Genomic DNA, 55,328 nt, shown 5'->3' with positions numbered 1-55,328 from the left:
CGCCCGCGCCGTCGCGCCCGGGCGCAGGCGGCCGATCAGCCAGGCGGTGCCGATGATCAACACCGGCCACGCCAGATAGAACTGTTCCTCGACGCCCAGCGACCAGTAGTGCTGGAACGGCGAGGGCAGGTCGGCGGCGAGGTAGTCGGTGCCCTGCAGCGCGAACCGGTAGTTGCCGGCGTACAGCGCGCTGGCGACGCCGTCCATGAAGACGCTGCGCGCCTGCAGCGGTGGCAGCACGAACGCGGCCGCGATCGCGGTGGCGGCGCCGACCGTGGCCGCGGCGGGCAGCAACCGGCGGGCCCGGGCGGCGTAAAAGCGCCCCAGGCCAACGGTATTCGTGGCGGCAACCTCGCGCCACAGCAATCCGGTGATCAGAAAGCCGGAGATGACGAAGAACACGTCGACGCCGATAAAGCCGCCCGCGACACCGGGTATGCCCGCGTGGTACAGCACGACGGCGACGACCGCGACCGCGCGCAAACCCTCGATGTCCGGGCGGAATCCGCGTCGCTGCTCTTGTCGGGTGGGGCTATCGCCCGCTCGTGACAGCGGGCTGGCGGTGGTTTCCTGCCGGACTGTCATGCCGTTTTGGGATGCCTCGCTAGGTCGCCAGCCAGGAGAGCTCGCCGGGTAATTGCAAACGCCACCACGTCATGTCATGGCCGCCGACCGTGAAGCTTACTGCCGGAGGCGTTTTCAGCTGGCTCACGAACTGGCGTGTCGCGGGATAGAAACGATCGAACGTCCCGCAGTCCACCCGCAGTGGGATCTGCGACAGCGCCGGCAGGCCCATCACGCTGTTGGCCATCCAGTCCTCTTCGCTGTCGAACGATTTCGGGGCGCAGTCGGCGTAGGAGCTGTACAGCGCCGGGCTGATCGCGCAGATCCCCGCGATGCGGGATGGCCCCAGCCTGGCGCCCAGGTGCAGCGCGCCGTAGCCGCCCATCGACCAGCCCATGAGGCCCACCCGCGACGTGTCCAGGCCCATCGAGCCCAGCATCGGCAGCAGCTCGTCGGTGACCATCGCACCGGAGTCGGTGCCGTCGGCCCGCTTGTGCCAGTAGGAGTCGCTGCCGCCGTCGACGCCGACCACCGCGAACGGCGGCTTGCCCTCCTTGACCAGCCGGGCGAGCGCGTCGGGCACCCCGCAGTCGAGCATCATGTTCGCGTCGCCGTCCTTGCCGTGCAGCGCGATCACCGGCCGCAGCAGCCCGCTCTGCGATGTCTGCCCGGGCGGCAGCGCGATCACCCAGTTGGTCTTGACGCCGCCGCGCGCTTTGGAGATGAACGAGCCCGTCAGCTTGTTGGGCAGATTGCTGCTCGCGGTCGACGGCTCGAACGGGGAGGGCAACGGGGCGGCTTGTGGCTGCAGTGGATCCACGACGGCGCTCAGTGCCCACGCGCCCATGGCCGCAGCGCTGGCACTGGCGCCCATTCGCAGCACCGCGCGGCGGGTCAGATCGGGCACGAAGGTCATGATGCCGCGGCCCACTAGGGCTTTCCTACCCCGTCGCGCCGTTTGGAAGGGCATTGTGATGCGGCGGTCACCGAGCGGTGACTTCTCCCCGCGATGGCGGTCTGCCGGGATGGAATCTGCCAGGTTGCAACCCTCGTGCGCGGCGGCGACTTTTCGCACGATGGAGCTTTCGTGCATGCCGATCGAACGGAAGAGGATTGAATGAGCCTGGCATTTCACTGGTTTTTGCCGACGTACGGGGATTCGCGAAACCTGGTCGCCGGCGGACACGGCACTGCGATGCACGGCGACCGGCCCGCGACGCTGCGGTATCTGCATCAGATCTGCGCCGCCGCCGAGGACAACGGTTTCGAGGCGGTGCTCACACCCACCGGATTGTGGTGTGAGGACGCGTGGTTGACGACGGCGATGCTGATCGAGCGCACCGAGACGCTGAAGTTCTTGGTGGCGTTCCGTCCGGGGATGCTGAGCCCGACGCTGGCCGCGCAGATGGCCGGGACCTTCCAGCGCCACTCCGAGGGACGGCTGCTGCTCAACGTCGTCACCGGTGGTGAGCCGCACGAGCAGCGGGCCTACGGCGACTTCCTCGACAAGCAGGCGCGTTATGCGCGCACCGCCGAGTTCCTGCACGTAGTGCGGGAGCTGTGGACGTCGAGCGAGCCGGTGACGTTCGCCGGCGAGCACATCCGCGTCGAGGAGGCCCAACTGAACAACCCGCCCGACCCGACGCCCGCGGTGTTCTTCGGCGGCTCGTCGGGATCCGCCGGTCCCGTCGCGGCGAAGTACTCGGACGTCTATCTGACGTGGGGTGAGCCGCGGGCCGCGGTCGCCGAGAAGCTGGACTGGGTGCGCGGGCTGGCGGCGGATGCCGGACGAAAACTGCAGTACGGCTTGCGGATTCACGTGATCAGCCGGCCCACCGCCGAGGAGGCGTGGGCCGAGGCCGACCGGCTGCTGGCCGCCGTCGACCCGGCCGACGTCGCTCGGGTGCAGGCGAGCCTGGCCCGCAGCGAGTCGGAGGGGCAGCAGCGCATGCTCGGTTTGCACGGCGGCGACAGCGGCAAGCTGTTGGTCGGTCCGAACCTATGGGCCGGCGTCGGCCTGGTCCGCGGGGGAGCGGGCACCGCGTTGGTCGGCTCGCACGCCGAGGTCGCCGAAAGACTTTCGGAATACGCACAATTGGGCATCGATCACTTCATCTTGTCGGGCTACCCGCACCTGGAAGAGGCCTACTGGTTCGGTGAGGGCGTGCTGCCTTTGCTCGAGCGCAAGGGGCTGTGGAAGCACCCCACCCGCCGCGCCCAACCCCCCGCGGCGACGCCGTTCGCCGTATCGTCGGCGCACTGACTATGGCGACGACGTTGCCCGGTGCCACCGTAGCGGCGCCGGAAGGGCACGACGAAACCGACGACGAGCGTCACCGGCGGCTGCGCATCGTCGTCGCGGCAAGCCTTTTGGGCACCACCGTCGAGTGGTACGACTTCTTCCTCTACGCCACCGCCGCCGGGCTGGTGTTCAACAAGGTGTTCTTTCCCGATGCCAGTTCGCTCGTCGGGACGCTGCTGGCGTTCGCGACGTTCGCGGTGGGGTTCGTCATGCGGCCCGTCGGCGGCCTGGTGTTCGGCCACATCGGCGACCGGATCGGCCGCAAGCGCAGCCTCGCATTGACGATGCTCATCATGGGCGGCGCGACGGCGCTGATCGGCGTCTTGCCGACCGCCGTGCAGATCGGGGCGTGGGCGCCGGTGCTGCTGCTGGTGCTGCGCGTGTTGCAGGGCTTCGCGCTGGGCGGCGAATGGGGCGGGGCGGTGCTGCTGGCCGTCGAGCACAGCCCCGGCGACCGGCGCGGCCGGTACGGGGCCATTCCGCAGGTCGGCCTGGCGCTCGGATTGGCTTTAGGCACAGGGATTTTCGCGTTCCTGCAGGTGGTGTTGGGTCCGGCGGAGTTCCTGTCCTACGGCTGGCGGATCGGATTCCTGCTGAGCCTGGTGCTGGTCGCGATCGGCATCGTGGTGCGGCTGCGGGTCGACGAGACGCCGGCGTTCCAGCGGCTGCAGAATCTGCAGGCCGCGTCCACCGTGCCGATCCGCGACATCGTCCGCGAGCCCCGCTCCCGGCGAAACACCGTGCTGGGACTGCTGTCTCGATGGGCCGAGGGCTCGGCCTTCAACACCTGGGGTGTTTTCGCGATCAGCTACGCCACCGGAGCGCTGGGGTTGCATCGCGTGTCGGTTCTGGTAGTGGTGACGATCGCGGCGCTGGTGATGGCGGTGCTGCTGCCCGTTTCGGGACGGCTGACCGATCGATTCGGGGCGCGGCGGGTGTACCTGGCCGGTATCGCCGCTTACGGACTGGCGACCTTTCCGGCGTTCGCGTTGTTCGGCACGGGGAAGCTGGTGCTGTTCGGGCTGGCGATGATCGTCGTGTTCGGCGTCATCCACGCGCTGTTCTACGGCGCGCAGGGCACGTTGTACTCCGCGCTGTATCCGACCAGCACCCGCTACACCGGCCTGTCGTTCGTCTACCAGGTATCGGGCATCTACGCGTCGGGGGTCACGCCGATGATCCTGACGGCGTTGATCGCGGTCATGCATGGCGCGCCGTGGCTGGCCTGCGGATATCTGGTGACCACCGCCGTCATCAGCGTGATCGCCACGGCGCTGATCCGTGACCAGGATCTGCACTTCTAGGCCGACGTGCGCTAGCGTCCGGTAATGCGGCGCACGCAGGACCCGGCGAGTCCCGGGCCCGAGGGTGACAACCAAAGCGCGGCGCTGAGTTCCGATTCTCAACTGCGCCAAGGGCTTTCGCAGCGGCAGCTCAGCATGATCGCGCTCGGCGGCGTCATCGGCGCCGGATTGTTCGTCGGATCCGGCGTGGTGATCAAAGACACCGGGCCCGCCGCGTTCCTCACCTACGCCCTGTGCGGCCTGCTGGTGATCCTGGTGATGCGGATGCTCGGCGAAATGGCGGCGGCGAACCCGTCGACCGGGTCGTTCGCCGACTACGCGGCCAAGGCGCTCGGCGGCTGGGCGGGCTTCTCGGTGGGCTGGCTGTACTGGTACTTCTGGGTGATCGTCGTCGGGTTCGAGGCGGTCGCCGGCGGGAAGGTCCTCAACTATTGGTTTCACGCGCCGCTGTGGCTGCTGTCGCTGTGCCTGATGGTGCTGATGACCGCGACGAACCTGTTCTCGGTGTCGTCGTTCGGTGAATTCGAATTCTGGTTCGCCGGAATCAAAGTCGCGACGATCGTGGTATTCCTCGGCGTCGGCGCAGCGTTCGCCTTCGGGCTGCTGCCGGGGCAGCACGGCGGGTTTTCCAACCTGACCGCGCAGGGCGGTTTCTTCCCGAAGGGCGTCGCCGCGGTGTTCGCCGCGATCGTGGTGGTGATCTTTTCGATGGTGGGCGCCGAAATCGTCACCGTCGCCGCGGCCGAGAGCCGCGACCCCGTGCTGGCCGTCCAGCGGGCGACCAGATCGGTGGTCGCGCGCATCGGAATCTTCTACGTTGGTTCGGTTTTCCTGCTCGTGGTGATCCTGCCGTGGAACTCCGTCGAGCTGGGCGCCTCGCCGTACGTCGCCGCGTTCAAGCACATGGGGCTGCCGGGCGCCGACCAGGTGATGAACGCCGTGGTGCTCACCGCGGTGCTGTCGTGCCTGAACTCCGGCCTCTACACGGCGTCGCGGATGCTGTTCGTGCTAGCCGCGCGCAACGAGGCGCCCCAGCGGCTGGTCAAACTCAGCGGCCGCGGCGTGCCGCACGTCGCGATCCTGTTCTCGTCGGCGGTCGGGTTCGCGTGCGTCCTGATGTCGTGGCTCGCGCCCCGCACGGTGTTCCTGTTCCTGCTCAACTCCTCGGGCGCCATCATCTTGTTCGTCTACTGGCTGATCGCGCTGTCGCAGATCGTGCTGCGGCGCCGCACACCCGAGGACCAGATGCGGCTGAAGATGTGGTTCTTCCCGACGCTGTCGATCCTCACGCTCGTCGCCATCACCGCGGTACTGGTCCAGATGGCGTTCGACCGTTCGGCGCGCAGCCAGCTATGGCTGTCCCTGCTGTCCTGGGCGGTGGTGCTCGCCCTGTACTTCGTCGCCTGCGCCCGGGGCCGCCGCCGCGGTTAGGCGGACTTGGTGAACAACACCGCCTGCTCGAACGGCAGCCGCCCGAACACCTTCTGCACGCGGTCGCCGACGAGCTCGGCCGCCTCGTCCCTGGAGACGATCCGCGCGTCGGCGATGCCGAACGTCTTGCCGTGGCGGCGCATCTGACCGCCGCCCGCGGCCCTGAGATTCTTCAGCCAGTCGCGGTCCGGGCCGTAGGTCAGCAGCACCGCGATGCCGGGCCTGCCGTCGACGGTCGCATTGAACGCGCTCACCGGCGTGCGGTAGGTCTTCCCGGACTTCCGCCCGGTGTGCTCGATGATGGCGAACGACGGGGCCCAGCCGGCCCACATCTTCTGAATGGGGTTGGTGACGTACCGGTTGAACCGGGCCAGGCCCTGGGGAAGTTGCATGACCCCATCCAACTCTTCGGCCACGGGGGACATCAAGGCGTCGGCGCTTAATCCAGCGCAAACGGCGTACCGTCATTTCATGGCCGAGCCATCCGGCGAAGAAGCCGCCAAGCGCCCGGGACGCGTGACTGCTACACCCTGTAGTTGAGCGATCGGCGGAGGCTGGGACACTAGTCGGCATGGGCAGCACTGACCGGGCCGCCCCTGCGACCAGGGGGGCTGTACCGACCTCGGCACGACTGTTCGACGAGGCGTGCGCGGTGATCCCCGGCGGGGTGAACTCTCCAGTCCGCGCGTTCACGGCCGTCGGCGGCACGCCGCGCTTCATCACCGAGGCGCGCGGCTGCTGGCTCACCGACGCCGACGGCAACCGCTACGTCGACCTGGTGTGCTCGTGGGGACCGATGATCCTCGGCCACGCGCACCCGGCCGTGGTCGACGCGGTCGCCAAGGCCGCCGCCTCGGGCCTGTCATTCGGCGCGCCGACCCCGGCCGAGATTCAGCTGGCCACCGAGATCATCGAGCGGGTGGCGCCGGTCGAGCGGATTCGGCTGGTGAACTCCGGCACCGAGGCCACGATGAGCGCGGTGCGCCTGGCCCGCGGGTACACCGGCCGGGCCAAGGTCATCAAGTTCTCCGGCTGCTACCACGGCCACGTGGACGCGTTGCTCGCCGACGCCGGATCCGGGGTGGCGACCCTGGGCCTGCCGTCGACGCCCGGCGTCACCGGGGCCGCTGCGGCCGACACGATCGTGTTGCCTTACAACGACATTGACTCCATCACAGAAACCTTCGCGCAGTTCGGCGATCAGATCGCGGCGGTGATCACCGAGGCCAGCCCCGGCAACATGGGCGTCGTCCCGCCGGCGCCCGGCTACAACGCCGCGCTGCGCGCCATCACCGCCGAGCACGGCGCGCTGCTGATCATCGACGAGGTGATGACGGGCTTCCGGGTGAGTCGAAGTGGTTGGTATGGAGTCGATTCCGTCGACGCCGACCTGTTCACCTTCGGCAAGGTGATGAGCGGTGGGCTGCCGGCCGCCGCCTTCGGTGGCCGGGCCGAGGTGATGGAGCGCCTCGCCCCGCTGGGGCCGGTCTATCAGGCCGGCACGCTGTCGGGCAATCCGGTGGCCGTGGCCGCCGGGCTGGCCACGCTGCGAACGGCCGACGACGCCGTGTACGCCGCGCTGGACGCCAACGCCGACCGCCTCGCCGGCCTGTTCTCCGATGCGCTGACGAATGCCGGTGTGGCGCATCAGATTCCGCGGGGCGGCAACATGCTCAGCGTGTTCTTCTCCGAGACGCCGGTCACCGACTTCGTGTCGGCGCGGGCCAGTCAAACGTGGCGCTATCCGCCGTTCTTCCACGCCCTGCTCAACGCCGGCGTCTACCCGCCGTGCAGCGCATTCGAGGCGTGGTTCGTCTCCAGTGCGTTGGACGACAACGCCTTCAGCCGGATTGCCGATGCCCTGCCCGGGGCGGCCCGCGCCGCCGCCCAAGCCGTCGAGGAGCGACCCTGATGGCCGAACAGACCCGCGTCCACGTGATGCGGCACGGCGAGGTGCACAACCCCGAGGGCATCCTCTACGGCCGGCTGCCCGGATTTCGCCTGTCCGACAAGGGCAAAGCGCAAGCGGCCGCGGTCGCCGACCGGTTGGCCGACCGCGACATCGTCGCGGTGATCGCCTCGCCCCTGCAGCGGGCCCAGGAGACGGCGGCCTTCATCGCGGGCAAGCACGACCTGCCGGTGGACGCCGACCCCGATCTGATCGAGTCGGCCAATTTCTTCCAGGGCCGCCGCGTCAGCCCCGGCGACGGCGCCTGGCGCGACCCGCGGGTGTGGTGGCAGCTGCGCAACCCGTTCACGCCGTCGTGGGGCGAGCCCTACCGCGAGATCGCGGACCGCATGGCGACCGCGGCGGACAAGGCGCGGGCGCGTGGCGCCGGCCACGAGGTGGTGTGCGTCAGCCATCAGCTGCCGGTATGGACGCTGCGCCTGCACCTGACCGGCAAGCGGCTCTGGCACGACCCGCGGCGGCGCGAATGCGGGCTGGCGTCGGTGACGACGCTGGTCTACGACGGCGACCAGTTGGTCGACGTCGAGTACTTCGAACCGGTGGTCGCTTGAGCATCCGGCGGCTGGCGATTGCCGGGGCGGTGTTGGCCGTCTCCGGGTTGCTGTCCGGCTGCTCCGGTGGCCACGATGCCGTCGCGCAGGGCGGCACGTTCGAATTCGTCTCGCCCGGTGGAAAGACCGACCTGCACTACGACCCGCCCGCCAGCCGCAGCCGTCCCGGCACGCTGTCCGGGCCGGACCTCGCCGACCCCGCGCACACGCTGTCGCTGGACGACCCGATCTTCGCCGGCAACGTCGTCGTCATCAACGTCTGGGGCCAGTGGTGCGGGCCGTGTCGCGCCGAGGTGACCCAGCTGCAGCAGGTGTACGACGCCACCCGCGGCTCGGGGGTGTCCTTCCTGGGCATCGACGTCCGCGACAACAACCGGCAAGCGGCCCTGGACTTCGTCAACGACCGCGGCGTGACCTTCCCTTCGATCTACGACCCGGCGATGCGCACCCTGATCGCCTTCGGCGGCAAGTACCCCACCACCGTCATTCCGTCCACCCTGGTGCTCGACCGCCAGCACCGGGTTGCGGCGGTGTTCCTGCGCGAACTGCTGGCGCCCGACCTGCAGCCCCTGGTGCAGAAGCTGGCGCAGGAACCCAAATGACCGGTTTCGCACACCTCGCCGCCGCCGGCCCACTGCTGGTGGCCCTCGGCGCGTGCGTGCTGGCCGGGCTGGTGTCGTTCGCGTCGCCCTGCGTGGTGCCGCTGGTGCCCGGCTACCTGTCGTATCTGGCCGCGGTCGTGGGCGTGGATGAGCAGCCGCCGCCGGGAGCCATCAAGGCCCCGCCGGCCGCCCGCTGGCGCGTCGCCGGGTCGGCGGCGTTGTTCGTCGCCGGATTCACCACGGTGTTCGTGCTGGGCACCGTCGCCGTGCTCGGCATGACCAGCACCCTGATCACCAACCAGCTGTTGCTGCAGCGGGTCGGCGGCGTGCTGACCATCGTGATGGGGCTGGTGTTCGTCGGGTTCGTGCCGGCCCTGCAGCGTCAGGTCCGGTTCAGCCCCCAACAACTGACGACGGTCGCGGGGGCGCCGCTGCTGGGCGCGGTGTTCGCGCTCGGCTGGACGCCGTGCCTGGGCCCGACGTTGACCGGCGTGATCACCGTCGCCTCGGCCACCGACGGCGCGAACGTCGCGCGCGGCATCGCGCTCGTCGTCGCCTACTGCCTGGGCCTGGGCATCCCGTTCGTGCTGCTGGCCTTCGGCTCGGCGGGCGCGGTCGGCGCGCTGGGCTGGCTGCGGCGGCACAGCCGGGCCATCCAAATCTTCGGCGGCACACTGCTGATCGCGGTGGGCGTGCTGCTGGTCACCGGCGTGTGGAACGACTTCGTCTCCTGGCTGCGCGACGCGTTCGTGTCCGACGTGAGGTTGCCGATTTGAGTCAGCCGGATACAGCGCGAGCAGACGCAGAATCGCACGAAAAGACCCGTCCCAGTGCGATTCTGCGTCTGCTCGCGTCCAGGCAGGCATTCGCAGTGTTGGTTTCCAAGGCACGCAATACCTGGCGCGCGCTGACGTCGATGGGTACCGCGCTGGTGCTGCTGTGTCTGCTCGCCCTCGGCGCGATACCCGGCGCGCTGTTGCCGCAGCGCAGCCTCAACGCCGGCAAGGTCGGCGAGTACCTGGCCGCCCACCCGACGATCGGCCCCTGGCTCGATCGGGTGCAGGCCTTCGACGTGTTCTCCAGCTTCTGGTTCACCGCCATCTACGTGCTGCTGTTCGTGTCCCTGGTCGGCTGCCTTACGCCGCGGATGATCGAGCACGCCCGCAGCCTGCGCGCCACCCCGGTGCCCGCCCCGCGCAACCTGAGCCGGCTGCCCAAGCACGCCAGCTCGGAGCTGGACCTGGTCGACGATGCCGACCTGAACGCGGTGGCCAACACCATCGCCGGCCGGCTGCACGGCTGGCGCACCGCGATTCGGCACGACGAAGCGACCGAGGCCGCCTCGGAAACGGTGGAGGTCTCCGCCGAGAAGGGCTACCTGCGGGAGTTCGGCAACATCGTCTTCCACTTCTCGTTGCTGGGCCTGCTGGTCGCGGTGGCCGTCGGCAAGCTGTTCGGCTACGAGGGCAACGTCATCGTCATCGCCGACAGCGGCCCGGGCTTCTGCTCGGCGTCGCCGGCGGCGTTCGACTCTTTCCGCGCCGGCAACACCGTCGACGGCACGTCGTTGCGCCCGATTTGCGTGCGGGTCAACGACTTTCAGGCGCACTACCTGCCGTCGGGCCAGGCCACGTCGTTCGCCGCGGACATCGACTATCAGGCCGGCCGCGACCTGAGTGCCAACAACTGGCGGCCCTACCGGCTGGAGGTCAACCACCCGCTGCGGGTCGGCGGCGACCGGATCTATCTGCAGGGCCACGGCTACGCGCCCACCTTCACGGTGACCTTCCCGGACGGGCAACAACGCACGTCGACGGTGCAGTGGCGGCCCGACAACCCGCAGACTCTGCTGTCGTCGGGGGTGGCGCGCATCGACCCGCCGGCGGGCAGCTACCCCAATGCCGCCGAGCGCCGCAACCACGAGATCGCGATCCAGGGCCTGCTGGCGCCCACCGCGCAGCTCGACGGCGCCCTGTTGTCGTCGCGGTTCCCCGCGCTCAACGCCCCCGCCGTGGCCGTCGACATCTACCGCGGCGACACCGGCCTGGACACCGGGCGGCCCCAGTCGCTGTTCACCCTCGACCCCCGCTTGATCGAGCAGGGCCGGCTGGTCAAGGAGAAGCGGGTCAACCTGCGGGCCGGCCAGGGGGTCCGGATCGACCAGGGCCCGGCGGCCGGGACCGTCGTCCGCTTCGACGGGGCGGTGCCGTTCGTCAACCTGCAGGTCTCCCACGACCCGGGCCAGGTCTGGGTGCTGGTCTTCGCGATCACGATGATGGGCGGGTTGCTGGTGTCGCTGCTGGTGCGGCGGCGCCGGGTGTGGGTACGCCTCACTCCGGTGACTGAACGCGCCGGCAAAGCGCCGGGTACGGTGAGCGTCGAGCTGGGCGGCTTGGCGCGCACCGACAATTCCGGGTGGGGCGACGAGTTCGAGAAGCTGACCGAGCGGCTGCTGGCCGACCTCGGCGACGAAACCTCAGCGCCCAGAAGGAGTTCTCAGGTGGACGTCACATGAACACCCTGCACGTCAACATCGGCCTGGCGCGCTACTCGGACTGGGCCTTCACCTCGGCCGTGGTGGCCCTGGTCGTCGCCCTGCTGCTGCTGGCGTTCGAGCTGGCCTACGTCGGCGCCCGCCGCGCCGATAACCGCGCTCAGGTGCTCGCGGGCGCCGTGACCGCAGACAGCGCCGCCCCCGGCATCGTCGAGGACGACGCCCACCGGCCCTTCGACGAACGCGTCGGGCGGGCCGGGCTGGCCGTGGTCTATCTCGGCATCGGGTTGCTGCTGACCTGCATCGTGCTGCGCGGCCTGGCCACCGTGCGGGTGCCCTGGGGCAACATGTACGAATTCATCAACCTGACCTGCATGTGCGGGTTGATCGCGGGGGCCGTCGTGCTGCGCCGCCCGCAGTACCGCCCGCTGTGGGTGTTCCTGCTGCTGCCGGTGCTGATCCTGCTCACGGTGTCCGGCCGCTGGCTCTACACCAACGCCGCGCCGGTGATGCCCGCCCTGCAGTCCTACTGGCTGCCTATCCACGTCTCGGTGGTCAGCCTGGGTTCGGGGGTGTTCCTGGTCGCCGGCATTTCGAGCATCCTGTTCCTGCTGCGGACGTCGAAGCTGGGCGACCCGGAAACACCTGGCGCGCTGGCCCGGATCGTGCAGCGGTTCCCGGACGCGCAGACCTTGGATCGCATCGCCTACCGCACCACGATCTTCGCGTTCCCGGTGTTCGGTTTCGGGGTGATCTTCGGCGCGATCTGGGCCGAGGAGGCGTGGGGCCGCTACTGGGGATGGGACCCCAAGGAAACTGTTTCGTTTATCGCGTGGGTGGTATATGCGGCATACCTACATGCCAGGTCAACCGCGGGATGGCGGGACAGGAAGGCCGCCTGGATCAACGTGGTGGGCTTCGTGGCGATGGTCTTCAATTTGTTCTTCGTTAATCTGGTGACGGTGGGCCTGCATTCGTATGCGGGCGTGGGGTGACAGTTAGCAACCGACCTGAGCAGTAAAAACAGGGGGGAAATGCACGTGTCTGACCAACAAACGAGCGGGGTGGGGGCGCCCGAGCATCCGACGACGGAGCTGCGCCCGCAAGAGCCTCAGCAGTCCGCCAAAGCACGCGAAGACGCGCCGACGCGCGCGTTCGCGGGCTTCCGCACCGAGCGTCGGGTCCCGGCGCCCGAGCAGCGGGAGTCGCCGCCGCCGACGGAAGCCCGTCCGGCCACCGGCATGCCGCCCTGGGACGCCACCCCGGTCACCGGGATTCCACGGGTCGACCCGACCGCGTACGGCGCCTACTACAACGGACCCGCCGATGCGCCGCAGCAGGAGACGCGGGCCCCGTATCGCCCCGAGTACCTGCCGCACACGCCGTACCCGGAGCTGTCGACCGGCATGCTGCTGCGCCCGATCAAGCCGCCGCCCTCGGAGGGCTGGCGCCGGTTGCTGTATCTGGCCTCCGGCCGGCTGATCAACCTGGGCGAGAGCCCCCGGGCCGCGCGCCACAACGACTTGGTGGCACAGGTCAACCGGCCGCTGCGGGGCAGCTACCGCATCGCGCTGCTGTCGCTGAAGGGCGGCGTCGGTAAGACCACGATCGCCGCGACGCTGGGCTCCACCTTCGCCGCTATCCGCGGCGACCGGGTGGTGGCCGTCGACGCCAACCCGGACCGCGGCACGCTGAGCCAAAAAATCCCGCTGGAGACAACGTCGACCGTGCGCCAGCTGCTGCACGACGCCGGAACCATCGAGCGCTACAGCGACGTCCGCCGCTACACCTCGAAGGGCCCGACCGGGCTGGAGGTCGTCGCATCCGAAACCGATCCCGCCATCTCGGAGGCGTTCAGCGCCGACGACTACACCCGCACGTGCGAGATCCTGGAGCGGTTCTACGGCCTGGTCCTGGCCGACTGTGGTCCCGGGCTGCTGCACTCGGCGATGTCGTCGGTGCTGGAGAACTCCGACGTGCTGATCGTGGTCGCCTCGGGCTCCATCGACGGCGCCCGCAGCGCCTCGGCCACGCTGGACTGGCTGGACGCGCACGGTCACGAGGCGCTGGTGCGCAACTCCATCGCGGTCATCAACGCGGTGCGGCCGCGGACCGGCAAGGTCGACATGAGCAAGGTCATCGATCACTTCTCGCGGCGCTGCCGCGCGGTGCGGTTGGTGCCCTACGACGCCCACCTCGACGAGGGCGCCGAGATCTCGCTCGAGCTGTTGCGCCGGGACACTCGCGAGGCGTTCATCGAGCTGGCCGCCGTTGTGGCCGAAGGGTTTCCGGGTGACCAGCCGAACTTGGGCGTCAGCTGATCGGGGTCTAGCGGGGGTTGTTGTCCCCGTGGCCTAACCGCCGCAGGAAATCTGGGTCGTCGTCGGGTCCGATCACCCGGCTCTTCGCCCGGTGGGACTGCGACCGCGCCGCGCGCCAGCCGATGTAGACGAGCGTCCCCAGAACCAGGACGATCAGCAGGTAGACCATCAACACCTCCTCTCACGAATATACGCGCGCCGTAGGCTCGACCTGTGTCAGAAGGCCCGAGGGACAACAGCACTGAGGACCAGGCCGCAGACGACGCCGGTGTCCGGGATCGGCTGCTCGTGGACGTGGGGTTGTACGCCGCCGCGCGGTTCGTTCTGGCGGCGGTGCTCGCGGGCGTGATCTACCTGGCGTCGCAGTTGCTCGGGGTCACGCAGTTCCCGATCGCCATCGCCGCCCTGTTCGGGCTGATCATCGCGATGCCCCTGGGCATCTGGGTGTTCGGCCCGCTGCGCCGCCGGGCCACGGCCAGCCTCGCGGTCGCCGGCGAACGCAGGCGCGCGGAGCGCGAACAACTGCAGGCGCGGCTGCGGGGCGAGACGCCCGAAACGGCCGACGAACCTGAGGACGAGTCTTAGCCGTTGGGCATCCGCACGACCTGAGCGGCGTAGCTCAGGCCCGCGCCGTATCCGATCAGCAGGGCCAGGTCGCCGCCCTTGGCCGCCCCGGTCGCCAGTAGCTCGGCCATCGCCAGGGGGATGGAAGCCGCCGACGTGTTGCCGGTGTGCTCGATGTCGTTGGCGACGACCGCGTCCGGGCGCAATTCCAGTTGCTTGGCCAGCACCTCGTTGATCCGGGAGTTGGCCTGATGCGGCACGAACACGTCGATCTCGTCGGGCCGAACGCCCGCGGCGTCCATCGCCTGCCGCCCGACCTTGCCCATCTCGAATGCCGCCCAACGGAACACGGCGCTGCCCTCGAGCCGCAGGAACGGGCGCGGACCGGTGGGCTCGTCCATGTAGTCGATCCAGTCGATGTCCTGACGGATCGCGTGCACCTGTTCGCCCTCGCTGCCCGCCACGGTCGGTCCGATGCCCTGCTCGGGCGTCTCGCCGACCACCACCGCGGCCGCCCCGTCGGCGAAGATGAAGCAGTTGCTGCGGTCGGTCATGTCGATCGTGGGGGACAGCTTCTCCGTCCCGACCACCAGCATCTTGGCTGCGCTGCCGCCCCGGATCATGTCCGCCGCGATGCCCACCGCATAGCCGAAGCCGGCGCACCCCGCGCCGACGTCGAACGCCGAGATGCCCGTCGCACCCAGGCCCGTCGCGACTTCGGGGGCGCACGGCGGGGTCTGCAGGAAGTGGGTGCTGGTCGCGACGATGACGCCGTCGATGTCGGCCGCCGTGAGCCCGGCCTTGGCGATCGCCTCCCGGCCCGCCTCGATCGCCATTGACGCGGCGGACTCGTCGCGGGCGGCGAAGCGGCGGGTCTTGATTCCGGTCCGGGAGTAGATCCACTCGTCGGAGGAGTCGATGGTCTGACAGAGCTCGTCGTTGGTGACCACCCGCTCGGGGCGGTAGGCCCCGACGCTGAGCAGTCCGATATTCCTGGGCCCGCTGGTCGCCAAGATCTGCTTCATTTCTCCAGCTAGCAGGGAAACGGCCCTGGAAGTCAATCCCTCGCTGTTATCGGGCCCGTCGCCGCGTGGTGATCCCGCGTTTGCTGCGCGCTACGCCGCGGGTGCCAGCGCCAGCGCCGCCGCCACCGCGATCGCCCACACCAGCATGGCCAGGCCGGTGTCGCGCAGCACCGGAATCAGCGCCGGCCCGCCGCCACCGGAGCGCACCGGACGCGCGCCGCGCAGCGCCAGCGGCGTGGCCACCAGCCCGACGGCGCACCAGGGCGTGGCGAGCAGCAACACCAGCGTCAGCACCCCGACGGTCGCCAGCAGCGCTTGGTAGAGCACCCGGGTGCGGGCATCGCCCAGGCGCACCGCCAGCGTGATCTTGCCCGACTGCGCATCGGTCGGGATGTCGCGGAGGTTGTTGGCCACCAGCACCGCCGACGACAGCGCCCCGATCCCGACGGCCAGTGCCAGGCCCACCCAGTCCACCCGCAACGCCTGGGTGTACTGCGTGCCGAGCACGGCGACCAGACCGAAGAACACGAACACCGCGACCTCGCCAAAACCCGCGTAGCCGTAGGGTTTCGACCCGCCGGTGTACAGCCACGCCCCGGCGATACAGGCGGCGCCGACCGCGATCAGCCAGGGCGCGCTCGCCAGCGCCAGCGCCAGGCCGGCCACCGCACCCACCGCCAGGCTGGTCACCGCGGCGGTCAGCACCGACCGCGGGGTCGCCAGCCGCGAGCCCACCAGCCGCATCGGGCCGGCCCGGTCGTCGTCGGTGCCCCGGATCCCGTCGGAGTAGTCGTTGGCGTAGTTGACGCCAACGATCAGCGCGAGCGCGACCGCCAGTGCCAGCAGGGCCTTCCACCACACGGCCGATCCCAGCCACGCCGCCGCGCCGGTGCCCGCGATGACCGGTGCCACCGCATTGGGCAGCGTCCGCGGGCGCGCACCCGAGATCCACTGCGCGAAATTGGCCATCGAACCATCCTGTCAGGATGTCGGCATCGCCCCGCACATGGGATCGCCCGCGGGCGATGGGAAACAATGGGTGGATGCTCGGGGTGATCGGCGGCAGCGGCTTCTACACGTTCTTCGACTCCGACGTCCGCAGCGTCACGGTGGACACCCCGTATGGCGAGCCCAGCGCCGCGGTCGCCGTCGGCACCATCGGCGAGCACGAGGTCGCATTCCTACCGCGGCACGGCGCCGGCCACGAGTTCTCGGCGCACACCGTGCCGTATCGGGCCAACATGTGGGCGCTGCGCAAGCTCGGGGTGCGACGGGTGTTCGCGCCGTGCGCGGTGGGCAGCCTGAACCCCGCGTACGGCCCGGGGGCGGTGGTGGTTCCCGATCAACTGGTGGATCGCACCAGGGGCCGCGCCGACACATACTTCGATTCCGGGGCCATCCACGTCGATTTCGCCGACCCCTATTGCCCGACGCTGCGCGGCGCGGCCACCGGCCTGCCCGACGTGGTCGACGGCGCGACGATGGTGGTGATCCAGGGGCCGCGGTTTTCCACCCGGGCCGAAAGCCAGTGGTTCGCCTCGGCCGGGTTCACTCTGGTCAACATGACCGGCTACCCGGAGGCGGTGCTGGCACGAGAACTCGAAATCTGCTATGCCGCAATCGCTTTGGTGACCGACCTGGACGCCGGTGTGGCCGCCGGCGAGGGGGTGAAGGCCGTCGACGTGTACGCCGAATTCGAAAAGAACATGGTGTCGTTCAAGACGCTGGTGGGCGAGGCGATCGGGCGGGTCGCCGTCGACCGCGACTGCCCGCATTGCCTGGCGCACACCGGCGTCACGCTGCCGTTCGAGCTGCCATGAGGGTGCTGCTGACCGGCGCGGCCGGCTTCATCGGTTCCCGGGTGGACGCGGCGCTGCGCGCGGCCGGCCACGAGGTGATCGGTGTCGACCTGCTGTTGCCTGCCGCCCACGGCCCAAACGCCGTGCTGCCCAACGGTTGCCGGCGAGTCGACCTTCGCGACGGCGAGGCGCTGGCACCGCTGCTGGACGGCGTCGACCTGGTGTGTCACCAGGCCGCGATGGTCGGTGCCGGGGTGGACGCCGCCGACGCGCCCGCCTACGGCGGCCACAACGATCTGGCCACCACGGTGCTCCTGGCGCAGATGTACGCCGCCGGCGTGCGGCGGCTGGTGCTGGCGTCGTCGATGGTGGTGTACGGGCAGGGCAACTACGCCTGCCCCGAGCACGGGCCGGTCGACCCGCTGCCGCGGCAGCGCGCCGATCTGGACGCCGGAGTGTTCGAGCACCGCTGCCCGCGCGGCGGCGAGGAGCTGTCGTGGCGGCTCGTCGACGAGGACGCGGCGCTGCGGCCGCGCAGCCTGTACGCGGCCAGCAAGACTGCGCAGGAGCACTACGCGCTGGCGTGGTCGGAGTCGACGGGCGGCTCGGTGCTGGCGCTGCGCTACCACAACGTCTACGGCCCCGGCATGCCGCGGGACACCCCCTATTCCGGGGTCGCGGCGATCTTCCGCTCGTCGCTGGAAAAGGGCGAACCGCCAAGGGTTTTCGAGGACGGCGGGCAGATGCGCGACTTCGTACACGTCGACGACGTGGCAGCGGCCAACCTGGCGGCCACCGAGCATTCGGACGGCTTCACCGCGGTCAACGTCTGCTCGGGGCGGCCCATCTCCATCCTGGAGGTGGCCACCGCGCTGTGCGAGGCGCGGGACAGCTCGCTGTCCCCGGTCGTCACCGGGCAGTACCGCAGCGGCGATGTCCGCCATATCGTCGCCGACCCCGGCCGGGCCGCGCAGGTGCTGGGTTTTCGCGCGGGGATCGACCCGCGCGCGGGCCTGCACGACTTCGCCTTCGCGCCACTGCGCTAAATCCCTGCGCGACTTGCGGTTACGTTAGTCGTTCGGGGGCCGGAAGATCTTCGGCTTCGGCACCGGTATCTGGCTGGTGGCCGAGTCGTCACCCCGGAACAGCCGGGGTGGGCCGGTCTGGATCCGGGTGGTCGTCGCGGCCGACGGCGGCGGAGTGCCCACCGGGATGCGCGTCGTCTCCTGGGCCTCCCGCGCGTGCGCGGCGGCGGGGGCGGCGGCCTTGCGGGCGACGCGGCGCTGTTGACGCCGCAGCCGGCGGCCGCTGAAGTGGCCGGTGATGATCGCCGCTGCGAGGATGCACACGCCCAGCACGCTCAGCGCGACGTCGAACAGGCTGGTGATCTGCTGGGCCAAATCGTTTCCGTAGACCGGGTTTTCGACCGGGCCGGTGGGCGGTTGGGCGAAGCGCGGAGCCAGCACGACGCCGATCACCACCCGCGCGACGCTGAGCGTCGCGACCAGCCCGCACAGCGACGACGTCAACCGCGCCGACATCGTCTGCTTGACGAGGTTGATGCGCAACCAGATCGCCAGGACCGCGGTCACCAGATCGAACGCGGCCAGCACCACGGTGTCGTACCGCGAGAACGGGTAGTTCAGCGTCACCGCGACGACGAGATCGTCGATGCGCATCGCCACCGAACCCAGGCACCATACGGCGATGAGCAGCAAGCCATTTCGGGCCGCCGCGCGCCACGCGTTCTCCTCGTTCGTCGAGGGGTGGCGCTGCCGGGCCAGGGCGCGCGGCGCGAAGATCGCGGCGGCCGCCGCCCACGCCAGGTAGCCCTCGAAGCCCACCCCGGCCGTCGAGGTGTTCTGCGCGATGCCATGGAACGCGTCGATGTCGCGGCCGACGGGCAGGGCCCACACGACGATCCCGGCGATCAGGGTCGAGATCCCGAGGGCGACGGTGTCCAGCCGGGAGCCCGGGGACTTGCGCAGCAGCCAGCGCGACGCGACGAACACGGCGATCAGCGCGACGATGCCATAGACCACGGCGGTGGCGATGACCGCGATGTTCTGGTCGCCGAACCCGGTTGAGCCGTCCGCGTTCTGGACGGCGTAGCGGATCCGCCAGTACAGGTTGAACCCGAAGCTGGCGATCGCGCCCAAAATCGACGCGTAGCCGATGATCCGGGCCGACCGCGTCCACCGGTCGAACCCGGGCTCCTCCGCGGCCGCGCCGGTGAGCGAGGGTTGCGCGCTCAGCAGCGCACCGGCCACGCCCAGCCACGCTCCCGGCCCGACGCCGCCCGGCACGGTCACGGTGCCGCCGAACCGGACGGTCTCGTACGCGTCGAAGCAGACGAACGCGAGGACCAGCAGCAGGTAGGGGACGTTGAGCCAGAACCGCAGGCCGCCGGCCGGTCGCCGGGAAGCGCCCAGCGCGACCGAGATCAGGGAAAGCACCGTCACACCGAGCAGCACCCAGAACAGGATCATGCTGCTGTCCGGGATCCCGATGCCGAAGTACAGGTTCCACGGCAGCAGCAGGGCGACGATCAGCAACGCGGCCGACGTCAGCGCGACCGCGATGGTCCACCGCCGGGGCGGCTGCACGGCCGCTACGGCCCCGGCCGGCTCGTGGGCGCGGCCTGTGTCAAGCGTAGGAGTCTGCTGTGCGTGGCCGCCGGTGATGGGGCCGGTCGGTGCATCGTCGCTGCTCTGACTCACGGTTACCCCCGGGTATCGAGGACGGTTAAGGGCCGGGCAATTTCGCGTGTGTAGGGAGGGAACCCCCTGCCGCCACGACTGCGTTGCTTACTTGGAAACATAATCTCCGTTCGGACGACGCGTCGGTGGCTAACAAGGTCCGGCTCCGCAGACTCGGTTTCGCGCCGCGGTTTGCGAACCCGGTTACGCTGCGCTCGTAGGCGAACGTTGATTATCAGTGCCGTCGGTATCGCAGTGTAGTGATGCCGGAAGATGCTGGTCTGGGGTGGCCAGCCGAAGGAGAGCCGGGATGGACGTCGTTTTGGGGGTTGCGGTCACCGGCCCCATTGCGCGCTTGGCCCTTGTCGGAACGGGCGCGGAGGCAACCGCCGTTATCGACCAGTCCGTCGTCGACCTGGCTAACGACCCCATCGAGCAACTTCGGGAGACGGTCGTCGGCACCAATCGGTTGTTGGCCGGCGAGAACCATCGGTTGGTCGGCACTCGGGTGTGCTGGACCGACCATCCCCAGGCCGACCAGCTGCGCCGCGCGCTGGAGGATTCCGGGGTCCACAACGTCGCGGTGCTTTCGGAGTCGCAGGCCGTCAAGGCCCTGATGCGCGCGGCCGGTCGGCCGGGCAGCGCCCTGTTGTTCGACGACGCGACGGCCACGCTCTCGCTGGTGGATTCGGCCGAGGCGGACGACGACGCGCCGCCCACGCTGCTGGCCCAGGGGTCGGTGACCGCCGACGCGACGGCCGCGCTGGACACGATGATGGCCAGGATCGGCGAGGCGCCCGACGCCCCGCAGGATGTCCTGCTGGTCGGCGCGTCCGGTGATCTCGACCGGGTCGCCGAGCAGCTGCGCGAGTCGTCGACGATGCGCGTGCAGATCCCCGAGGACCCGACGTTCGCGTTGGCTCGCGGCGCCGCGATGGCGGCGGCCGCGCTGGGCCCAGATGCGACGGCCATGGCCCCGGCGCTCGGGCTGACCGGCGACGAGACGGCGATGGCCCCGGCGGCCGGGCTGGATCCGGATGCGACGACGATCGTGCCGGCCGAGGCGCAGGCGGCCGACGCGCAGCTGGCCTATTCGCTGGCCGCCGAGGACGAGGCCGATCTGCCGCCGGGCGATCTCGACGAGTTCGACGACTACTACGATTCCGAAGCCGAGACCGGCCCGCTGAAGCTGAGCAGGCGCTCGCTGCTGGTGGGCAACGCGGTCATCGCGTTCGCGGTGATCGGCGTCGCGTCGCTGGCCGTCGCGGTGGCCGTCGCCGTCCGCCCGACCGCGAGCGCGGAACCCGTGATCGGGCACCAGAACGCCGCCCCCGGCAAGTTCATGCCGCTGCTGCCGACCCAGCAGCAGGCGCCGGTGCCGCCGCCCTCGATCGACGCGCCCAACGCGGGATACCAGGGCGGCACGATCCCGGCCCCGGCCGCACCGCCAGCCCCGGTCGCTCCGATCACGCCGGGCGCCCCGGGCGTGCCGGGCGCTCCCGGTTTCGTGCCCAACCCGAATCCGCTTGTGCCGATTCCGGTTCCGATCATCGTTCCGTATCCCGGCTGGCGCCCGCAGCCGCCGCCCTACTGGCCGCCGTACTACCCGACGACGCCGACCTGGACGACTCCGACCACTCCGACGACGCCGACCACAACGACCACGATTCCGACGACGACGACCACGATTCCGACTACGACGTCCACGCCGACGACTTCGTCGACTCCGACGACGACGCAGACCACTCCGACCACCGAGACGACACAAACGACCACCCCGCATACGTCCTCGTCGACGCCGACCACGACGGTCGCCCCGACGACGACGCAGTACACGCCGCTCACGCCGACCACGACCGTCGCGCCCACGACGGTGCCGACGACGGCCGCCCCGACGACGGTCGCGCCGACCACCAAGGCGCCGACGCAGCCGACGGTGGCTCCGACGCAGCCGACGATCACGGCGCCGCACACGCAGGCGACGGTTCCCAAGCCGGTCGTCCCGCAGCAGCCGCACTCCCACAGCGGATTCTGACCGCGGCTGTCTAGGGTCAAGGGCGTGCCCGACGAACTCGTCACGGTGGTGCTGCCCTGTTTGAACGAGGCGGAGTCGCTGCCGGCGGTGCTGGCGGCCATTCCGGCCGGCTATCGAGCGCTGGTGGTCGACAACAACAGCACCGACGACACCGCGGCGGTGGCCGCGCGGCACGGCGCGGAGGTGGTCGCCGAGCCGCGGCCCGGGTATGGCGCGGCCGTGCACGCGGGGGTGGTCGCCGCGACGACGCCGATCGTTGCGGTCATCGACGCCGACGGCTCGATGGACCCCGCCGAGCTGCCGCGGCTGGTGGCCGCGCTGCAGCAGGGCGTCGACCTGGTGGTGGGCCGCCGCAGCCCGGTGCCCGGCCTGCACTGGCCGTGGGTCGCCCGGGTCGGCACGGTGGTGATGAGCTGGCGGCTGCGCACCCGGCACGGGCTGCCGGTACACGACGTCGCCCCGATGCGGGTGACCCGCCGCGAAGCCCTGCTCAATCTTGGTGTGGTCGACCGGCGTTCGGGGTATCCGCTGGAACTGTTGGTGCGTGCGGCGGCCGCCGGCTGGCGCGTCGAGGAGTTCGACGTCAGCTACGGCCCACGAACGGGTGGGGTGTCCAAGGTCAGCGGTTCGCTGCGCGGCAGCGTCACGGCGATCCTGGACTTCTGGAAGGTGATCTCATGAACGGTCTGCCGGTGACGGTGCTGGTGGTCGCCAAGGCACCCGAACCCGGCCGGGCCAAGACGCGGCTGGCCGCGACGGTCGGCGATCTACTCGCCGCCGAGATCGCCGCCGCCGCGCTGCTGGACACCCTCGACGCCGTGGTGGAAGCGCCCGTCGCATCCCGGGTGGTGGCGCTCACCGGCGATCTGGACGCCGCCGCGGGCGCCCCGCAGATCCGCCACGGGCTCGAGCCGTTCACGGTGATCGAGCAGCGCGGCGACAGCTTCGCCGACCGGCTCGCCAACGCCCACGCCGATTCGGCCGGCGGCTATCCGGTGCTGCAGATCGGGATGGACACACCCCAGGTCTCCGCGGAGCTGCTGGCCGATTGTGCGCGCCGACTGCTGCAGGCGCCCGCGGTGCTCGGGCCGGCCAGCGACGGGGGATGGTGGCTACTCGGGGTGCGCGTGCCCGCGATGACCGAATGCCTGCGCGACGTTCCGATGTCTCAGGCCGACACCGGCGAGCTCACGTTAAAGGCATTGCGCGACAACGGTGTTGGCGTCGAGCAGGTGGAGCAGCTGGCGGACTTCGACTTCGCCGACGACGTCGCCGCGGTGCGTGACGCCTGCGGCCCGGACAGCCGCTTCGCGCGGATCACCCGCGCCGCCGGACTCTAGCCGCGGGCTTCCAGCCTTGGCGTCCGGCGTGCGGCGCGGGAGTTGAATGTGCGTCCTGGGCGCAAAATCGCCGAATTCCCGCCGTGGCCGCACACTCGACGCCGTCAGGCGCGGCGCCGTAAAAGCATTGCGCGACCGGCGATTCCGACCGCGAACACGGCCAGGCCGGCGACCGCCGACTGCCACGGCAGGGTGGCGACCAGGAGCAGGCAGCCGCCCAGGCCGCAGGCGCTGAGGACGCGGCGCCGCAGCGCGCCGCGGGCAGCCGGCAGCGTGAAGGCGGCGGCGTTCGCGATCGCGTAGTAGATCAGCACCCCGAACGACGAAAAACCGATCACGCCGCGCAGGTCGACGATGGCCACCAGCGCGCAGACGACGGCGCCAAGCGTGATCTCCGCGCGGTGCGGCACGTGATACCGCGGATGCACGGCGGCCAGCCACTCGGGCAGATCGCGATGACGCGACATCGCCAGCGTGGTGCGGCCCAGCCCGGCGATCAACGCCAGCAACGCGCCCATGCTGGCCAGCGCGGCCCCGACCGTGATTACCGGCACCAGGGCTGGGTGCCCGGCGGCCCGGACCGCCTCGGTCAGCGGCGCCGCGGCGTGGGCCAGGCGGTCGGGGCCCGCGGCCGCCAACGCGGCCACGGCGACCACCAGATAGATCGCGACCGCGATCGCCAGGGCGAGCGAAATCGCCCGCGGGATCGTGCGCGCGGGGTCGCGCACCTCTTCGCCCATCGTCGCGATCCGGGCATAGCCGGCAAACGCGAAGAACAGCAGCCCGGCCGACTGCAGGATGCCATAGCCGCCGCCGCTCAACGACAGCTGTGGCGGCTCCGGCCTGCCCATCGCGATGCCCACCACCGCCGCGGTCAGCGCAATCAGCGTGCATACCAACAGGATTCGGGCCAGCGCCGCCGTTTTGGTGACGCCGCGGTAGTTCACCGAGGTCAGCAACAGCACGGCTGCGATCGCGACGGCCCGCTGCGCCCACACCGCCGCCCCGGGCACCGCATAGGCGGCGACGGTCAGCGCCATGGCCGCACACGACGCGGTCTTGCCGACCACGAATCCCCATCCGGCGATGAACCCCCACCACTCACCGAGGCGTTCGCGCCCGTAGTTGTACGTCCCGCCCGACACCGGATACACCGCGGCGAGTTGCGCCGACGCGGTGGCGTTGCAGTAGGCGATCGCCGCAGCCAGCGCGAGCCCGATCAACAGGCCTGCGCCGGCGGCCCGCGCGGCCGGGCCGAACGCCGAGAACACCCCGGCGCCGATCATTGACCCCAGCCCGATCACCACGGCGTCGGTGGTGTTGAGTCGGCGCGCCAGACCCGGCTGATCGGTCATACCCGGCTACCAGTTCGTCACCAAGGCGGTGTTGATCGCTAGCGCACCAATGGCGTTGAGCGCCAACCATATCCGGTGCGACCGCACCGGCAGCAGCGCGGGCGCCGCGGTGAGCCAGACGGTGAACGGCAGCCAGATCCGTTCCACCTCAGCCTTGCTCAGCATGCTCAGGTCCGCGCAGGCGATGGCGATCAGCATCGCCAGCAGCAGCAGGTGCAACCCGGAGCGCGCACGGATGGCGGTCCGGTCGAACGCCCGGGTGAGGCCCGCGACGCTACCCAGCCCGATCGCGCACACCACGCAGGCCAGGTTGGCCCACCACCAGTACTGGAACGGCCGGTCGTTGGCGATGCCCTGCCAATAGCGTTGCTGCACAAGCGTATAGCCGTCGAACCAGAAGAACCCGGCGACCGTGAAGCACGCCGCCACGGCCAGTGCGGCCAGGGCCGCCGGCCCGAAAACCCGCAGTGCGCTGCGTAATCCGGGGGCGGACACCAGGATCGCCAGCGCCGGAAGGCCCAGCAGGCCCAGGCCGTAATTGAGGAAGACCGCCCAGCCGAGCAGCAGGCCCGCCGCGGCGGCCGTCAGCCACGCGAACCGGGCGCGGCCGTGCACCGCGACGGCCAGCAGTGCCAGCCCCCAGGCCGCGACCCCGGCGAAGTAGCCGTCCGCCGAGACCGCCACCCAGATGGCCGTCGGCGCCACCGCGACGAACGGCGCGGCCCGCCTCGCCGTCTGCTCATTGGCCAGCGCGCGCACGCCAACCAGCACGGCGGCCGCCGCGCTGGACCCGGCCAGCAGGCACAGCAGACCGGCCCAGGCGCCGCCATGCAGACCGAGGCGGTCGAGCCACACGAACGTCAGCAGCGCACCCGGCGGGTGCCCCGACACGTGCGTCACCCAGGAGTTCGGCTGGAAGTCCAGGATCCGGCTGGAGAACGAGCGCAGCGCCGCCGGGATGTCGGTGATGCCCGGCACCTGCGATACGTACTCGTCCCGCGTCGTCAGCCGACCGGCGAAGCCGCGCTGCCAGCCGTCGATCATCGCCAGGGCGAAGGCCCAGGCGCAGGCCACCGCCCAGCTGCTCAGTGTCAGCGCGCGCCACGAAAGACGTTGTGCCACTAGGGGTCCCCACAATACCGCCGCCGCGGCGATGAGCAGCGCGGGCACCGTCCCCCAGCTGGCGTGGATTTCCCAGGCGGCGAACAGCGGGGCCGCCTCGGCATGGGTAGCGAACCGTTCCGGGCCGATGTCGAGCCGCGGCCTGACGCCCCAGTCCAGCGACGGGAGCAGCACGGCGGCGGCCACCAGGACAAGCGCGCCGGTGGCCGCGGCGATCTCGCGGCGAGCGACTCTCACGAGTGTCCAGCCTATTGATCGTCGGCGAAGCGGCGCGCCAGGACCGCGCGGTCCACCTTGCCGATTCCGCGCCGCGGCAGCGCGTCGAGGACGTGCAGCTCGCGGGGGGCCGCGGTGACGTCCAGCGTGCGGCCGACGTGCGCGCGCAGCGCCTCCAGCGTCGGCGCCGTACACCCGTCGCGCACCACGATCACGGCCACCACCCGCTGTCCCAACCGGTCATCGGCGACGCCGATGACCGCGCAGTCACCGACGGCGGGATGGCTGCCCAGCGCCGCCTCGACCGGCTGCGGAAGCACCGTCAACCCGCCCGTGCTGATCGCGTCGTCGGCACGGCCCAGCACGGTCAGCACGCCGGAGTCGAGCGCGCCCACGTCGCTGGTGCGGAACCAGCCCGGCTCGGCGAACGGGTCGGGGTCCACCGGGTTGCGGTAGCCCGTGGCCAGCGTCGAACCGCCGATCACGATGCGCCCGCCATCAACCCGCAGGGCTACCCCGTCCAGCGCGACGCCGTCGTAGACGCAGCCGCCCGCGGTCTCGCTCATCCCGTAGGTGCGGACCACCGCGATGCCGGCGGCCGCCGCGGCGTCGAGGACCGGTCGCGGGGCGGGGCCGCCGCCGAGCAGCACGGCGTCCAGTTCGGCCAGCGCGGCCGCCGCGGCTGGGTCGGCGAGGGCCTTGGCGAGCTGGGCCGCGACCAACGACGTGTACCGGCGGCCGGTGCCCAGCGCGCGGACGGCGGCGGGCAGTTCGGCGGCGTCAAACCCGTGGGAAACATCGATCTCTACCGGCGTCGAGCCGGCGACCAGGCTGCGCACCAGCACCTGGATTCCGGCGATGTGGTGTGGCGGCAGCACCAGCAGCCAGCTGCCCGGGCCGCCGAGGCGTTCGTGGGTTGCGCGCGCGCTGGCGGTCAGCGCCGCGGCGGTCAGCAGGGCACCCTTAGGCGCACCGGTGGTTCCCGACGTCGTCGCCACCAGGGCCACGTCGTCGTCGATGGCCTCGCCCACCCGCAGCGTGGGCAGCTCGGCCTCGTCACCGGGCGCCACCGCGACCAGCGCGGGTTCGCGGCCGTCGAGCACCCGCTCGAGGGCGGGCAAGAGTACTGCGGTGGCGGAGCCGGGTGCGACGCGCAGCGCACGCAGAACAGCTATGCGCGCGCCTCGCCGCCGGGCAGGTCGTGCTCGTCGTCGTGCGGGTCGTCCAGCGGCCAGCCCTGGGCGGCCAACCGGCTCCGCACCCGCTCGACGTCCTCTTCGGACGGGAGCTCGTCGGTGAGTTTGCTGATCACCACGCCGATGTCGATCGTGTCGAAATCGCCGCGCTGCATCAGCTCATTGGCCACGAGCTTGACCTCATCATTGGACAGCCGGTTGGCGAGCAGGGCCAGCAGCGCAAAGGAGTCCGTCGGAGGAATGCCTTCGGGGTACCCCGCGCGCAACCACGAGACCACCGAAGTAAGGAATCGGTTCACTTAGATCAACTCCGCCCAGGGGCTCGGTAGTTCGGGGTGGACGACGACTCGATGCTACTTAAGCCTGGCCCCAAGGAAGGGGTAGCCGGTGTGGTGCGCGATGAAGTCACGGGCGATGAACAGCACGCCGAAAACGATCACCGTGACGACCAGCGCGTAGATCAGCCAGGCGAGGCCCGAGAGCACCGGGTTCGGCTGCGACGTGCGGCCGTCGGCGCCGGCGCCTCCGGCGCCGAGAGCCTGCAGCCGGATCCCGACGGCGAACAGCCCCGGCAGGAACGCGCCGGCCAACATGCTGAACAGCAGGATCTTCAGGGTCGCTTCGTAGTTGAACCACGCGGCCAGCTGATTCATGAGGGACTCCCGGCGCTCACAGTGTCATCGCCGACCCGGGGGTCGTTGCTGCCGGGTGGCTTCTGTTCATCAGCGTCAAGTCCGGCGGTCAGGTCGCCCTTCCAATCGTCGTTGACGTTGTTCTGGTCGACCTTGTTCTTGCGCGACCGCTGGTAGATGACGGCCGAGACGGCAACGAGCAGACCGAAGCCGACGATGGCGCCGGGGTACCCGCCGATGTAGTGCACGATCCAGTAGGTGATCGCCCCGACCAGCCCGGCCAGCGGAAGCGTGACGAGCCACGCGACCGCCATCCGTCCGGCCACGCCCCAGCGCACCTCGCCGCCGGGCTTGCCCAGCCCGCTGCCCATCACCGAACCGGTGCAGACCTGGGTGGTCGACAGCGCGTAGCCGAAGTGAGCCGACAGCAGAATGACTGCGGCCGAAGATGACTCGGCGGCCATGCCCTGCGGCGACGTGATTTCGACGAGGCCCTTGCCGAGGGTGCGGATGATCCGCCAGCCGCCCAGGTAGGTACCTGTGGCCATCGCCAGCGCGCAGGCCACGATGACCCACATCGGCGGCACCGCGGCGCTCTTGCTGACCGACCCGTAGGACATCAGCGCCAGGAAGATGATGCCCATCGTCTTCTGGGCGTCGTTGGTGCCGTGCGCCAGCGAGACCAGCGACGCCGAGCCGATCTGGCCGCGCCGGAACCCGGCCTCGGTGCGCTCCTTCTGCAGGCCGCGGGTGATCCGGAAGACCGCCCAGGTTGCGCAGGCGCCGACGAGCAGGGCCACGAACACCGACGCGACCGCCGGGATGATCGCCTTGGACATCACGCCCGACCAGATCACCCCGTGCGCGCCCACGGCCGCGATGGTGGCACCGACGATGCCGCCGATCAGCGCGTGCGACGAGCTCGACGGGATGCCGAGTAGCCAGGTCAGCAGGTTCCAGACGACGCCGCCGACCAGGCCGGCGAACACCAGTTCCAGCGAGACGATGCTCGAGTCGATGAGGCCCTTGGCGATCGTCGCCGCGACGGTGGTGGACAGGAACGCGCCCACCAGGTTGAGCACCGCGGAGAGTGCGACGGCCGCCTTGGGCTTGAGCGCACCGCTGGCGATGGAGGTGGCCATCGCGTTGGCGGTGTCGTGGAAGCCGTTGGTGAAATCGAAAGCGAGTGCCGTGACTACGACGATGATCAAGAGGAACAGTTGTATGTCCACAAGCCCTGATTCTGGTGGTAGGAGGAACTTATTGTCGAACGCACACACGCGGAAACGCAGGTTAGCTAGGAATCGTCGCCAGATGTTACCTGTCAGTTAACCGGAGTTTCCCTCCTGTTCACCTCGGGTGTCGCGGCGCAAAGGATGCTCCGGCGGCACCTCGACGAAGATCAGCGTCAGGCCATCCGGATCGGTCACGTGCATCTCTTTCAACCCCCACGGTTCGCGCCGCGCTTCGCGGGCAATGTGCACTCCGCGGCCTGTCAATTCGGCTTGGGCGGCCTCGATGTCGCGGACCTGGAGCCACAACGCGCCGGGGAAGGCAGCCTGGGCGCGGTCGGGCTCGCCGTAGCCGGCCAGCTCCAGCAGCGACTGCCCCGCGAAAAAGACTGTGCCAGCGCCGTAATCGCGCCAGATCGCCAGGCCGATCTCGTCGCGGTAGAAGGCTAGCGACCGCTGATAGTCCGACGGCCGCAGCAGCATCCGGCTGGCCAGGATCTCCATACGGTCGTGTCTACCACGTGGTGCGCTTCGGCTATTCGGCCGCGCGATTCGGTTGCAGGTTCTGGCGCTGCATGATCGTGTTCACGAAGCGGGGCCCGACGGTGTCCAGTGCCCTCGCCGCGATCGCCATCCGCGGCGCGATGCGCACCGGCCGGGTACGGGCGGCCGTGACCATCCACTCGGCGGCCTCGTCGGACGTCAGCGCCGGCAGCCCGTCGTAGGCCTTTGTCGGCTCGATCATCGGGGTGGCGACCAACGGGTAGTACAGCGTCGTCGAATGCACGCCGCGTTGACCCCACTCGGTTTCGGCGACCCGGCTCACCGCCGACAGGGCCGCTTTAGACGCGTTGTAGGGCGCGAACAGCGGCGAGGCCTCCGACAGCACCCCCCACGTCGAGACGTTGATGATGTGGCCGTCGCCGCGATCCAGCATGCCCGGCGCGAACCCGCGCATCAGCCGCAGCGGCGAGTAGTAGTTGAGGACCATGGTTCGCTCGACGTCGTGCCAGCGGTCCAGCGACTCGGCCAGCGGCCGGCGGATGGACCGGCCGGCGTTGTTGATCAGGATGTCGATTCCGCCCAGCCGCTTTTCGACGTCGGCGACCAGCGCGTCCACGGCGTCCATGTCCGAGACGTCGCAGGGGATCGCGATGGCCTCGCCGCCGGCCTGGGTTATGCGGTCGGCCAGGGCGTCCAGCAGCTCCTGACGGCGGGCGACGACCACCACGGTGGCGCCGTGCTCGGCCAGCCGTTCGGCCCCGGCTTCGCCGATGCCCGACGACGCGCCGGTCAGCAGGATTCGCTTCCCCTCGAGGTCGATCGGCTTGATCGCGGGCCGGTTGACCAGCACTTGCGGTGACATGGGCGGCCGCATGCTGGCCAGGATGACCTGGTCGGCGAGGCGGCGAAGCGGACTCTTGCTCACGGGCCGAAGTCTAGGCGGCGGCGGTTTGCCCCTAGAAATAGCGCGGGAAGGGACTCCAGTCCGGGTCGCGCTTCTCCAGGAACGCGTCGCGGCCCTCGACGGCCTCGTCGGTCATGTAGGCCAGCCGGGTGGCCTCGCCCGCGAACAGCTGTTGGCCCACCAGGCCGTCGTCGAGCAGGTTGAACGCGAACTTCAGCATCCGTTGCGCCTGGGGCGATTTGGCGTTGATCTCGCGCGCCCACTGGATGCCGGTGCGTTCCAGCTCAACGTGATCGACCACCTCGTTGACCGCGCCCATGTGGTGCATCTGCTCGGCGGTGTACGGGCGGCCCAGGAAAAAGACCTCGCGGGCGAACTTCTGGCCGACCTGACGGGCCAGGTACGCGCTGCCGTAGCCGCCGTCGAAGCTGCCGACGTCGGCGTCGGTCTGCTTGAACCGGGCGTGCTCGCGGCTGGCCAGGGTGAGGTCGCAGACCACGTGCAGGCTGTGCCCGCCGCCGGCGGCCCAGCCGTTGACCAGACAGATGACCACCTTGGGCATGAAGCGGATCAGCCGTTGCACCTCGAGGATGTGCAGCCGCCCGGCGCGGGCCGCGTCGACGGTGTCCGCGGTCTCGCCGGAGGCGTACTGATAGCCGGAGCGCCCGCGGATACGCTGATCGCCGCCCGAGCAGAACGCCCAGCCGCCGTCCTTGGGCGACGGCCCGTTGCCGGTCAGCAGCACCACGCCGACGTCCGAGGACATCCGGGCGTGGTCGAGGACGCGGTACAGCTCGTCGACGGTGTGCGGCCGAAACGCGTTGCGCACCTCGGGGCGGTCGAACGCTACCCGCACCGTCGCGTCGTCGACGTGCCGGTGATAGGTGATGTCGGTCAGATCGCCGAATCCGTCGACCGGCTTCCACTGATCGGCGTGAAAAGGATTGTCACTCAATGTCTTTGCACTCCTATACCGGGTCCAGGCGGAACACTGCGCAGCGGCCCGCAAGGGCTTCGAACTCGTCGGGACTGCCCTCGGTGACGAGCCCGGATCGCTTCATGAACCCCACGCCCGTGGGCACCTCTTTGGGGAACAGCCGCAGGATCGGCCGCGCATCCGCCGCGGACAACTCCGCCATCCGCACCCGCTTCGAGTGCCGGCCGCGGGCGATGGTCACCTGGTCGGCGGCCCGGACGTTGGCCACCCAGTCGGCACCCGGAAACCCGGCCACCACATACTCTTTGCCCTCGACCGTCATCGGCGTCACCGGCGTCGACCGATCCCGCCCGGACTTGCGGCCCTGCACCGTCAGCACGACGGGGCTCTCGCCGCCGAAACTCATTCCCAGCCGCGACATTCGGATGAACACCTTGTTGGCCGGCTTCAGCCACCATGGCGGCCGCACCGGTTTGGTCATGCCAGCGACGTTACTCGGGGACGTGCGCGGACCGTCAGGTTGCCACCGCGTCCAAGCGCGCGACGGCGTCGGCGCTCAAGGTGATGTCGCCGGCGCCGATGTTCTCGTCGAGGTGCGCGGCCGACCCGGTGCCCGGAATTAGCAGCGTGCTCGGCGCATGGGCCAGCAGCCACGCCAGCCCGACTTGGGCTGGGGTAGCACCGATTTCGCCGGCCACCTCGATCACCACCGGGTGATCGACGACCTTGGGGAACCCCGGTATCGCCGACCCGAGCGGGAAGTACGGCACCCACGCGATGCCCTCGGCCTCGCACAATTCCAGCGCGTCTTCCTGCTCGCGGTCCAGCAGGCTGTAGGGGTTCTGCACGCAGACGATCCCGACGGGCAGCGCCCGGCGCACCACGTCGGCCGGCACGCTGCTGACACCGATTGCGCCGATCTTGCCCTCGTCGCGCAGCGCGATCATCTCGGCGAGCTGGTCGTCGAGATCGACGAGCTGGTCGCCCTCGGCACCCACGCCAATGCCGACGTCCATGCGCCGCAGGTTGACCACCGGCACGCAGTCGAGGCCGAGCTGGCTCAGGTCGCTTTCGACGGCCGCGCGCAGCTCGGCGGGCCGTTGCGCGGCGGCCAGGGGTATCGGTCGTTCGCCGGTGAATCGCGCCCCGACCTTGCTGACGATGACGAGATCGTCGGGGTAGGGGGCCAGCGCCGCGCGGATCCGGCGGTTCACCTCGCCGGGGCCATAGAACGACGCGGTGTCGATGTGGTTGACGCCGAGCTCGACGGCCCGGCGCAAGACCGCGACCGCGTCGGTTTCGGAGGGCTCGAAGAGTTGCATCGCGCCGTAACCGACGCGGGCGACCGTCGAGGAACCGATGCGGCCGACACCGCCGGGTTGTGGCTTGTCCGTCATGGTGCTTCCCTCCGTACACTGGGAAATGCGGAGGACCCTCCGCTTGTCCCCCCGAGCCTAGCAGAAACGGAGGAACCTCCGCTTGGTCGAACCGGTTCGCTCCGATGCGCGCCGCAACCGCGAGAAGCTCCTCGAGGTGGCGACCGCGGCGTTCGCGTCCGCGCAGGGGCGCCCGGTGTCGCTGGAATCGATCGCGCGCGACGCCGGCGTCGGCATCGGCACGCTGTATCGCCATTTCCCCAGCCGCGAGGCGCTCGTCGAGGCGGTGTTCCGCGCCGAGCTCGCCGAGGTGGCCGCGGCGGCCGGGCAGCTGCTACAACGGCATACGCCCCGAATTGCCTTGCGGCGCTGGATGGATCGATACGCGAGCTTCGTCGCCGCCAAGCGGGGGATGGCCGAGTCGTTGCACGCGATCTTCGAGTCGGGCGCCATGGAGGCCAGCCAGACGCGCGACAGCATCGTCGGCGCGGTGGACATGCTGCTGCGGGCCGGGGCCGACGACGAAACCCTGCGCGCCGACGTGCAGGCCGACGACGTGGTCGGCAGCCTGATCGGGATCTTCCTGACGACCGGCTCACCCGAGCAGACCGGCCGCATGCTCGACCTGCTGGCGGCCGGCGTCGCTACCTAGTAGGCCGAGCGTGACTGCACCGTCACGCTGGGCCTCGACCGTGACTGCAGCGTCACGTTCGGTGCACAGACCTAACCGACGGCGCGGCCGGCGCCCTCCCAGAACCGCGCCCGCACGGCCTTCTTGTCCGGCTTGCCGAGGCCGGTCAGCGGCAGCGCGTCGACGATCTCGATCCGCTTGGGCGACTGGACCGAGCCCTTGCGTTCCTTGACCGCGGACTGGATCTCGGCGGTCATCGCCTCGATCGCGGCGTCGTCGCGCGGGGCATCGGAGCGCAGCACCACGACGGCGGTGACGGCCTCGCCCCACTTGTCGTCCGGGGTGCCGACCACGCACACCTGCGCGACGGCCGCGTGCTCGGCGATGACGTCCTCGACCTCGCGGGGGAACACGTTGAAGCCGCCCGTGACGATCATGTCCTTGACGCGGTCGACGATGAAGAAGAAACCGTCATCGTCCTCGCGGGCCATGTCACCGGTGTGCAGCCAGCCGTCCTTGAAGGTGTCGGCCGTCGCCTCCGGCAGATTCCAGTAGCCGCCGGCCAGCAGCGGCCCGCTGACGCAGATCTCGCCGGGCTCGCCCTGCGGCACCGGCTTGCCGTCCTCGCCCAGCAGCGCCACCCGCGCGAACAGCGTCGGGCGCCCACAGGAGGTCAGTCGCTTCTCGTCGTGGTCGGCCTTGGCCAGATACGTGATCGCCATCGGCGCCTCGGACTGCCCGTAGTACTGGGCGAAGATCGGGCCGAACCGTCGGATCGCCTCGGCCAGCCGCACCGGGTTCATCGCCGAAGCCCCGTAGTAGACGGTCTCCAGCGACGACAGGTCGCGGGTGTGCGAATCCGGGTGGTCCATCAGCGCGTAGAGCATCGACGGCACCAGCATGGTAGCCGTAATCTTTTGCTCCTCAATGGTTTTCAGCACCTCGGCGGGATCGAACTTGCTCAGCACCACCATCTCGCCGCCCTTGACGACCGTCGGGGTGAAGAATGCCGCGCCGGCGTGCGACAGCGGGGTGCACATCAAAAACCGCGGGCTCTCCGGCCATTCCCATTCGGAGAGCTGGATCTGCGTCATCGCGGCGATGTTGCCGGTGGTGCCCATCACGCCCTTGGGCTTGCCGGTGGTGCCGCCGGTGTAGGCCATGCCGCCGATGTGGTCGGGCGCCAGCTCGGCGACCGCCAGCGGCTTGGGCTCGTACTTGGCCGCCTCGGCCGACAGGTCGACCGCCACGCCGTTGAGCGCCTCGGGCACCGGCCCGATGGTGAGGATCTGCTTGAGCGAGTCGACCTTCTCCAGCAGCCCCAGCGCGCGCTCGACGAACGCCGGGTTGGGGTCGACGATCAGGGAGGTGGCGCCGCAGTCAGACAGCACGTAGGCGTGGTCGTCCAGCGAGCCCAGCGGGTGCAGCGCGGTGCGCCGGTAGCCCTGGGTCTGGCCGGCGCCGAGGATCATCAGCACCTCGGGACGGTTCAGCGAGAGCAGCCCCACGGTGACGCCGGTGCCGGCGCCCAGCGCCTCGAACGCCTGGGTGTACTGGCTGACCCGCTCGGCGAGCTGACCGCCGGTCAGCGTGGTGTCGCCGAGGAAGAGCACCGGCTTGTCCTTGTGGCGCTTGAGCGCGCCCACCAGTAAGTGGCCGTTGTGGGTCGGATGGCGCAGCAACTCGTCACTCATGTGGCAAGACTAGAACGTGTTGCAATTCCTGTCTGCCACCCCCTCGAATAGCGCCCGCAGACTGGGCCTGACTTGTGGCGACCCGCTTCGTCCGGCTTCGCCGCACTTGCGATCGCCACTAGGCTTTTAGCCCATGGCCGATGCAGACCTCGTCATCACCGGAACCGTATTGACCGTCGACGCCTCTCGGCCCACGGCCGAGGCGCTCGCCATCGCCGACGGCCGGATCGTCGCCGTCGGCGATCGGTCCGAGATCGAGGCCTTCATCGGCCCGGCCACCGAAACCGTCGACATCGGTGACGGCTGCGTGATGCCGGGATTCATTGAGGCGCACGGCCATCCGTTGATGGAGGCCGTCGCGCTCTCGGACCGGATCATCGACATCCGCCCGGTCACCATCCGCAAGCCCGACGACGTGGTGGCCGCGGTCCGCCAGGAGGTCGCGCGGCGGGGGACCGACGGCGCCTACCTCAACGGCTGGGACGCGCTGCTGCAGACCGGCCTGCCCGATCCGACGCTGAGCTGGCTGGACGGCGTCGCGCCGGACGGCCCGCTGGTCATCATCCACAATTCCGGGCACAAGGCCTTTTTCAACTCGCACGCCGCCCGGCTGCACGGGCTGACCCGCGACACCCCGGACCCCAAGGGCGCCAAATACGGCCGCGACGCCAACGGCGAACTCGACGGCACCGCCGAGGAGATCGCCGCGGTGTTCCCGCTGCTCGGCGGGGCCATCGACGGCACCAACTACCCGGCGATGCTGCTCGCCGAGTGCACCCGGCTCAACCGGGCCGGGCTGACCACCTGTTCGGAGATGGCCTACGACCCGAACTTCGGGCCGTTGGTCGCCCGCATGCACGGGCAGCTCACCGTCCGGCTGCGCACCTACGAGGTGTCCAACCCGAAGATGGCCACCGACGCCGCGCCCGGCCAGGGCGACGACCTGGTGCGCCAGGTCGGCATCAAGATCTGGGTCGACGGCTCGCCCTGGATCGGCAACATCGCGCTGTCGTTTCCCTACCTGGACACCGAGGCCACCCGCTCCATCGGCATCCCAAAGGGGTCGTGCGGCTGCGCCAACTACACCGCCGAGCAGCTGCGCGAGATCGTCGCCGCCTACTACCCGCGGGGCTGGCAGATGGCCTGCCATGTGCAGGGCGACGCCGGCGTGGACACCATCCTCGACGTGTACGAGGAGGCGCTGCGCGCCAACCCGCGCGACGATCACCGGCTGCGCCTCGAGCACGTCGGCGCCATCCGGCCCGAGCAGCTGCAGCGCGCCCACGACCTCGGCGTCACGTGCAGCATCTTCGTCGACCAGATCCACTACTGGGGCGATGTCATCGTCGACGGCCTGTTCGGCGAGGAACGCGGATCTCGTTGGATGCCAGCAGGTTCCGCGGTCGCCACCGGCATGCGCATCTCGCTGCACAACGACCCGCCCGTCACGCCCGAGGAGCCGCTGCGCAACATCAGCGTCGCCGTGACCCGGACCGCGCCCAGCGGCCGGGTGCTGGCGCCCGAGGAGCGGCTGACGGTCGAGCAGGCGATTCGCGCGCAGACCATCGACGCGGCGTGGCAGCTGTTCGCCGACGACGTGATCGGCTCGCTGGAGGTCGGCAAGTACGCGGACCTGGTGGTGCTGTCGGCCGACCCGCGCGCGGTGCCGCCCGAGCAGATCGCCGACCTCGAGGTGCGCGCGACGTATCTGGCGGGCCGCCGGGTCCACGGCGCGTGACGCCGGCGCTCGCGGAGCTGCTGGACCGACTGCATGTGGTGGCCCTGCCGATGCGGGTGCGCTTCCGCGGCATCACGACGCGCGAAGTCGCCCTGATCGAGGGCCCGGCGGGCTGGGGCGAATTCGGGGCGTTCCTCGAATACGAGCCGCCGGAGGCCGCGCACTGGCTCGCCGCCGGCATCGAGGGCGCCTACCGGCAGCCGCCGCCGGCGCGCCGCGAGCGCATCCCGATCAACGCCACCGTGCCCGCCGTGGCCGCCGCCCAGGTCCCCGAGGTGCTGGCGCGCTTTCCGGGCGCCCGCACGGCGAAGGTCAAGGTCGCCGAGCCGGGGCAGACGCTGGCCGACGACGTCGAGCGGGTCAGCGCGGTGCGCGAACTGGTCGAAACCGTGCGGGTCGACGCCAACGGCGGCTGGACGGTCGAGCAGGCGGCGCGGGCCGCGGCCGCGCTGACCGCCGACGGGCCGCTGGAATACCTCGAACAGCCCTGCGCAACCGTCGACGAGCTCGCCGCGCTGCGCCGAAGGGTCGACGTGCCGATCGCCGCCGACGAAAGCATCCGCAAGGCCGACGACCCGCTGGCCGTGGTCCGCGCCGGGGCAGCCGACATCGCGGTGCTCAAAGTCGCTCCGCTGGGCGGCATTTCGGCGATGCTCGGCATCGCCGCGCAGATCGACATCCCCGTCGTGGTGTCCAGCGCGCTGGACACGGCGGTCGGGATCGCCGCCGGGCTGAGCGCGGCGGCGGCGCTGCCGCGGCTGGACCACGCCTGCGGGCTGGGCACCGGCGGGCTGTTCGTGGACGACGTCGCCGAGTTCGCCGCGCCCCTCGACGGCGGCCTGGCGGTCGGGCCGGTGACGCCGGATCCGGCGCGCTTGCAGGCGCTGGCGGCCCCGCCGGAGCGGCGGCAGTGGTGGATCGACCGGGTCAAGGCCTGCTACCCGCTGCTTGTACCGTCGTCCGGGTGACCAATCTGGCTTACGACGACCGCGGGTCCGGTGACCCCGTGGTGTTCATCGCCGGCCAAGGCGGGCCGGGCCGCACCTGGCTGCCGCATCAGGTTCCGGCCTTCCTGCAGGCGGGATACCGCGTCATCACGTTCGACAATCGCGGCATCGGCGCCACCGGAAGCGCCGAGGGCTTCACCACGCAAACCATGGTCGCCGACACCGCCGCCCTGATCGAATCCCTAAACGCCGCGCCGGCGCGCATCGTCGGGGTGTCGATGGGCGCGTTCATCGCCCAGGAGCTGATGGTGGCCCGGCCCGACCTGGTCACCGCCGCCGTGCTGATGGCCACCCGCGGCCGCCTGGACAAGGCCCGCCAGTCCTTTCACGACGCCGAGGACGAGCTCTACGGCTCCGGTATCAGTCTGCCGCCCGCCTATGAGGCGAAAGTCCGCATCCTGGAAAGCTTTTCGCGCAAGACGATCAACGACGACGCGGCGATCGCGGACTGGTTCACCATGTTCAGCACGTGGCCGGTGCAGCGCACCGCGGGGTTGCGCACTCAACTCGGTGTCTCGCCGAAGGACAACCGCCTGCCCGCCTACCGCAGCATCGCCGCGCCGGTGCTCGTGATGGGGTTCTCCGACGACGTGGTGACGCCGCCACACCTCGGGCGTGAGGTCGCCTCCGCCCTGCCCAACGGGCGCTACCTGCAGATCCCTGACGCCGGGCACCTCGGGTTCCTGGAGCGGCCGGAGGCGGTCAACAACGCGGCGCTGCAGTTCTTCGCCAGCGCCAAGTCCTAACTTCGCCCAACGTCGACTTTTTGGGCGAAAGCGTGGCGATTCAGCCCAATAACTCCACGTTCGATGGCCACAAACCCCGCTGTGACACCCTGTAGACATGAACCCGTCGACGACGCAGGCCCGCATTGTCGTTGACGAGCTGATTCGCGGCGGCGTCCGGGACGTCGTGCTGTGTCCCGGCTCGCGGAACGCGCCGCTGGCCTTCGCGTTGCAGGATGCCGACCGCGAGGGGCGGGTCCGGTTGCACGTGCGCATCGACGAGCGCACCGCGGGATATCTGGCCATCGGCCTGGCCATTGCCGCGGGCGCGCCGGTCTGCATCGCGATGACGTCCGGCACCGCCGTGGCCAATCTCGGGCCGGCCGTCGTCGAGGCCAACTACGCGCGGGTGCCGTTGATTGTGTTGTCCGCCAACCGGCCCTACGAACTGCTCGGCACCGGCGCCAACCAGACCATGGAACAGCTCGGCTACTTCGGCACCCAGGTCCGGGCCACCATCAGCCTGGGCCTGGCCGAGGACTCACCCGAGCGGCTGGATGCGCTCAACGCCACCTGGCGATCGGCCACCTGCCGAGTGTTGGCCGCCGCCATGGGTTCTCGCTCCGCCAACGCCGGCCCGGTGCACTTCGACATCCCGCTGCGCGAGCCCCTGGTGCCGGACCCCGAACCGCACGGCGTGGCGATCCCGCCGGGACGCCCCGACGGCAAGCCGTGGACGTACACGCCACCGGTCACGTTCGACCAGCCGCTGGACATCGACGTGTCCGTCGACACCGTCGTCATCGCGGGGCATGGCGCGGGCGTGCATCCCAACCTGACCCAGCTGCCGACCGTGGCCGAACCGACCGCGCCCTACCCGCCATCGGGGGGTAACCCGCTGCACCCGCTGGCGCTGCCGTTGCTGCGCCCGAAGCAGGTGATAATGCTCGGCCGCCCGACCCTGCACCGCCCGGTGTCCGCGCTGCTGGCCGACCCGCAGGTGCCGGTGTACGCGCTCACCACCGGGCCGCGCTGGCCGGACGTGTCGGGCAACTCGCAGGCCACCGGCACCCGCGTGATCACCTCCGGCACGCCCGATCCGGCGTGGCTGCGGCGGTGCGCGGAGCTGAATGGCCACGCGCTCGCCGCGGTCCGCGACCAGCTGGCGGCCCACCCGCTGACCACCGGCCTGCACGTCGCGGCCGCCGTGGCCGACGCGCTGCGGATCGGCGACCAGCTGGTGCTCGGCGCGTCCAACCCGGTTCGCGACGCCGCGCTGGTCGGCCTGTCCACCGACGGCATCAAGGTCCGGTCCAATCGGGGCGTCGCCGGCATCGACGGCACCGTGTCGACCGCGATCGGGGCGGCGCTGGCCCACGAGCGCACCGGCACTTCGGGCAGTCCGGCGCGCACCATCGCGCTGATCGGTGACCTGACCTTCGTCCACGACAGCTCGGGGCTGCTGATCGGCCCCACCGAGCCCACGCCGAAGCACCTGACCATCGTGGTGTCCAACGACAACGGCGGCGGCATCTTCGAATTGCTGGAGCAGGGAGACCCGAGGTTTTCCGACGTGTCGTCGCGAGTCTTCGGCACCCCGCACGACGTGGATGTGGGCGCGCTGTGTCGCGCCTACCACGTGGAGAGCCGACAGATCGAGGTCGGCGAGCTGGACGCCGCGCTCAACGAATCCACTACGGGCATGCGGGTATTGGAGGTCAAGGCAGACCGCTCCTCGCTGCGGCAATTGCACGCCTCCATCAGAGCCGCCCTGTGAGATCGCCAAAGGCATTGCTGCGCCTCTTGATCCACGGCCGCAGCGATGAACCGCTGGACACCCGGCCCCGGGCAGTGTTGCGGTGGGTGCGAATCATGGTGCTGATCGTCACGGGGTTGATCACGCTGCAGTCCGTTTTGCTCGTCGCGGGTGCCTGGCGCGACGACCTTGCGATTCAACGGAATAAGGGTGTGGCGCAGGCCGAGGTGCTCAGCGCCGGGCCGCGCCGCTCCACTATTGAATTCGTCACACCCGAGCGGGTGACCTACCGCCCCGAGCTCGGTGTGTTATATCCGTCCGAATTATCCACGGGCATGCGGATATACGTCGAATACAACAAGAACAACCCGAACCTGGTCCGGGTGCAGCACCGGACCGCGGGGCTGGCGATCATCCCGGCGGGGTCCATCGCGGTGGTTGCGTGGCTGGTCGCGGTGATTACGCTGGTAGGACTGGCGCTGCTGGACAAACGACTGGACCGGCGCGCCGAGGTCAAGAATGTGGCCACCGAAAGTTCATAGCTTGTTGACCAGGAGATTTCGCGCCCTGTATGCCCGTCGGCAACCTTAGCGACAGCCAACGCTGCCACCGTAGTGGTGTGCGCGTTGCGATCGTCGCAGAATCATTCCTCCCGCATGTCAATGGTGTCAGTAACTCGGTGCTACGAGTGCTCGAGCATCTACGCCGAAACGGTCACGAGGCTCTCGTCATCGCTCCTGACAACCCGCCGGGCGAGCCCCGCGCGGACCGCATGCACGACGGGGTCCCGGTGCATCGGGTGCCGTCGCGCATGTTCCCCAAGGTGACCACGCTGCCGCTCGGGGTGCCCATGCCCCGAATGCTGAAGGTAATGCGCAAGTTCGATCCGGACGTGGTGCACCTCGCGTCGCCGGCGCTGCTGGGCTACGGCGGGCTGCACGCCGCCCGCTACCTCGGGGTACCGACCGTTGCGGTGTATCAAACCGACGTGCCCGGTTTCGCCGAAAGCTACGGCATCGGGGTGATGACGCGGGTGGCGTGGGCGTGGTTCCGAAACCTGCACCGCCTCGCCGACCGCACCCTGGCGCCCTCCACCGCAACGGTGGAATCACTTGCCGCTCATGGCTTTCCGCGGGTGCACAAGTGGGCGCGCGGCGTCGACATGCTCGGCTTTGCGCCGTCGGCGCGCGACGAGGCTCTGCGCCGGCGCTGGTCGCCCGACCACAAGCCGATCGTCGGATTCGTCGGCCGCCTCGCGCCGGAGAAGCATGTCGAACGGCTCGCCACGCTGGCGGCCGGCGGTGCGGTGCAGGTCGTCATCGTCGGCGACGGCGTCGACCGGGAGAAGCTCCAATCCGCAATGCCCTCAGCTATTTTCACCGGCGCGCTTTATCGTGAGGAGCTCGCCGCGGCCTACGCCAGCATGGACGTTTTCGTGCACGCCGGAGAACACGAGACGTTCTGCCAGGTGGTGCAGGAAGCGCTGGCCTCGGGGCTGCCCGTCGTCGCTCCGGACGCCGGCGGCCCACGCGATTTGGTAACACCTTGGCGCACCGGGCTGCTATTGCCCGTCAACGAGTTCGAGTCGCGGCTGCCTGGCGCCGTCGCGCACTTGCTCGAAGAGCGCCAACGCTATTCGCAGGCAGCGCGGCGCAGTGTGCTGGAGCGCAGCTGGCCGGCCATCTGCGACGAGTTGCTTGGCCACTACTGGGCCGTGCAGTCGCCCTACGCGCGAGTCAAGGCGCGCACCTCGCTGCGGCGCTACGCGTAGCGCCGCCGGGTCAGCCCTGCGCCAGCTCGGCGACGGACTGCCACTGCTCCCAGTTGCGTAGCCGGCTCTCGTAGTCGGCCTTGGCCGTCGCTAGCGGCGAGGCGCCGAAAAATACGCGCAGCGGCGGGTTTTCGGCATCCACAACCTTGAGCAGGGCGGCCGCCGAAGCCTCGGGATTGCCGGGGCTGGCCCATCGCTTGCTGCGCTCGGCTTGCACCGCGGCGCGCACCTCGTCGTAGTCGGGCAGCGGGTCGGAGTGTCTGGCCGAGGGCCCCGACCAGTCGGTGTCGAAGCCGCCCGGCTCGATCAGCGTGACGTACACGCCGAAGGGCGCGACCTCTAAAGCCAGCGCCTGCGAGAAGCCTTCCAGCGCCCACTTCGACGCGTGGTAGATGCCGACTAACGGGAACGCGGTGATGCCGCCGATCGACGACACCTGAATGATGTGCCCGCTGCGCTGCGCGCGCAGGTACGGCAGCGCGGCCTGGGTGATCCACAGCGCGCCGAACACATTGGTCTCCAGCTGATCGCGGGCATCCCGCTCGGAGAGTTCCTCGACGAACCCGAAGTGCCCGTAGCCGGCGTTGTTGACGACGATGTCCAGCCGGCCGAAGTGGTCGTGGGCGTGCTTGACCGCGGCGAAGTCCGCCTCGCGATCGGTCACGTCCAATTGGATCGGCAGCAGGGCGTCGCCGTATTTCTGGGCCAGGTCGTCCAGCGAGGCGGTGTTGCGCGCCGTCGCGGCCACCTTGTCGCCGCGCTCCAGCGCCGCGACCGCCCAGGACCGTCCGAATCCACGCGATGTACCGGTGATAAACCAAACTTTTTCGCTCACGGGCAAGTGCAACGCATCCGCCGGCGCCGAATTCCCGCGTGGGGCTCAAGGTAGCGTTCAGGTTGTGAGTCGTGCGGCGCTGGACAAGGATCCCCGTGATGTTGCGTCGATGTTCGACGGCGTCGCTCGCCGCTACGACCTGACCAACACCGTGCTGTCGCTGGGCCAGGATCGTCATTGGCGCCGCGCCACCCGTTCGGCGCTGCGAATCAAGCCGGGGCACAAGGTGCTCGACCTGGCCGCGGGCACGGCGGTGTCCACCGTGGAGCTGGGCAAGTCCGGTGCATGGTGTGTGGCGGCGGACTTTTCGGTCGGGATGCTCGCGGCCGGTGGTGCGCGCAAGGTGCCGAAGGTGGCCGGGGACGCGACCAAGCTGCCGTTCGGTGACGGCGTCTTCGACGCGGTCACCATCAGCTTCGGGCTGCGCAACGTCGTCGACACCCTGGCCGGGTTGCGCGAAATGGTCCGCGTCACCCGGCCCGGCGGGCGGTTGGTGGTGTGCGAATTCTCCACGCCCACCAACGGTCTGTTCGCCACGGTCTACAAGGAGTACCTGATGCAGGCGCTGCCCCGGGTGGCGACCGCGGTGTCGAGCAACCCCGAGGCTTACGTGTATCTCGCGGAATCCATCCGGGCCTGGCCGGACCAGGCGACGCTGGCGAACCAGATCGCCCAGGCAGGCTGGACCGGAGTGCAGTGGCGCAATCTGACCGGCGGCATCGTGGCGTTACACGCCGCGCATAAGCCGCTGCGGTAATTCGCGCTTAGTGGTTACCCGCCGCCTGCACTACGCCGACCTGGTCGGGGCAGTAGTGGTCGACGGCCGCGCCGAGGAACTGCAGTGACTGGCCCTCGGTGGTACCCCGCGGCAGGTTGCGCTGGATGAAGGTGGCCGACTGGCGTGCGTCGTGGTCCACGCCCCGGCCCAACCGGTCGCAGGTGATCTTGCCGAGCCAAGCGAGCTGGTCCTGCGGCTGGTAGATGCCGAAGCTGTTGACGGTGTTCTTGAACGGCGCGTCGTAGTCACTGGGCGGCGACGGCGTCCTGGGCGTCGGGATCGGCGGATTCGCTGGGTCGGCCAGTGCCGGCGCGGCCAGCCCAATTGCGGCCGCGGCCATGACAGCACTGGTAAGCAGCTTGGTACCCCTCATTAGCCGGACTATACACCTCGACAATGACTCGGTCTCGCGGATGATCAGTCCCGGTGCGCGATCAGCAGCCAGGCGCTGACGGACTTCAGACCATTGTCTTCGTCGCGCACTCCGGCGAACGGCATCTCCGGTGCGTTGTCAGGCAGCTTGGCGTAAATGCGGGCCGGCCGGACCTCGTCGACGACCCAATATTCGGACACCGCGTCGCGCAGCTCGTCGGCGGTGACGGCATTGATCGGGCCGCCCGGTACGCCGGCCTTGTCGAAGACGAGGGCGAAGTAGGAGGCGCCGGGAGCGGCGGCCCGGCTGATCGAGCGCTGGTAGCCCTCGCGCGCCTCGACGGGGATGGAGTGGAAGAGCGTGCTGTCCACGATGGTGCCGAACCGGCCGTCATATCCGGTGAAATCGCTGATGTCGCCGACCTCGAAGCTGGCCCTGTTCAGGCCCCACTTCGCGGCCTCACGGCGGGCCAGCTCGATCGCGGTCGGCGACAGGTCGAGGCCCACCGTGGTGTGGCCGAGCTCGGCCAGCGTCAGCGAGATGGCGCCTTCGCCGCAGCCCACGTCGAGCACGTCGCCGTGGAACTTGCCCTGATCGATCAGCGCCGAGAGCTCGGGCTGTGTGGTGCCGATGCTCCATGGCGGACGCGACCCCTCGCCGAACTCGGCGGAGTCGCCGCGGTAGGCCGATTCGAACTGGAAATCAGTTTCTTGACTCATAGCTCCAGATATAGCAATGAGCCTGATATATGTCAACAAGGTTGATATATCGGACAGTCTTGCAGGAAAGTGGGTAAAGTTGGCTCAGTTAAAGGGTTTTCGGCGATCGACGAGCCGGGACAGCCGACCGCCGCCGCGCCATGCCCGCGCCACCCAGTCGGCGTCGTCGTCGGTGACCAGGTTGGCCATCACCCGCACGGCGATCGTCATCAACGTCGTGGACCGCATCGCGACGGGCCCGGTGGTCGGCAGGAAGCGCTGGAACGTCAGCAGCAACGCCAGTCGCCGGGCGACCGAGAACCCCCGCCCGTAATGCCCTTCCAGCAGCGACGGCCACACCGTCGACAGGTCGCGCGCGTCCAGCAGCTCGGCGGCCAGCCGGCCGGTCTCCAGCCCGTAGTCGATGCCCTCGCCGTTCAGCGGGTTCACGCAGGCCGCCGCGTCGCCGATCAGCACCCAGTTCGGGCCGGCCACCCCGGACACCGCGCCGCCCATCGGCAGCAGCGCCGACGACACCGCCCGGGGCTTCCCGGCGAAGCCCCACTCGTCGCGGCGCAGGTCGGCGTAGTAGTTGATCAGCGGCCGCAGGGCCAGGTCGGCGGGCCGCTTCGACGTGGACAGCGCGCCGACGCCGATGTTCACCTCGCCGTTGCCCAGCGGGAAAATCCAGCCGTAGCCGGGCAGCACGGCGCCGTCGGGCGAGCGCAGCTCCAGGTGTGAGGTCAGCCACGGGTCGTCGCTGCGCGGCGTCGCCAGGTACCCGCGGGCGGCGACGCCGTACACCGTCTCCTGATGCCAGCGCCGGCCCAGCTTGCGGCCTAGCGGGGAACGGGCGCCGTCGGCGACGATCAGCTGGCGGCAGCCGACCTCGGTGCCGTCGGCCAGCGTCAGCGAGACCACTCTCCTGGATGAGTCATGTTGGATGGCAACGGCTTTGCTGCCGAGCAGCATGCGGGCTCCGGCTTCCTCGGCGACCTTGCGGATCCGGTCGTCGAGCTCGAGGCGGGCCACCGCGCTGCCGGTGGACGGGAAGGACGGGCCGGGCCAATCCACCTCGATCTGGCCGCCGAAGCCGCTCATCCGCAGCCCGCGATGCCGGATGCGAGTGTCCAGCCAGTCGCCCAGTCCCAGGCGTTCCAGTTCGGCCACCGCGCGCGGCGTCAGCCCGTCGCCGCACGGTTTGTCGCGCGGGAAACTGGCCGAGTCGATGACGAGGACGTCGTTGCCCGCGCGAGCCGCCCAGGCGGCCGCCGCCGAACCGGCAGGTCCGGCGCCCACGACCACCACGTCCGCCTTAGTGTTCACCCTCACCAGTATGTTGGTCGGGTGAGGACTCCGGCGACGGTGGTGGCGGGCTTCGATTTCGGCGACGCCGCGTTTGCCGCAACGGTGCGAGACGGCGTCGAGAAGATCGAGCAGCTCATGGATTTAGAGCTGGGCAGCGCCGACGCGATCATGACCGACTCCCTGACCCATTTGTTCAAGGCGGGCGGTAAGCGGTTCCGGCCGTTGTTCGCCGTCCTCTCCGCGCAGATCGGGCCGAACCCCGGCGCCGACGAGGTGACGATCGCCGGCGCGGTCATCGAATTGGTGCACCTGGCCACGCTGTACCACGACGACGTGATGGACGAGGCCGCCGTGCGTCGCGGCGCGGAGACCGCCAACGTCCGCTGGGGTAACAACGTCGCGATCCTCGCCGGCGACTACCTGTTCGCGACGGCGTCCCGGTTGGTGTCGCGGCTGGGCCCGGACGCGGTGCGGCTCATCGCCGAGACCTTCGCGCAGTTGGTGACGGGGCAGATGCGCGAGACCCGTGGCGCGGCCGCGGGCGTCGACTCGATCGAGCACTACCTGAGGGTGGTGTACGAGAAGACGGCCTGCCTGATCTCCGCGGCCGGCGAATTCGGCGCGATGTTCTCCGGTGCCGACCTCGAGACGGTTGCCCGGTTGAGCCGGCTGGGCGGCATCGTGGGCACCGCGTTCCAGATCTCCGACGACATCATCGACATCGACAGCGACTCGCATGAGTCCGGCAAGCTGCCCGGCACCGACATCCGCGAAGGCGTGCACACGCTGCCGATGGTCTACGCGCTGCGCGAGCCGGGCGCGGAAGGGGACCGGCTGCGCGAGCTGCTGGCCGGGCCGGTCGAGGACGACGACGCGGTGACCGAGGCCCTGACGCTGCTGCGCGCGTCGGCGGGCATGGGCCAGGCCAAGGACTTCCTGGCGCAATACGCCGCCAAAGCCCGCGCTGAGCTGGAACTATTGCCCGACGTGCCGGGCCGGTACGCGCTGGAAACCCTGGTCGACTACACCGTCAGCAGGCACGGATAGCGAGTTGCGGAACCCGGAGGGTCATCCGGGGCGTTCAATTGACAGTAGTCAGAAATGAACGAGTTCTCTGAGTCCTTGCAAGGAGGACACCGATGACCTGGCATCCGCATGCCAACAAGCTGAAGACGTTCCTGCTGTTGGCCGGGATGTCCGCGATGATCGTGTTCGTGGGCTCGCTGTTCGGCAGGACGGCGATGTTCTTGGCGTTGATGTTCGCCGTCGGCATGAACGTCTACACGTACTACAACAGCGACAAGCTGGCGCTGCGGGCGATGCACGCCCAGCCGGTCTCCGAACTGCAGGCGCCGATGATCTATCGGATCGTGCGCGAGCTCGCCACCTCCGCGCACCAGCCGATGCCCCGGTTGTACATCAGCGACACCAACGCCCCCAATGCGTTCGCCACCGGCCGCAACCCGCGCAACGCCGCGGTCTGCTGCACCACCGGCATCCTGGACCTCCTCAACGAGCGTGAGCTGCGCGCCGTGCTGGGCCACGAGCTGTCGCACGTCTATAACCGCGACATCCTGATCTCGTGCGTGGCGGGCGCGCTGGCGGGCGTGATCACCGCGCTGGCCAACATGGCGATGTGGGCCGGTATGTTCGGCGGCAACCGCGACGGCGAGAATCCCTTTGCGCTGCTGCTGGTTTCGCTGCTCGGCCCGATCGCGGCCACGGTCGTCAAGCTGGCCGTATCGCGGTCGCGGGAGTACCAGGCCGACGAGTCGGGCGCGATGCTGACCGGCGACCCGTTGGCGTTGGCGTCGGCGCTGCGCAAGATTTCCGGCGGTGTGCAGGCGGCGCCGTTGCCGCCGGAGCCGCAGCTGGCTAGCCAGGCACACCTGATGATCGCCAACCCGTTCCGTGCGGGCGAGCGCATCGGGGCGCTGTTTTCCACCCACCCGCCGATCGAGGATCGCATCCGCCGGCTCGAGGAGATGGCGCGAGGCTGACGCGGAGCCGCGAACGGCCTACGCTGGCAAGCATGATCTCCGCGACATCACCGGGGCCCGCTGTCAACAGGCGGCGCATGCTGATCGGCACGGCGTCCATCGCCGTGCTCGCCGGGTGCGGAGTCTGGGGCGTGGCCCTGGCGGCCGGTGCGCCGAGCGCTCCGACCGATGCGTTCGCCGTCACCCATAGCGACGCGGAGTGGCGACAGCTTCTGACCCCACAGCAGTACGCCGTGCTGCGTACGGGCTCTACCGAGGCGCCCTACAGCAGCCCGCTCAACGGCCAGCACAACGTGGGGATCTTCGGATGCGCGGGCTGCGCCCAGGACCTCTTCTCGTCCACCACCAAGTTCGACAGTGGCACCGGCTGGCCGAGCTTCTGGAAGGCCCTGCCCAACGCTGTCCTCGAGCGGCAGGACAGTACCCTTGGCATGTCACGTACCGAGGTGCTCTGCAGCCGCTGCGGCGGGCACCTCGGCCACGTCTTCGACGACGGTCCGCAACCAACCGGCTTGCGGTACTGCATGAACGGCGTCGCGCTGCAGTTCCGATCCGTGTAGATCCGGGAGCCCCGCTAGGCGGCGGCCTCGGGTCGCTCGTCTTCGACTAGGTCGTGCTCGGCCCGCCGCACGAAATGGCCCGTCTCGATCACACCCTGGATCCGCGCCGTGCCACCGGTGGCCTCGTACTGCCGCTGCCAGTCGGTGATCGCCTGGTGCGCGGCGTGATCCAGATAGCTGACCGAGATGACGACGGTCACCTGCTGGCCGGCCGGGATCGACGACAGGACGCGCGTCAGCCGCGGCAGCGCCAGGAAGGTGCACGCGGCACCCTCGACCGTCACCCGCCATCCCTCATCCGTCGATGTTGCGTCGACCTTCGCGCGGATCACCCGCCAGCCGGTCAGCACGATGGCCAGGGCGAGCCCGATCAGCACGCCGTGCAGCAGGTTGAGGAAGACGACGCAGACGGCGGTGACGACGTAGACGGCGAGATCGCCGTGCTTCAGTGCGGTTTCGATGTGGGCGGGCTTGAGCAGCTGAACCCCGATGACGATGAGCAGACCGGCCAGCGCCGCGGTCGGGATGTAGTCGACCAGCCCGGCGAACGGGATGCTGAACAGCAGGATCCACAGGCCGTGCATGATCGCCGAGGCGCGGGATTTCGCACCCGCATTGACATTCGTTGAGCTGCGCACGATTACGCCGGTGACTGGCAGGCCGCCGATGCCCCCCGAGACGATGTTGGCGGCGCCCTGCCCGATCAGCTCGCGGTTGAAGTCGGTGCGCGGCCCGTTGTGCATCCGGTCGACGGACACCGCCGACAACAGGCTCTCGACGCTGGCGATGAGCGCGACCGTGATGACGCCGATCGCGATCGCGCCCCAGTTGCCGTCGGGAAGGTGCGGCAGCTGCAGCGCATCCAGCGGCGACCCGTCGAGGTCGATGCGGCGCACCTTGAACGGAAGCACGACCGAAATGACCGTCACCGCAACGATTGCGACCAGCGGCCCCGGAACAGCGCGCAGCTTGGCAGGCACCCATCGCCAGACAATCAGAATCACGATGACCAAAACTCCGAGCAGGACACCGGGCCGGTGCGCGCCGATGATTTGGCCCGGCAGGCCGATAAGGTTGTGCCAGGCAGTGCTTTTCGACTTGCCGCCCAGCAGGACGTGCGCCTGCTGCAGCGCGATGGTGATGCCGATGCCGGCCAGCATTGCGTGCACGACGACGGGTGAGATCGCCAACGCGGCCCGCGCCACCCGGCTCAGCCCCAACACAACCTGGAGCACGCCCGCGGCCACAGTGATGAAACACGTTACAGCCCAGCCGAAGTCGGATACCAGGCCGGCAACCACCACGGTCAGCCCGGCCGCCGGGCCACTGACCTGCAGGGGTGATCCGCCGAGGAATCCGACGATGATCCCGCCGACGATCGCGGCGATCAGCCCGGCGAGCACCGGCGCATTCGAGGCGATCGCGATGCCCAGCGACAGGGGCAGCGCCACCAGGAAAACCACCAGCGACGACGGCAAATCATGCCGGATGATCGAACTCAGCCGGGCACTTCGCGGCCGCGTGCCGCTCGATTGGAGATGTTGTTCGGTGTGTTGCATCTGTCGCTTCCCTCGTTAGGTCTTGGGGGGACGTTCCGCTACCCGCCGTCCCTTAATTGCGACAAGTCAACATCGCCGTAAACCTGTTCGCGCACAGGCAGTTTCACCAGGGCGGCCCACGGTGAGTGACCGGGAACGCCTGGCTACCTGGTTTGACGGTATGGGCGCGGCCGAGCGCGGGTCAAGCTAGCCCGCCGGGGACATATAGAACGCAAAGATTCTTGTAACCCGTTGGTTGCCTAATCGACTCAGAAACCGGAGCCGTGCACCTCGTGACCTGGGACTTCGGCGATCAGGCCGTAATAGGCCTGCTCCACCGAGGAGCCGTGGTTGATCACACCGTCGACTTCCCGGGCGATCGGCATGCTCAGACCGCATTCGTCGGCGAATTCCATGATCACGCTGGCCGCCTTGACTCCCTCGGCGACCTGGTTCATCGACTCGATGATCTCGTCGATCGGCTTGCCCGCGCCGAGCTGTTCGCCGACGTGCCGGTTGCGGCTGCGCTGGCTGGTACAGGTGACGATGAGGTCGCCCAGGCCGGCCAGACCCGGGAAGGTGTCCGGGTTCCCGCCCAGTGCCACCCCCAGCTTCGTCATCTCGCGCAACGCGCGGGCCATCACCATCGCCCGGGTGTTCTCGCCGATGCCGATCGAGTAGCTCATGCCGACCGCAATGGCGTAGACGTTCTTCAGCGCGCCCGCCATCTCCACGCCGATCACGTCGTCGGTGGTGTACACGCGGAACCGCCGGGTGCGGAACAGCCCCGACAGCCGGGTCGCCAGGTGCTGGTCGGGCATCGCCAGCACCGCCGCGGCCGCGTAGCCCTCGCCGACCTCGCGGGCGATGTTCGGCCCGGCCAGGATGCCGGCCGGATGGCCGGGCAGCACCTCCTCGATGATCTGCGACATCCGCATGTTGGTGCCCTGTTCGAGTCCCTTGACCAACGACACCACCGGGACCCACGGCCGCAGTTCCTTGCCCAGCTCGGTGAGCACGCCGCGAAAGCCGTGCGAGGGCACGCCCATGACGAGGACGTCGGCGCAGTTGGCCGCCTCGGCGAAGTCGGTGGTGGCGCGCAGCGTCTCGCTGAGGATCACGTCGTTGCCGAGGTAGCGCGCATTGCGGTGATGGGAGTTGATGTCGTTGGCGGTCTCTTCGGAGCGCACCCATTGCAGCGTCGGGCCGCGGCGCGCGCAGATGGATGCCACGGTGGTTCCCCAGGAACCGCCACCAAGGACAACGACTTTGGGTTCGCGCTTCTCGGCTGCCATGAGGATCAGCGTATTGCCGAAACCTCACATTTAGTAGCAGTTCACGAGCCGGCGGCGCGTGGAGTCCGGCGCATGCCGAATTCATAAACGGCCCTCGCGAGTTTGTGCGTTGAATGGGCGGAACGTCGATCGGCACCGCAGCAGGCCCCGGAATTCATAGCCGATTCACCGAATTCCGGCGAATCCGGCGAACGCGAGCAGCGGCCCGCCGCGGGCACAGGCGAAAATCAAAGTTAGGCGCTGTCGGCGTCCGGGAGGTGGCAATTCATATATGAAAAGTGCTCTGCCACAGACTATCTGGGGGGCGCGGGGTAAAAATCAGTCTGAATATTGTCGAAAGGACAAGTTCAGAGTCGATTTGGCCGAATCTCCACCGTTGAATGTGAACGTTCGTCGTCAATAGCGTTTCGCCGCAATCGGACACATGACGCGTTCGATCCCATCGCCCGATTCGCCGAAGAGGTAAGCCGTATGTCATTCGTAACCGTGTCGTCCGAGCAGCTGTCGGCCGCGGCCGACAACCTGCAGTCCATCACCGCCGCGCTCAGCGCCGGCAACGCCGCCGCGGCGGGCCCGACCACCGCGGTCGTTCCGGCCGCCGCCGACGAGGTGTCCGCGTTCACTGCGGCGCGCTTCGCCGTTCATGCGCAGCGATATCAGGAGCTGAGCGCCAGGGCCGTCGCCATCCACGAATCTCTGGCCGCGACCTTGGCGGCCGGGGCGGGTTCCTACGCGACCACCGAGGCCGCGAACGCCGCCGCGTCGGCGCTGTAGAGCGGAGAGCGACATGGACTACGCGACATTGCCGCCGGAGATCAACTCCGGGCGCCTGTACGTCGGCCCGGGCGTGGGTCCGCTGTTGGCCGCCGCGTCGGCCTGGGACGAGCTGGCCGCCCAGCTGCGCGTCAGCGCGGCGTCGTACCGGTCGGTGATTTCGGCGCTGACGAGCGGTCCCTGGCTGGGGCCGTCGTCGCTGGCGCTGTCGGCCGCAGCCGGTGCGTGTGTGGCGTGGCTGCAGGGCAGCGCCGAGAGCGCCGAACTGACCTTCGGGCAGGCGACGGCGGCCGCGGCCGCCTACGAGGCGGCGTTCGCGCTGACGGTGCCCCCGCCGGTGGTCGCGGCCAACCGGGCCCTGCTGGCGGGGCTGATCGCGACGAATGTGTTGGGGCAGAACAGCGCCGCCATCGCGACCGTGGAGGCCGAGTACTTCGAGATGTGGGCCCAGGACGCCGCGGCGATGTACGGCTACCTGGGTTCGTCGCAGACGGCGACCCAGCTGACCGATTTCGAGGAGCCGGTCGACCCGACCAACCCGGCCGGGCAGGGCGAGCAGGCTGCCGCGGTCGCGAAAGCCGTTGGTAATTCCGGGCAGACCGGCGCGCAGGACCTGGCGGCCAGTGCGGAGGCCCAGGCTACCGCGAACAAAGCGGCCGGGCCCACCCTTGGCAACCTCAAGCCGATCGACGAGTGGATATCGGAGAACACGCCGTTCGACGACCTCGCCTCGATGTACTCGAAATACCTTGTCCCGTACGTCTCTTCGGGTCAGGTCGGCGTCCAGACGGCACAGTCCTTCGGGCAGATCAGCAATGGCATCACGGCCATGAGCACGTTCGGGAAGGCTTTGGCGCCCGCCGTCGCATCGGCGGGTCAGGCGGCGGGGGCGGGGACCGGCGCGCTCGGTGCGGCCGGTGCGGCCGCCGACCCGGCGGTCCCGGGACCGGCGCGCTCGGTGCGGCCGGTGCGGGCCTGGGCGGGACCGCCGGGTCGGCGGCCGCGGGGTTGGGACGCGCGATTCCGGTGGGCGGACTGTCGGTTCCGCCCGGCTGGTCTCCAGTCACGGCCGTGACCAACCCCGGGGTGGCGACCCTCGTCAGTGCGACCCCGGCCGCGGCGGACGGCGTGCATGCGCTGCCGATCGCCCCGTTCGGACCCATGGGCGGACAAAGCAATTGGCGCAGCGTCCCGGCCTACGGATTCAAGCCAACGGTAATGGCGAAGCCGCCGGCGGCCGGCTAGCCGGCCAGGCGGGCCCGGTCGCCGACGCGGCCGAACACCATCGACTCTTCGATGCGGTCGAAGCGGTAGTCGAGCGCGTCGGCGAGGAAGTTCTGGCGCACGTTCCACGGCCGCTTGGTACCCGACTTGGGCAGTTGATGCGCCGAGCGCTTGACGTAGCCCGCGGCGATGTCCCAGGACGGCTTCTCGGTCATCTGCTCGTCGCCGAGGTGCGGACTGGCGTGCGTGTAGCCGTGAGCGGCCATGTGCTCCAACAGTTTTGCGGTGGCCCGCGCCGTGATGTCGGCCCGCAGCGTCCACGAGGCGTTGGTGTATCCGACGCACCAGAACAGGTTGGGCACGTCCTCGAGCATGTGCGCCTTGTAGACGAAGCGGTCCCGGTGCTCGATCGGCACGCCGTCCATGCTGATCTTCGCCCCGCCGAGGGCCTGCAGCTGTAACCCGGTGGCCGTCACGATGATGTCGGCGTCGAGATGGTCACCGGAGTTCAGGACGATGCCCGTCGCGTCGAAGTGGTCGATGGTGTCGGTGACCACCGCGGCGCGCCCCCCGGCGATCGCCTCGTACAGGTCGGCGTCGGGGATCAGGCACATCCGTTGGTCCCACGGGTTGTACCGCGGCTTGAAGTGGACGTCGACTTCGTAGCCGTCGGGCAGGCTGTTGACGGCCTTGCGGCGCAGCAGCCGCTTGATCAGGCCGGGCATCTTCTGCGAGATGAAGAAGAACACGGCCTCCGTCAACGCGTTGTACGTCCGGATGGTGAGGTGAGAAGCGTTGCGGGGCAACAGGGCTCGCGCGAAAGCGGGGACCCGGCTGTATTTCGGCGCCGAGATCAGGTATGTCGGCGAGCGCTGCAGCATGGTCACCTTCGCCGCCTTGTCCGACATCGACGGCAGCAGGGTGACCGCGGTGGCGCCGCTGCCGATCACCACGACCTGCTTGTCGGTGTAGTCCAGGTCCTCGGGCCAGTGCTGGGGATGTATGACGGTGCCGCCGAACTGCTCGATGCCCGGGAATTCCGGGGTGTAGCCCTCGTCGTAGTTGTAGTAGCCGGTGCCGAAAAACACGAACCTGGCGCGGTAATGCTTGATGGCGCCGCCTTGTTCGACGGTGATGGTCCACAGGTCGGTCGACGAATCCCAGTCCACGGTGCGGACGTAGCTGTTGAACCGGATGTGGCTGTCGATGCCGTATTTGCGCGCGGTGTTCGCCAGGTACTCGCGGATGTGGACGCCGTCGGCGACGCCTTCCTTGCGGGTCCACGGCTCGAACGGAAAGGACAGCGTGAAGATGCTGCTGTCGGAGCGCACCCCCGGGTACCGGAACAGGTCCCACGTGCCACCGATCTGCGCGCGCCGCTCGAGGACCACGTAGCGCAGGTTCGGATTGCGCTCGGTGAGTCGGTATGCCGCCCCGATGCCGGAGATGCCGGCGCCGATGATGACGACATCGAGCTGATCTGCCTCGGACGGGGTCCGGCCGGCGGCTTCCTGGGGAGTCACGGTCATCGTGAACCTCGCTTGAATTGTGGGACTCGTCACTAGCGTAGGACTTGGTTCCTCATGTCGAGGAGGTGGTGTTGCGCCTCATGCAGCGTATGCACCGCGACCCAGCGCAGGGGCCGTTCGGCGGTTTCGGGGTAGTGATAGACCAGCGTGCGGTCCCAGTCGGCGGCGGACAACCGGCCCAGGACGTGGCCGAACATCAGGGCGGCGTCGGCGAGCTGGCGGGCCACGTCGGCCGGTCGCTGGTCGGCGTACCCGTCGTGCTCGGCCCGCTCGTCGCGTCCCATCGAGGCGGAGTCCGGCCGGTCCGCGCGCAGCGCCGCGAGCACGCGCTCGCGCTGGACCAGCAGCACGTCGCGCAGGTGACAGCCGTACTCGAGCGCGGACCACGTCGCGGGCCGCCGCCTGGCCCGCACGTCGAGCTCGCCGTCGCGCAACAGGGCGGCGGCCGCACCGACCCGCTCGTCGATGGCCCCGGCCGCCGTTGCCGCCTGGCCGAGGTCGTAGACGAAACCGCACTGTGCGCATTCATCTTTCGTGGGCATCACGACTCCATCAGTACGTCGACGTGCAGCGGTGCGCAGCGGTCGATCAGCCAGAGTTGGTCGGCGGGGCTGGCGAAG

58 protein-coding genes (2 of these 58 running past the window's edge) are annotated in these 55,328 nt (G+C 69.6%); 30 read left to right on the top strand and 28 right to left on the bottom strand.

Annotated features, from left to right (window positions below; translation table 11 throughout):
• Both MRAB57_RS04115 and MRAB57_RS04110 read right to left on the bottom strand, forming a co-directional pair.
• Positions 1-585, bottom strand: partial view of an acyltransferase family protein gene (locus MRAB57_RS04115; RefSeq protein WP_077086422.1) — the 5' portion only. The gene continues 1,587 nt to the left of window position 1, outside the view; 585 of the gene's 2,172 nt are visible here — the first part of the coding sequence; the start codon lies at positions 583-585; its stop codon lies beyond the left edge, outside the window.
• 19 nt (positions 586-604) lie between these two features.
• The gene (locus tag MRAB57_RS04110; RefSeq protein ID WP_083743582.1) at positions 605-1,480 is read right to left on the bottom strand and encodes an alpha/beta hydrolase; all 876 of its coding nucleotides are present in this window, start codon (positions 1,478-1,480) and stop codon (positions 605-607) included.
• Between the two features lie 201 nt (positions 1,481-1,681).
• On the opposite strand from MRAB57_RS04110, the gene MRAB57_RS04105 reads away from it, so the two are divergent.
• The 3 genes from MRAB57_RS04105 to MRAB57_RS04095 all read left to right on the top strand — a co-directional run bounded on the left by MRAB57_RS04105 (position 1,682) and on the right by MRAB57_RS04095 (position 5,601).
• Positions 1,682-2,827, top strand: coding sequence for an LLM class flavin-dependent oxidoreductase (locus MRAB57_RS04105; protein WP_077086421.1), 1,146 nt, complete (start codon positions 1,682-1,684; stop codon positions 2,825-2,827).
• 2 nt (positions 2,828-2,829) lie between these two features.
• On the top strand, positions 2,830-4,170 hold the full coding sequence (locus MRAB57_RS04100) for an MFS transporter (RefSeq protein WP_077086420.1): 1,341 nt from the start codon (positions 2,830-2,832) through the stop codon (positions 4,168-4,170).
• Positions 4,171-4,254: 84 nt separating this feature from the next.
• On the top strand, positions 4,255-5,601 hold the full coding sequence (locus tag MRAB57_RS04095; protein ID WP_077090377.1) for an amino acid permease: 1,347 nt from the start codon (positions 4,255-4,257) through the stop codon (positions 5,599-5,601).
• On the opposite strand, the gene MRAB57_RS04090 is transcribed toward MRAB57_RS04095, so the two are convergent.
• Positions 5,598-5,993: a nitroreductase family deazaflavin-dependent oxidoreductase gene (locus tag MRAB57_RS04090; protein ID WP_077090378.1), complete on the bottom strand. Its 396-nt coding sequence runs from the start codon at positions 5,991-5,993 to the stop codon at positions 5,598-5,600. The genes MRAB57_RS04095 and MRAB57_RS04090 overlap by 4 nt on opposite strands.
• Positions 5,994-6,172: 179 nt before the next feature.
• Between MRAB57_RS04090 and hemL the strand changes: the two genes are divergently transcribed.
• From hemL to MRAB57_RS04055, 7 genes are all read left to right on the top strand, one after another.
• On the top strand, positions 6,173-7,513 hold the full coding sequence (hemL, locus tag MRAB57_RS04085) for a glutamate-1-semialdehyde 2,1-aminomutase (protein ID WP_077086419.1): 1,341 nt from the start codon (positions 6,173-6,175) through the stop codon (positions 7,511-7,513).
• Positions 7,513-8,121 carry a histidine phosphatase family protein gene (locus tag MRAB57_RS04080; protein ID WP_077086418.1) on the top strand — a complete coding sequence of 203 codons (609 nt, stop codon included), beginning with the start codon at positions 7,513-7,515 and terminating at the stop codon, positions 8,119-8,121. The genes hemL and MRAB57_RS04080 overlap by 1 nt, the downstream gene beginning before the upstream one ends.
• Positions 8,118-8,723 (top strand): TlpA disulfide reductase family protein, encoded by a 606-nt coding sequence (locus tag MRAB57_RS04075; RefSeq protein WP_173813892.1) that lies wholly within the window; start codon positions 8,118-8,120, stop codon positions 8,721-8,723. Before MRAB57_RS04080 ends, MRAB57_RS04075 begins: the two co-directional genes overlap by 4 nt.
• Positions 8,720-9,499, top strand: coding sequence for a cytochrome c biogenesis CcdA family protein (locus MRAB57_RS04070; RefSeq protein ID WP_077086417.1), 780 nt, complete (start codon positions 8,720-8,722; stop codon positions 9,497-9,499). The genes MRAB57_RS04075 and MRAB57_RS04070 overlap by 4 nt, the downstream gene beginning before the upstream one ends.
• Positions 9,500-9,639: 140 nt before the next feature.
• Complete coding sequence (locus tag MRAB57_RS04065; protein WP_077090375.1) at positions 9,640-11,238, top strand: cytochrome c biogenesis protein ResB; 1,599 nt, start codon at positions 9,640-9,642, stop codon at positions 11,236-11,238.
• On the top strand, positions 11,235-12,212 hold the full coding sequence (gene ccsB, locus MRAB57_RS04060; protein WP_077086416.1) for a c-type cytochrome biogenesis protein CcsB: 978 nt from the start codon (positions 11,235-11,237) through the stop codon (positions 12,210-12,212). The genes MRAB57_RS04065 and ccsB overlap by 4 nt, the downstream gene beginning before the upstream one ends.
• A 39-nt stretch (positions 12,213-12,251) precedes the next feature.
• Entirely contained in the window at positions 12,252-13,538 is a 1,287-nt protein-coding gene (locus MRAB57_RS04055) for a MinD/ParA family ATP-binding protein (RefSeq protein ID WP_077086415.1), read from the top strand.
• A 7-nt stretch (positions 13,539-13,545) separates the two neighbouring features.
• On the opposite strand, the gene MRAB57_RS04050 is transcribed toward MRAB57_RS04055, so the two are convergent.
• Complete coding sequence (locus MRAB57_RS04050) at positions 13,546-13,707, bottom strand: hypothetical protein (RefSeq protein WP_108638044.1); 162 nt, start codon at positions 13,705-13,707, stop codon at positions 13,546-13,548.
• Between the two features lie 44 nt (positions 13,708-13,751).
• On the opposite strand from MRAB57_RS04050, the gene MRAB57_RS04045 reads away from it, so the two are divergent.
• Complete coding sequence (locus MRAB57_RS04045; protein WP_083743296.1) at positions 13,752-14,123, top strand: DUF4229 domain-containing protein; 372 nt, start codon at positions 13,752-13,754, stop codon at positions 14,121-14,123.
• Here the strand turns inward: MRAB57_RS04045 and MRAB57_RS04040 are convergent.
• Positions 14,120-15,127 carry a beta-ketoacyl-ACP synthase III gene (locus MRAB57_RS04040; RefSeq protein ID WP_077086414.1) on the bottom strand — a complete coding sequence of 336 codons (1,008 nt, stop codon included), beginning with the start codon at positions 15,125-15,127 and terminating at the stop codon, positions 14,120-14,122. The two genes, MRAB57_RS04045 and MRAB57_RS04040, sit on opposite strands and share 4 nt — an antisense overlap.
• Positions 15,128-15,217: 90 nt before the next feature.
• A complete protein-coding gene (locus MRAB57_RS04035) occupies positions 15,218-16,096 on the bottom strand; it encodes a 1,4-dihydroxy-2-naphthoate polyprenyltransferase (protein ID WP_077086413.1) in 879 nt (292 codons plus the stop codon).
• Between the two features lie 74 nt (positions 16,097-16,170).
• On the opposite strand from MRAB57_RS04035, the gene MRAB57_RS04030 reads away from it, so the two are divergent.
• Positions 16,171-16,947, top strand: a complete 777-nt coding sequence (locus MRAB57_RS04030; RefSeq protein ID WP_216823768.1) for an S-methyl-5'-thioadenosine phosphorylase — start codon at positions 16,171-16,173, stop codon at positions 16,945-16,947.
• A complete protein-coding gene (locus tag MRAB57_RS04025; protein ID WP_077086411.1) occupies positions 16,944-17,972 on the top strand; it encodes an NAD-dependent epimerase/dehydratase family protein in 1,029 nt (342 codons plus the stop codon). The genes MRAB57_RS04030 and MRAB57_RS04025 overlap by 4 nt, the downstream gene beginning before the upstream one ends.
• A 24-nt stretch (positions 17,973-17,996) precedes the next feature.
• On the opposite strand, the gene MRAB57_RS04020 is transcribed toward MRAB57_RS04025, so the two are convergent.
• Positions 17,997-19,532 carry a DUF7937 domain-containing protein gene (locus MRAB57_RS04020; protein ID WP_245836058.1) on the bottom strand — a complete coding sequence of 512 codons (1,536 nt, stop codon included), beginning with the start codon at positions 19,530-19,532 and terminating at the stop codon, positions 17,997-17,999.
• A 403-nt stretch (positions 19,533-19,935) separates the two neighbouring features.
• On the opposite strand from MRAB57_RS04020, the gene MRAB57_RS28465 reads away from it, so the two are divergent.
• From MRAB57_RS28465 to MRAB57_RS03995, 3 genes are read left to right on the top strand one after another with little or no spacing between them, the layout of a single operon-like run.
• Positions 19,936-21,660: a DUF7159 family protein gene (locus MRAB57_RS28465; protein ID WP_173813891.1), complete on the top strand. Its 1,725-nt coding sequence runs from the start codon at positions 19,936-19,938 to the stop codon at positions 21,658-21,660.
• A gap of 24 nt (positions 21,661-21,684) precedes the next feature.
• Positions 21,685-22,341, top strand: a complete 657-nt coding sequence (locus MRAB57_RS04000) for a glycosyltransferase family 2 protein (RefSeq protein ID WP_077086409.1) — start codon at positions 21,685-21,687, stop codon at positions 22,339-22,341.
• Positions 22,338-23,000: a TIGR04282 family arsenosugar biosynthesis glycosyltransferase gene (locus tag MRAB57_RS03995; protein WP_077086408.1), complete on the top strand. Its 663-nt coding sequence runs from the start codon at positions 22,338-22,340 to the stop codon at positions 22,998-23,000. Before MRAB57_RS04000 ends, MRAB57_RS03995 begins: the two co-directional genes overlap by 4 nt.
• Before the next feature lie 104 nt (positions 23,001-23,104).
• On the opposite strand, the gene MRAB57_RS03990 is transcribed toward MRAB57_RS03995, so the two are convergent.
• The 11 genes from MRAB57_RS03990 to MRAB57_RS03940 form a co-directional block, all read right to left on the bottom strand.
• The gene (locus MRAB57_RS03990; RefSeq protein ID WP_077086407.1) at positions 23,105-24,355 is read right to left on the bottom strand and encodes an APC family permease; all 1,251 of its coding nucleotides are present in this window, start codon (positions 24,353-24,355) and stop codon (positions 23,105-23,107) included.
• Between the two features lie 6 nt (positions 24,356-24,361).
• Positions 24,362-25,714 (bottom strand): hypothetical protein, encoded by a 1,353-nt coding sequence (locus MRAB57_RS03985; protein ID WP_077086406.1) that lies wholly within the window; start codon positions 25,712-25,714, stop codon positions 24,362-24,364.
• 11 nt (positions 25,715-25,725) lie between these two features.
• A complete protein-coding gene (menE, locus tag MRAB57_RS03980) occupies positions 25,726-26,796 on the bottom strand; it encodes an o-succinylbenzoate--CoA ligase (protein WP_245836057.1) in 1,071 nt (356 codons plus the stop codon).
• A gap of 68 nt (positions 26,797-26,864) precedes the next feature.
• Positions 26,865-27,188, bottom strand: coding sequence for a DUF3349 domain-containing protein (locus tag MRAB57_RS03975; RefSeq protein ID WP_077086404.1), 324 nt, complete (start codon positions 27,186-27,188; stop codon positions 26,865-26,867).
• 54 nt (positions 27,189-27,242) lie between these two features.
• Positions 27,243-27,542 (bottom strand): hypothetical protein, encoded by a 300-nt coding sequence (locus tag MRAB57_RS03970; protein WP_077086403.1) that lies wholly within the window; start codon positions 27,540-27,542, stop codon positions 27,243-27,245.
• On the bottom strand, positions 27,539-28,753 hold the full coding sequence (locus MRAB57_RS03965; protein ID WP_077086402.1) for an inorganic phosphate transporter: 1,215 nt from the start codon (positions 28,751-28,753) through the stop codon (positions 27,539-27,541). The genes MRAB57_RS03970 and MRAB57_RS03965 overlap by 4 nt, the downstream gene beginning before the upstream one ends.
• 96 nt (positions 28,754-28,849) lie before the next feature.
• Positions 28,850-29,257: a VOC family protein gene (locus tag MRAB57_RS03960; RefSeq protein ID WP_077086401.1), complete on the bottom strand. Its 408-nt coding sequence runs from the start codon at positions 29,255-29,257 to the stop codon at positions 28,850-28,852.
• 31 nt (positions 29,258-29,288) lie between these two features.
• Positions 29,289-30,182 (bottom strand): SDR family oxidoreductase, encoded by an 894-nt coding sequence (locus tag MRAB57_RS03955; RefSeq protein ID WP_077086400.1) that lies wholly within the window; start codon positions 30,180-30,182, stop codon positions 29,289-29,291.
• A gap of 31 nt (positions 30,183-30,213) precedes the next feature.
• Entirely contained in the window at positions 30,214-31,116 is a 903-nt protein-coding gene (locus MRAB57_RS03950; RefSeq protein WP_077086399.1) for a 1,4-dihydroxy-2-naphthoyl-CoA synthase, read from the bottom strand.
• 13 nt (positions 31,117-31,129) lie between these two features.
• Positions 31,130-31,579, bottom strand: a complete 450-nt coding sequence (locus MRAB57_RS03945) for a nitroreductase family deazaflavin-dependent oxidoreductase (RefSeq protein ID WP_077086398.1) — start codon at positions 31,577-31,579, stop codon at positions 31,130-31,132.
• Between the two features lie 34 nt (positions 31,580-31,613).
• The gene (locus MRAB57_RS03940; protein WP_077086397.1) at positions 31,614-32,495 is read right to left on the bottom strand and encodes an aldo/keto reductase; all 882 of its coding nucleotides are present in this window, start codon (positions 32,493-32,495) and stop codon (positions 31,614-31,616) included.
• An 82-nt stretch (positions 32,496-32,577) separates the two neighbouring features.
• On the opposite strand from MRAB57_RS03940, the gene MRAB57_RS03935 reads away from it, so the two are divergent.
• Positions 32,578-33,126, top strand: a complete 549-nt coding sequence (locus tag MRAB57_RS03935; RefSeq protein ID WP_077086396.1) for a TetR/AcrR family transcriptional regulator — start codon at positions 32,578-32,580, stop codon at positions 33,124-33,126.
• Between the two features lie 71 nt (positions 33,127-33,197).
• Here MRAB57_RS03935 and fadD8 read toward each other — a convergent pair whose 3' ends face one another.
• Positions 33,198-34,799 (bottom strand): fatty-acid--CoA ligase FadD8, encoded by a 1,602-nt coding sequence (gene fadD8 / locus MRAB57_RS03930; protein WP_077086395.1) that lies wholly within the window; start codon positions 34,797-34,799, stop codon positions 33,198-33,200.
• Between the two features lie 133 nt (positions 34,800-34,932).
• Between fadD8 and MRAB57_RS03925 the strand changes: the two genes are divergently transcribed.
• The 6 genes from MRAB57_RS03925 to MRAB57_RS03900 all read left to right on the top strand — a co-directional run bounded on the left by MRAB57_RS03925 (position 34,933) and on the right by MRAB57_RS03900 (position 41,796).
• Positions 34,933-36,537 carry an amidohydrolase gene (locus tag MRAB57_RS03925; RefSeq protein WP_077086394.1) on the top strand — a complete coding sequence of 535 codons (1,605 nt, stop codon included), beginning with the start codon at positions 34,933-34,935 and terminating at the stop codon, positions 36,535-36,537.
• A 50-nt stretch (positions 36,538-36,587) separates the two neighbouring features.
• Positions 36,588-37,505, top strand: coding sequence for an o-succinylbenzoate synthase (locus MRAB57_RS03920; RefSeq protein WP_245836056.1), 918 nt, complete (start codon positions 36,588-36,590; stop codon positions 37,503-37,505).
• Complete coding sequence (locus tag MRAB57_RS03915; RefSeq protein WP_077086392.1) at positions 37,502-38,290, top strand: alpha/beta fold hydrolase; 789 nt, start codon at positions 37,502-37,504, stop codon at positions 38,288-38,290. Before MRAB57_RS03920 ends, MRAB57_RS03915 begins: the two co-directional genes overlap by 4 nt.
• Positions 38,291-38,387: 97 nt before the next feature.
• On the top strand, positions 38,388-40,046 hold the full coding sequence (gene menD, locus MRAB57_RS03910) for a 2-succinyl-5-enolpyruvyl-6-hydroxy-3-cyclohexene-1-carboxylic-acid synthase (RefSeq protein WP_077086391.1): 1,659 nt from the start codon (positions 38,388-38,390) through the stop codon (positions 40,044-40,046).
• On the top strand, positions 40,043-40,567 hold the full coding sequence (locus tag MRAB57_RS03905; RefSeq protein ID WP_077086390.1) for a DUF3592 domain-containing protein: 525 nt from the start codon (positions 40,043-40,045) through the stop codon (positions 40,565-40,567). Before menD ends, MRAB57_RS03905 begins: the two co-directional genes overlap by 4 nt.
• A 77-nt stretch (positions 40,568-40,644) precedes the next feature.
• Positions 40,645-41,796 (top strand): glycosyltransferase family 4 protein, encoded by a 1,152-nt coding sequence (locus MRAB57_RS03900; protein WP_077086389.1) that lies wholly within the window; start codon positions 40,645-40,647, stop codon positions 41,794-41,796.
• 10 nt (positions 41,797-41,806) lie between these two features.
• On the opposite strand, the gene MRAB57_RS03895 is transcribed toward MRAB57_RS03900, so the two are convergent.
• Positions 41,807-42,631, bottom strand: coding sequence for an SDR family oxidoreductase (locus MRAB57_RS03895; RefSeq protein ID WP_077086388.1), 825 nt, complete (start codon positions 42,629-42,631; stop codon positions 41,807-41,809).
• 64 nt (positions 42,632-42,695) lie between these two features.
• Between MRAB57_RS03895 and MRAB57_RS03890 the strand changes: the two genes are divergently transcribed.
• Positions 42,696-43,388: a demethylmenaquinone methyltransferase gene (locus tag MRAB57_RS03890; RefSeq protein ID WP_077086387.1), complete on the top strand. Its 693-nt coding sequence runs from the start codon at positions 42,696-42,698 to the stop codon at positions 43,386-43,388.
• Between the two features lie 7 nt (positions 43,389-43,395).
• Here MRAB57_RS03890 and MRAB57_RS03885 read toward each other — a convergent pair whose 3' ends face one another.
• The 3 genes from MRAB57_RS03885 to menJ form a co-directional block, all read right to left on the bottom strand.
• Positions 43,396-43,782: a DUF732 domain-containing protein gene (locus MRAB57_RS03885; RefSeq protein WP_077086386.1), complete on the bottom strand. Its 387-nt coding sequence runs from the start codon at positions 43,780-43,782 to the stop codon at positions 43,396-43,398.
• Between the two features lie 44 nt (positions 43,783-43,826).
• Positions 43,827-44,501, bottom strand: a complete 675-nt coding sequence (locus MRAB57_RS03880; protein ID WP_077086385.1) for a class I SAM-dependent methyltransferase — start codon at positions 44,499-44,501, stop codon at positions 43,827-43,829.
• An 84-nt stretch (positions 44,502-44,585) separates the two neighbouring features.
• Positions 44,586-45,806 (bottom strand): menaquinone reductase, encoded by a 1,221-nt coding sequence (menJ, locus tag MRAB57_RS03875; RefSeq protein WP_425436665.1) that lies wholly within the window; start codon positions 45,804-45,806, stop codon positions 44,586-44,588.
• Between the two features lie 21 nt (positions 45,807-45,827).
• Here menJ and grcC1 point away from each other — a divergent pair, with 21 nt between their 5' ends.
• The 3 genes from grcC1 (at position 45,828) to msrB (ending at position 48,348) form a co-directional block, all read left to right on the top strand.
• Positions 45,828-46,835 carry a nonaprenyl/(2E,6E)-farnesyl/geranylgeranyl diphosphat synthase gene (gene grcC1 / locus MRAB57_RS03870; RefSeq protein WP_077086383.1) on the top strand — a complete coding sequence of 336 codons (1,008 nt, stop codon included), beginning with the start codon at positions 45,828-45,830 and terminating at the stop codon, positions 46,833-46,835.
• Positions 46,836-46,927: 92 nt separating this feature from the next.
• Entirely contained in the window at positions 46,928-47,788 is an 861-nt protein-coding gene (gene htpX, locus MRAB57_RS03865; protein WP_077086382.1) for a zinc metalloprotease HtpX, read from the top strand.
• A 32-nt stretch (positions 47,789-47,820) separates the two neighbouring features.
• Positions 47,821-48,348: a peptide-methionine (R)-S-oxide reductase MsrB gene (gene msrB / locus MRAB57_RS03860; RefSeq protein WP_077086381.1), complete on the top strand. Its 528-nt coding sequence runs from the start codon at positions 47,821-47,823 to the stop codon at positions 48,346-48,348.
• A 14-nt stretch (positions 48,349-48,362) separates the two neighbouring features.
• Here the strand turns inward: msrB and MRAB57_RS03855 are convergent, their stop codons facing one another.
• On the bottom strand, positions 48,363-49,907 hold the full coding sequence (locus tag MRAB57_RS03855) for a SulP family inorganic anion transporter (RefSeq protein ID WP_077086380.1): 1,545 nt from the start codon (positions 49,905-49,907) through the stop codon (positions 48,363-48,365).
• A 248-nt stretch (positions 49,908-50,155) separates the two neighbouring features.
• Positions 50,156-51,181 (bottom strand): NAD(P)H-dependent glycerol-3-phosphate dehydrogenase, encoded by a 1,026-nt coding sequence (locus MRAB57_RS03850; RefSeq protein ID WP_077086379.1) that lies wholly within the window; start codon positions 51,179-51,181, stop codon positions 50,156-50,158.
• 471 nt (positions 51,182-51,652) lie between these two features.
• Here MRAB57_RS03850 and MRAB57_RS03845 point away from each other — a divergent pair, with 471 nt between their 5' ends.
• Genes MRAB57_RS03845 through MRAB57_RS29575 form a run of 3 tightly spaced genes read left to right on the top strand, consistent with a single transcriptional unit; the run spans position 51,653 to position 53,200 of the window.
• A complete protein-coding gene (locus MRAB57_RS03845; protein ID WP_077086378.1) occupies positions 51,653-51,955 on the top strand; it encodes a PE family protein in 303 nt (100 codons plus the stop codon).
• A 13-nt stretch (positions 51,956-51,968) separates the two neighbouring features.
• Positions 51,969-53,030, top strand: a complete 1,062-nt coding sequence (locus MRAB57_RS29365) for a PPE family protein (RefSeq protein WP_083743293.1) — start codon at positions 51,969-51,971, stop codon at positions 53,028-53,030.
• Entirely contained in the window at positions 52,982-53,200 is a 219-nt protein-coding gene (locus MRAB57_RS29575) for a PE/PPE C-terminal domain-containing protein (RefSeq protein ID WP_157900554.1), read from the top strand. The genes MRAB57_RS29365 and MRAB57_RS29575 overlap by 49 nt, the downstream gene beginning before the upstream one ends.
• On the opposite strand, the gene MRAB57_RS03830 is transcribed toward MRAB57_RS29575, so the two are convergent.
• The 3 genes in view from MRAB57_RS03830 to MRAB57_RS03820 are tightly spaced (at most 32 nt apart) and all read right to left on the bottom strand, a layout consistent with a single transcriptional unit that may run on beyond the window.
• Entirely contained in the window at positions 53,197-54,708 is a 1,512-nt protein-coding gene (locus tag MRAB57_RS03830) for a flavin-containing monooxygenase (RefSeq protein ID WP_077086377.1), read from the bottom strand. The genes MRAB57_RS29575 and MRAB57_RS03830 overlap by 4 nt on opposite strands.
• A 32-nt stretch (positions 54,709-54,740) precedes the next feature.
• Complete coding sequence (locus MRAB57_RS03825; RefSeq protein WP_077086376.1) at positions 54,741-55,250, bottom strand: DinB family protein; 510 nt, start codon at positions 55,248-55,250, stop codon at positions 54,741-54,743.
• Positions 55,250-55,328: the end of an RES family NAD+ phosphorylase gene (locus MRAB57_RS03820; RefSeq protein WP_157900553.1), read on the bottom strand. It continues 533 nt past the right edge of the window; 79 of the gene's 612 nt are visible here — the last part of the coding sequence; the start codon falls outside the window, past its right edge; the stop codon is at positions 55,250-55,252. The genes MRAB57_RS03825 and MRAB57_RS03820 overlap by 1 nt, the downstream gene beginning before the upstream one ends.

It is taken from the genome of Mycobacterium rhizamassiliense, assembly GCF_900157375.1.
Taxonomy (GTDB): Bacteria; Actinomycetota; Actinomycetes; order Mycobacteriales; family Mycobacteriaceae; genus Mycobacterium; species Mycobacterium rhizamassiliense.
Note: the sequence above shows the minus strand (reverse complement) of the source record. Positions and strands in the feature narration are given on the sequence as shown.

Excerpts from the sequence above, each read along its gene's own strand:
- htpX (WP_077086382.1), top strand. The coding sequence starts at position 46,928 with ATGACCTGGCATCCGCATGCCAACAAGCTGAAGACGTTCCTGCTGTTG.
- MRAB57_RS04040 (WP_077086414.1), bottom strand. The coding sequence starts at position 15,127 with ATGAAGCAGATCTTGGCGACCAGCGGGCCCAGGAATATCGGACTGCTC.
- msrB (WP_077086381.1), top strand. The coding sequence starts at position 47,821 with ATGATCTCCGCGACATCACCGGGGCCCGCTGTCAACAGGCGGCGCATG.
- MRAB57_RS04105 (WP_077086421.1), top strand. The coding sequence starts at position 1,682 with ATGAGCCTGGCATTTCACTGGTTTTTGCCGACGTACGGGGATTCGCGA.
- menD (WP_077086391.1), top strand. The coding sequence starts at position 38,388 with ATGAACCCGTCGACGACGCAGGCCCGCATTGTCGTTGACGAGCTGATT.
- MRAB57_RS04050 (WP_108638044.1), bottom strand. The coding sequence starts at position 13,707 with ATGGTCTACCTGCTGATCGTCCTGGTTCTGGGGACGCTCGTCTACATC.
- MRAB57_RS03940 (WP_077086397.1), bottom strand. The coding sequence starts at position 32,495 with ATGACGGACAAGCCACAACCCGGCGGTGTCGGCCGCATCGGTTCCTCG.
- ccsB (WP_077086416.1), top strand. The coding sequence starts at position 11,235 with ATGAACACCCTGCACGTCAACATCGGCCTGGCGCGCTACTCGGACTGG.
- MRAB57_RS04055 (WP_077086415.1), top strand. The coding sequence starts at position 12,252 with ATGCACGTGTCTGACCAACAAACGAGCGGGGTGGGGGCGCCCGAGCAT.
- MRAB57_RS04025 (WP_077086411.1), top strand. The coding sequence starts at position 16,944 with ATGAGGGTGCTGCTGACCGGCGCGGCCGGCTTCATCGGTTCCCGGGTG.
- MRAB57_RS03880 (WP_077086385.1), bottom strand. The coding sequence starts at position 44,501 with ATGAGTCAAGAAACTGATTTCCAGTTCGAATCGGCCTACCGCGGCGAC.
- MRAB57_RS03990 (WP_077086407.1), bottom strand. The coding sequence starts at position 24,355 with ATGACCGATCAGCCGGGTCTGGCGCGCCGACTCAACACCACCGACGCC.
- MRAB57_RS28465 (WP_173813891.1), top strand. The coding sequence starts at position 19,936 with ATGGACGTCGTTTTGGGGGTTGCGGTCACCGGCCCCATTGCGCGCTTG.
- MRAB57_RS04030 (WP_216823768.1), top strand. The coding sequence starts at position 16,171 with ATGCTCGGGGTGATCGGCGGCAGCGGCTTCTACACGTTCTTCGACTCC.
- MRAB57_RS03850 (WP_077086379.1), bottom strand. The coding sequence starts at position 51,181 with ATGGCAGCCGAGAAGCGCGAACCCAAAGTCGTTGTCCTTGGTGGCGGT.
- MRAB57_RS04110 (WP_083743582.1), bottom strand. The coding sequence starts at position 1,480 with ATGACCTTCGTGCCCGATCTGACCCGCCGCGCGGTGCTGCGAATGGGC.
- MRAB57_RS03925 (WP_077086394.1), top strand. The coding sequence starts at position 34,933 with ATGGCCGATGCAGACCTCGTCATCACCGGAACCGTATTGACCGTCGAC.
- MRAB57_RS03920 (WP_245836056.1), top strand. The coding sequence starts at position 36,588 with ATGCGGGTGCGCTTCCGCGGCATCACGACGCGCGAAGTCGCCCTGATC.
- MRAB57_RS04070 (WP_077086417.1), top strand. The coding sequence starts at position 8,720 with ATGACCGGTTTCGCACACCTCGCCGCCGCCGGCCCACTGCTGGTGGCC.
- MRAB57_RS04090 (WP_077090378.1), bottom strand. The coding sequence starts at position 5,993 with ATGCAACTTCCCCAGGGCCTGGCCCGGTTCAACCGGTACGTCACCAAC.
- MRAB57_RS03855 (WP_077086380.1), bottom strand. The coding sequence starts at position 49,907 with ATGCAACACACCGAACAACATCTCCAATCGAGCGGCACGCGGCCGCGA.
- MRAB57_RS03945 (WP_077086398.1), bottom strand. The coding sequence starts at position 31,579 with ATGACCAAACCGGTGCGGCCGCCATGGTGGCTGAAGCCGGCCAACAAG.
- MRAB57_RS04065 (WP_077090375.1), top strand. The coding sequence starts at position 9,640 with ATGGGTACCGCGCTGGTGCTGCTGTGTCTGCTCGCCCTCGGCGCGATA.
- MRAB57_RS29365 (WP_083743293.1), top strand. The coding sequence starts at position 51,969 with ATGGACTACGCGACATTGCCGCCGGAGATCAACTCCGGGCGCCTGTAC.
- MRAB57_RS03995 (WP_077086408.1), top strand. The coding sequence starts at position 22,338 with ATGAACGGTCTGCCGGTGACGGTGCTGGTGGTCGCCAAGGCACCCGAA.
- fadD8 (WP_077086395.1), bottom strand. The coding sequence starts at position 34,799 with ATGAGTGACGAGTTGCTGCGCCATCCGACCCACAACGGCCACTTACTG.
- MRAB57_RS03845 (WP_077086378.1), top strand. The coding sequence starts at position 51,653 with ATGTCATTCGTAACCGTGTCGTCCGAGCAGCTGTCGGCCGCGGCCGAC.
- MRAB57_RS03960 (WP_077086401.1), bottom strand. The coding sequence starts at position 29,257 with ATGGAGATCCTGGCCAGCCGGATGCTGCTGCGGCCGTCGGACTATCAG.
- MRAB57_RS04080 (WP_077086418.1), top strand. The coding sequence starts at position 7,513 with ATGGCCGAACAGACCCGCGTCCACGTGATGCGGCACGGCGAGGTGCAC.
- MRAB57_RS03970 (WP_077086403.1), bottom strand. The coding sequence starts at position 27,542 with ATGAATCAGCTGGCCGCGTGGTTCAACTACGAAGCGACCCTGAAGATC.
- MRAB57_RS03830 (WP_077086377.1), bottom strand. The coding sequence starts at position 54,708 with ATGACCGTGACTCCCCAGGAAGCCGCCGGCCGGACCCCGTCCGAGGCA.
- MRAB57_RS03885 (WP_077086386.1), bottom strand. The coding sequence starts at position 43,782 with ATGAGGGGTACCAAGCTGCTTACCAGTGCTGTCATGGCCGCGGCCGCA.
- MRAB57_RS04100 (WP_077086420.1), top strand. The coding sequence starts at position 2,830 with ATGGCGACGACGTTGCCCGGTGCCACCGTAGCGGCGCCGGAAGGGCAC.
- MRAB57_RS04035 (WP_077086413.1), bottom strand. The coding sequence starts at position 16,096 with ATGGCCAATTTCGCGCAGTGGATCTCGGGTGCGCGCCCGCGGACGCTG.
- hemL (WP_077086419.1), top strand. The coding sequence starts at position 6,173 with ATGGGCAGCACTGACCGGGCCGCCCCTGCGACCAGGGGGGCTGTACCG.
- MRAB57_RS03825 (WP_077086376.1), bottom strand. The coding sequence starts at position 55,250 with ATGCCCACGAAAGATGAATGCGCACAGTGCGGTTTCGTCTACGACCTC.